The 53842-nt window shown below is 61.0% G+C and carries 57 protein-coding genes, 2 tRNA genes and 3 pseudogenes (2 of these 62 running past the window's edge); 29 read left to right on the forward strand and 33 right to left on the reverse strand.

Annotated features, from left to right (window positions below; all coding sequences use genetic code 11):
* Both LUB09_RS06290 and bglX read right to left on the reverse strand, forming a co-directional pair.
* A protein-coding gene (locus LUB09_RS06290) for an autotransporter outer membrane beta-barrel domain-containing protein (protein ID WP_231422050.1) crosses the window boundary here: on the reverse strand, positions 1–1753 show its 5' portion. It extends 1301 nt beyond the left edge of the window; the window shows 1753 of its 3054 coding nt (coding positions 1–1753); it begins with the start codon at positions 1751–1753; its stop codon lies off the left edge, out of view.
* Positions 1754–1913: 160 nt separating this feature from the next.
* Positions 1914–4205: a beta-glucosidase BglX gene (gene bglX / locus LUB09_RS06295; protein WP_209989778.1), complete on the reverse strand. Its 2292-nt coding sequence runs from the start codon at positions 4203–4205 to the stop codon at positions 1914–1916.
* Between the two features lie 237 nt (positions 4206–4442).
* On the opposite strand from bglX, the gene LUB09_RS06300 reads away from it, so the two are divergent.
* From LUB09_RS06300 to LUB09_RS06315, 4 genes are all read left to right on the forward strand, one after another.
* Positions 4443–5054 carry a LemA family protein gene (locus LUB09_RS06300; protein WP_209989781.1) on the forward strand — a complete coding sequence of 204 codons (612 nt, stop codon included), beginning with the start codon at positions 4443–4445 and terminating at the stop codon, positions 5052–5054.
* Between the two features lie 18 nt (positions 5055–5072).
* A complete protein-coding gene (locus LUB09_RS06305; RefSeq protein WP_231422052.1) occupies positions 5073–5804 on the forward strand; it encodes a TPM domain-containing protein in 732 nt (243 codons plus the stop codon).
* 31 nt (positions 5805–5835) lie between these two features.
* Positions 5836–6453, forward strand: a complete 618-nt coding sequence (locus tag LUB09_RS06310) for a TPM domain-containing protein (protein ID WP_209989787.1) — start codon at positions 5836–5838, stop codon at positions 6451–6453.
* A 132-nt stretch (positions 6454–6585) separates the two neighbouring features.
* Positions 6586–7803, forward strand: coding sequence for a class I SAM-dependent methyltransferase (locus tag LUB09_RS06315; RefSeq protein ID WP_231422053.1), 1218 nt, complete (start codon positions 6586–6588; stop codon positions 7801–7803).
* Positions 7804–7812: 9 nt separating this feature from the next.
* On the opposite strand, the gene LUB09_RS06320 is transcribed toward LUB09_RS06315, so the two are convergent.
* The 3 genes and pseudogenes from LUB09_RS06320 to LUB09_RS06330 all read right to left on the reverse strand — a co-directional run bounded on the left by LUB09_RS06320 (position 7813) and on the right by LUB09_RS06330 (position 10350).
* Positions 7813–8781, reverse strand: a complete 969-nt coding sequence (locus LUB09_RS06320; protein WP_231422054.1) for a FecR family protein — start codon at positions 8779–8781, stop codon at positions 7813–7815.
* Positions 8778–8956, reverse strand: a pseudogene (locus LUB09_RS06325) (sigma factor-like helix-turn-helix DNA-binding protein); the annotation flags it as partial. The pseudogene LUB09_RS06325 and the gene LUB09_RS06320, both read right to left, overlap by 4 nt.
* Before the next feature lie 377 nt (positions 8957–9333).
* Positions 9334–10350: a DUF4917 family protein gene (locus LUB09_RS06330; RefSeq protein ID WP_231422055.1), complete on the reverse strand. Its 1017-nt coding sequence runs from the start codon at positions 10348–10350 to the stop codon at positions 9334–9336.
* Between the two features lie 123 nt (positions 10351–10473).
* Here LUB09_RS06330 and yiaY point away from each other — a divergent pair, with 123 nt between their 5' ends.
* The gene (gene yiaY / locus LUB09_RS06335; protein ID WP_209989799.1) at positions 10474–11622 is read left to right on the forward strand and encodes an L-threonine dehydrogenase; all 1149 of its coding nucleotides are present in this window, start codon (positions 10474–10476) and stop codon (positions 11620–11622) included.
* A 25-nt stretch (positions 11623–11647) separates the two neighbouring features.
* Here the strand turns inward: yiaY and LUB09_RS06340 are convergent, their stop codons facing one another.
* Positions 11648–12136 carry a DMT family transporter gene (locus tag LUB09_RS06340; RefSeq protein ID WP_231422056.1) on the reverse strand — a complete coding sequence of 163 codons (489 nt, stop codon included), beginning with the start codon at positions 12134–12136 and terminating at the stop codon, positions 11648–11650.
* Between the two features lie 77 nt (positions 12137–12213).
* On the opposite strand from LUB09_RS06340, the gene LUB09_RS06345 reads away from it, so the two are divergent.
* The 4 genes from LUB09_RS06345 to LUB09_RS06360 all read left to right on the forward strand — a co-directional run bounded on the left by LUB09_RS06345 (position 12214) and on the right by LUB09_RS06360 (position 14897).
* Positions 12214–13131 carry a LysR family transcriptional regulator gene (locus tag LUB09_RS06345; protein WP_231422057.1) on the forward strand — a complete coding sequence of 306 codons (918 nt, stop codon included), beginning with the start codon at positions 12214–12216 and terminating at the stop codon, positions 13129–13131.
* Between the two features lie 14 nt (positions 13132–13145).
* A complete protein-coding gene (gene fos / locus LUB09_RS06350) occupies positions 13146–13556 on the forward strand; it encodes a fosfomycin resistance glutathione transferase (RefSeq protein WP_231422058.1) in 411 nt (136 codons plus the stop codon).
* A 52-nt stretch (positions 13557–13608) separates the two neighbouring features.
* On the forward strand, positions 13609–14250 hold the full coding sequence (locus tag LUB09_RS06355; protein WP_209989872.1) for a LysE family translocator: 642 nt from the start codon (positions 13609–13611) through the stop codon (positions 14248–14250).
* Between the two features lie 119 nt (positions 14251–14369).
* The gene (locus tag LUB09_RS06360) at positions 14370–14897 is read left to right on the forward strand and encodes a DUF4142 domain-containing protein (protein WP_209989876.1); all 528 of its coding nucleotides are present in this window, start codon (positions 14370–14372) and stop codon (positions 14895–14897) included.
* A 54-nt stretch (positions 14898–14951) separates the two neighbouring features.
* On the opposite strand, the gene LUB09_RS06365 is transcribed toward LUB09_RS06360, so the two are convergent.
* Positions 14952–15377, reverse strand: coding sequence for a low affinity iron permease family protein (locus LUB09_RS06365; protein WP_231422059.1), 426 nt, complete (start codon positions 15375–15377; stop codon positions 14952–14954).
* Positions 15378–15552: 175 nt separating this feature from the next.
* Here LUB09_RS06365 and LUB09_RS06370 point away from each other — a divergent pair, with 175 nt between their 5' ends.
* Entirely contained in the window at positions 15553–16335 is a 783-nt protein-coding gene (locus tag LUB09_RS06370) for a GNAT family N-acetyltransferase (protein ID WP_231422060.1), read from the forward strand.
* On the opposite strand, the gene LUB09_RS06375 is transcribed toward LUB09_RS06370, so the two are convergent.
* The 10 genes from LUB09_RS06375 to LUB09_RS06420 form a co-directional block, all read right to left on the reverse strand.
* Complete coding sequence (locus LUB09_RS06375) at positions 16336–16836, reverse strand: methylated-DNA--[protein]-cysteine S-methyltransferase (protein ID WP_231422061.1); 501 nt, start codon at positions 16834–16836, stop codon at positions 16336–16338.
* Positions 16837–16851: 15 nt separating this feature from the next.
* A complete protein-coding gene (locus tag LUB09_RS06380; protein ID WP_057007889.1) occupies positions 16852–17262 on the reverse strand; it encodes a type II toxin-antitoxin system HicB family antitoxin in 411 nt (136 codons plus the stop codon).
* A 21-nt stretch (positions 17263–17283) separates the two neighbouring features.
* Positions 17284–17466: a type II toxin-antitoxin system HicA family toxin gene (locus LUB09_RS06385; protein ID WP_003233882.1), complete on the reverse strand. Its 183-nt coding sequence runs from the start codon at positions 17464–17466 to the stop codon at positions 17284–17286.
* 177 nt (positions 17467–17643) lie between these two features.
* Positions 17644–17949 (reverse strand): DUF6482 family protein, encoded by a 306-nt coding sequence (locus LUB09_RS06390; protein ID WP_231422063.1) that lies wholly within the window; start codon positions 17947–17949, stop codon positions 17644–17646.
* A gap of 21 nt (positions 17950–17970) precedes the next feature.
* Positions 17971–18495 (reverse strand): DUF3833 domain-containing protein, encoded by a 525-nt coding sequence (locus tag LUB09_RS06395; RefSeq protein WP_231422065.1) that lies wholly within the window; start codon positions 18493–18495, stop codon positions 17971–17973.
* 194 nt (positions 18496–18689) lie between these two features.
* Positions 18690–18763 (reverse strand) — tRNA-Gly (locus LUB09_RS06400).
* Positions 18764–18858: 95 nt separating this feature from the next.
* Entirely contained in the window at positions 18859–19743 is an 885-nt protein-coding gene (locus LUB09_RS06405; protein ID WP_231422067.1) for an alpha/beta fold hydrolase, read from the reverse strand.
* A gap of 83 nt (positions 19744–19826) precedes the next feature.
* Positions 19827–20519, reverse strand: a complete 693-nt coding sequence (locus tag LUB09_RS06410) for a pseudouridine synthase (protein WP_231422069.1) — start codon at positions 20517–20519, stop codon at positions 19827–19829.
* On the reverse strand, positions 20509–20721 hold the full coding sequence (locus tag LUB09_RS06415; protein WP_209989897.1) for a cysteine-rich CWC family protein: 213 nt from the start codon (positions 20719–20721) through the stop codon (positions 20509–20511). The genes LUB09_RS06410 and LUB09_RS06415 overlap by 11 nt, the downstream gene beginning before the upstream one ends.
* Before the next feature lie 62 nt (positions 20722–20783).
* Positions 20784–22406: a methyl-accepting chemotaxis protein gene (locus tag LUB09_RS06420; protein ID WP_231422071.1), complete on the reverse strand. Its 1623-nt coding sequence runs from the start codon at positions 22404–22406 to the stop codon at positions 20784–20786.
* A 310-nt stretch (positions 22407–22716) separates the two neighbouring features.
* Here LUB09_RS06420 and LUB09_RS06425 point away from each other — a divergent pair, with 310 nt between their 5' ends.
* Together LUB09_RS06425 and LUB09_RS06430 are read left to right on the forward strand one after the other, a co-directional pair.
* Positions 22717–23058 carry a hypothetical protein gene (locus LUB09_RS06425; RefSeq protein WP_231422073.1) on the forward strand — a complete coding sequence of 114 codons (342 nt, stop codon included), beginning with the start codon at positions 22717–22719 and terminating at the stop codon, positions 23056–23058.
* Positions 23059–23219: 161 nt separating this feature from the next.
* Positions 23220–23654 carry a DUF3757 domain-containing protein gene (locus LUB09_RS06430; RefSeq protein ID WP_231422074.1) on the forward strand — a complete coding sequence of 145 codons (435 nt, stop codon included), beginning with the start codon at positions 23220–23222 and terminating at the stop codon, positions 23652–23654.
* Between the two features lie 3 nt (positions 23655–23657).
* Here the strand turns inward: LUB09_RS06430 and LUB09_RS06435 are convergent, their stop codons facing one another.
* Positions 23658–24770: an enoyl-CoA hydratase/isomerase family protein gene (locus LUB09_RS06435; RefSeq protein ID WP_231422076.1), complete on the reverse strand. Its 1113-nt coding sequence runs from the start codon at positions 24768–24770 to the stop codon at positions 23658–23660.
* A gap of 137 nt (positions 24771–24907) precedes the next feature.
* Between LUB09_RS06435 and ung the strand changes: the two genes are divergently transcribed.
* Positions 24908–25600 carry a uracil-DNA glycosylase gene (ung, locus tag LUB09_RS06440; protein WP_003233900.1) on the forward strand — a complete coding sequence of 231 codons (693 nt, stop codon included), beginning with the start codon at positions 24908–24910 and terminating at the stop codon, positions 25598–25600.
* Between the two features lie 28 nt (positions 25601–25628).
* Here the strand turns inward: ung and LUB09_RS06445 are convergent, their stop codons facing one another.
* From LUB09_RS06445 to LUB09_RS06465, 5 genes are read right to left on the reverse strand one after another with little or no spacing between them, the layout of a single operon-like run.
* The gene (locus LUB09_RS06445) at positions 25629–26666 is read right to left on the reverse strand and encodes an AbrB family transcriptional regulator (RefSeq protein WP_231422078.1); all 1038 of its coding nucleotides are present in this window, start codon (positions 26664–26666) and stop codon (positions 25629–25631) included.
* The gene (locus tag LUB09_RS06450; RefSeq protein ID WP_057007900.1) at positions 26659–28173 is read right to left on the reverse strand and encodes a tripartite tricarboxylate transporter permease; all 1515 of its coding nucleotides are present in this window, start codon (positions 28171–28173) and stop codon (positions 26659–26661) included. Before LUB09_RS06450 ends, LUB09_RS06445 begins: the two co-directional genes overlap by 8 nt.
* 1 nt (position 28174) lies before the next feature.
* Positions 28175–28633 (reverse strand): tripartite tricarboxylate transporter TctB family protein, encoded by a 459-nt coding sequence (locus tag LUB09_RS06455; protein WP_231422080.1) that lies wholly within the window; start codon positions 28631–28633, stop codon positions 28175–28177.
* A gap of 57 nt (positions 28634–28690) precedes the next feature.
* The gene (locus LUB09_RS06460; protein WP_209989919.1) at positions 28691–29674 is read right to left on the reverse strand and encodes a Bug family tripartite tricarboxylate transporter substrate binding protein; all 984 of its coding nucleotides are present in this window, start codon (positions 29672–29674) and stop codon (positions 28691–28693) included.
* 31 nt (positions 29675–29705) lie between these two features.
* On the reverse strand, positions 29706–30998 hold the full coding sequence (locus LUB09_RS06465; protein ID WP_231422082.1) for an OprD family porin: 1293 nt from the start codon (positions 30996–30998) through the stop codon (positions 29706–29708).
* Between the two features lie 235 nt (positions 30999–31233).
* Between LUB09_RS06465 and LUB09_RS06470 the strand changes: the two genes are divergently transcribed.
* Together LUB09_RS06470 and LUB09_RS06475 are read left to right on the forward strand one after the other, a co-directional pair.
* Positions 31234–31905: a response regulator gene (locus LUB09_RS06470; RefSeq protein WP_057007903.1), complete on the forward strand. Its 672-nt coding sequence runs from the start codon at positions 31234–31236 to the stop codon at positions 31903–31905.
* Entirely contained in the window at positions 31898–33283 is a 1386-nt protein-coding gene (locus tag LUB09_RS06475; RefSeq protein ID WP_209989925.1) for a sensor histidine kinase, read from the forward strand. The genes LUB09_RS06470 and LUB09_RS06475 overlap by 8 nt, the downstream gene beginning before the upstream one ends.
* A 1-nt stretch (position 33284) precedes the next feature.
* Here the strand turns inward: LUB09_RS06475 and LUB09_RS06480 are convergent, their stop codons facing one another.
* On the reverse strand, positions 33285–34106 hold the full coding sequence (locus LUB09_RS06480) for an HDOD domain-containing protein (RefSeq protein ID WP_209989928.1): 822 nt from the start codon (positions 34104–34106) through the stop codon (positions 33285–33287).
* Between the two features lie 36 nt (positions 34107–34142).
* Positions 34143–35084: a CAF17-like 4Fe-4S cluster assembly/insertion protein YgfZ gene (ygfZ, locus tag LUB09_RS06485; RefSeq protein WP_231422083.1), complete on the reverse strand. Its 942-nt coding sequence runs from the start codon at positions 35082–35084 to the stop codon at positions 34143–34145.
* A 140-nt stretch (positions 35085–35224) separates the two neighbouring features.
* Here ygfZ and LUB09_RS06490 point away from each other — a divergent pair, with 140 nt between their 5' ends.
* Together LUB09_RS06490 and LUB09_RS06495 are read left to right on the forward strand one after the other, a co-directional pair.
* Entirely contained in the window at positions 35225–35479 is a 255-nt protein-coding gene (locus LUB09_RS06490) for an FAD assembly factor SdhE (RefSeq protein WP_003233917.1), read from the forward strand.
* On the forward strand, positions 35463–35909 hold the full coding sequence (locus tag LUB09_RS06495) for a protein YgfX (protein ID WP_209989934.1): 447 nt from the start codon (positions 35463–35465) through the stop codon (positions 35907–35909). Before LUB09_RS06490 ends, LUB09_RS06495 begins: the two co-directional genes overlap by 17 nt.
* Here the strand turns inward: LUB09_RS06495 and nadB are convergent.
* Positions 35878–37494, reverse strand: a complete 1617-nt coding sequence (gene nadB, locus LUB09_RS06500; RefSeq protein WP_209989936.1) for an L-aspartate oxidase — start codon at positions 37492–37494, stop codon at positions 35878–35880. The two genes, LUB09_RS06495 and nadB, sit on opposite strands and share 32 nt — an antisense overlap.
* 465 nt (positions 37495–37959) lie before the next feature.
* Between nadB and rpoE the strand changes: the two genes are divergently transcribed.
* The 4 genes from rpoE to LUB09_RS06520 all read left to right on the forward strand — a co-directional run bounded on the left by rpoE (position 37960) and on the right by LUB09_RS06520 (position 41815).
* Complete coding sequence (rpoE, locus tag LUB09_RS06505) at positions 37960–38541, forward strand: RNA polymerase sigma factor RpoE (RefSeq protein ID WP_003172477.1); 582 nt, start codon at positions 37960–37962, stop codon at positions 38539–38541.
* Positions 38542–38573: 32 nt separating this feature from the next.
* Entirely contained in the window at positions 38574–39161 is a 588-nt protein-coding gene (locus tag LUB09_RS06510; RefSeq protein ID WP_034096393.1) for a sigma-E factor negative regulatory protein, read from the forward strand.
* 16 nt (positions 39162–39177) lie between these two features.
* Entirely contained in the window at positions 39178–40140 is a 963-nt protein-coding gene (locus LUB09_RS06515; RefSeq protein WP_231422085.1) for a MucB/RseB C-terminal domain-containing protein, read from the forward strand.
* Positions 40141–40375: 235 nt separating this feature from the next.
* Positions 40376–41815, forward strand: coding sequence for a DegQ family serine endoprotease (locus tag LUB09_RS06520; protein WP_209989942.1), 1440 nt, complete (start codon positions 40376–40378; stop codon positions 41813–41815).
* Positions 41816–41882: 67 nt separating this feature from the next.
* Here LUB09_RS06520 and LUB09_RS06525 read toward each other — a convergent pair whose 3' ends face one another.
* Positions 41883–43316 (reverse strand): M48 family metalloprotease, encoded by a 1434-nt coding sequence (locus LUB09_RS06525; protein ID WP_209989945.1) that lies wholly within the window; start codon positions 43314–43316, stop codon positions 41883–41885.
* Between the two features lie 95 nt (positions 43317–43411).
* Between LUB09_RS06525 and LUB09_RS06530 the strand changes: the two genes are divergently transcribed.
* Positions 43412–43651 carry a sulfurtransferase TusA family protein gene (locus LUB09_RS06530; protein ID WP_231422087.1) on the forward strand — a complete coding sequence of 80 codons (240 nt, stop codon included), beginning with the start codon at positions 43412–43414 and terminating at the stop codon, positions 43649–43651.
* 6 nt (positions 43652–43657) lie between these two features.
* Here LUB09_RS06530 and LUB09_RS06535 read toward each other — a convergent pair whose 3' ends face one another.
* On the reverse strand, positions 43658–44131 hold the full coding sequence (locus LUB09_RS06535) for a peroxiredoxin (RefSeq protein ID WP_209989950.1): 474 nt from the start codon (positions 44129–44131) through the stop codon (positions 43658–43660).
* Positions 44132–44142: 11 nt separating this feature from the next.
* Positions 44143–44703 (reverse strand): glycine cleavage system protein R, encoded by a 561-nt coding sequence (locus LUB09_RS06540; RefSeq protein WP_003172487.1) that lies wholly within the window; start codon positions 44701–44703, stop codon positions 44143–44145.
* Positions 44704–44965: 262 nt separating this feature from the next.
* Between LUB09_RS06540 and dapA the strand changes: the two genes are divergently transcribed.
* The 5 genes from dapA (at position 44966) to LUB09_RS06565 (ending at position 48645) form a co-directional block, all read left to right on the forward strand.
* Complete coding sequence (gene dapA / locus LUB09_RS06545; RefSeq protein ID WP_209989953.1) at positions 44966–45844, forward strand: 4-hydroxy-tetrahydrodipicolinate synthase; 879 nt, start codon at positions 44966–44968, stop codon at positions 45842–45844.
* Between the two features lie 17 nt (positions 45845–45861).
* On the forward strand, positions 45862–46977 hold the full coding sequence (gene bamC / locus LUB09_RS06550) for an outer membrane protein assembly factor BamC (protein WP_209989959.1): 1116 nt from the start codon (positions 45862–45864) through the stop codon (positions 46975–46977).
* Between the two features lie 4 nt (positions 46978–46981).
* Complete coding sequence (locus LUB09_RS06555; RefSeq protein WP_231422089.1) at positions 46982–47731, forward strand: MBL fold metallo-hydrolase; 750 nt, start codon at positions 46982–46984, stop codon at positions 47729–47731.
* Between the two features lie 27 nt (positions 47732–47758).
* Positions 47759–48472 (forward strand): phosphoribosylaminoimidazolesuccinocarboxamide synthase, encoded by a 714-nt coding sequence (purC, locus tag LUB09_RS06560; RefSeq protein WP_003211975.1) that lies wholly within the window; start codon positions 47759–47761, stop codon positions 48470–48472.
* An 83-nt stretch (positions 48473–48555) separates the two neighbouring features.
* Positions 48556–48645 (forward strand) — tRNA-Ser (locus LUB09_RS06565).
* Between the two features lie 89 nt (positions 48646–48734).
* On the opposite strand, the gene LUB09_RS06570 is transcribed toward LUB09_RS06565, so the two are convergent.
* Both LUB09_RS06570 and LUB09_RS06575 read right to left on the reverse strand, forming a co-directional pair.
* Entirely contained in the window at positions 48735–49346 is a 612-nt protein-coding gene (locus tag LUB09_RS06570; protein WP_231422091.1) for a DapH/DapD/GlmU-related protein, read from the reverse strand.
* Positions 49347–49718: 372 nt separating this feature from the next.
* Positions 49719–50945: an MFS transporter gene (locus LUB09_RS06575; protein ID WP_209989973.1), complete on the reverse strand. Its 1227-nt coding sequence runs from the start codon at positions 50943–50945 to the stop codon at positions 49719–49721.
* 262 nt (positions 50946–51207) lie between these two features.
* Between LUB09_RS06575 and LUB09_RS24015 the strand changes: the two are divergent.
* Positions 51208–51978: pseudogene (locus tag LUB09_RS24015) on the forward strand (MCP four helix bundle domain-containing protein); the annotation flags it as partial.
* 45 nt (positions 51979–52023) lie between these two features.
* Complete coding sequence (locus LUB09_RS24020; RefSeq protein WP_442964093.1) at positions 52024–52833, forward strand: methyl-accepting chemotaxis protein; 810 nt, start codon at positions 52024–52026, stop codon at positions 52831–52833.
* Between the two features lie 18 nt (positions 52834–52851).
* Here the strand turns inward: LUB09_RS24020 and LUB09_RS24025 are convergent, their stop codons facing one another.
* Both LUB09_RS24025 and LUB09_RS24030 read right to left on the reverse strand, forming a co-directional pair.
* The gene (locus tag LUB09_RS24025) at positions 52852–53601 is read right to left on the reverse strand and encodes a response regulator (protein WP_442964094.1); all 750 of its coding nucleotides are present in this window, start codon (positions 53599–53601) and stop codon (positions 52852–52854) included.
* Positions 53602–53766: 165 nt separating this feature from the next.
* Positions 53767–53842, reverse strand: a pseudogene (locus LUB09_RS24030) (response regulator); its annotated part runs 935 nt beyond the window's last position; the annotation flags it as partial.

Consider the following 53842-nt stretch of genomic DNA (forward strand, 5'->3'; position numbering starts at 1 on the left):
CCTGCAGTTTTGCCGGTGCAGTCGGGGCGATCAGCCCGGTCATCAAGGTTGAGCCAGCGGCTTGCCGGTAGTTACCCTCAACCGCCAGGGACCCGTTGAGGCGCAACGTGCCGCCGTCGACATTGACGTCGCCCTTGAGATTATTGGTGCCGTCCAGCTCCAGAATGCCCTGCTTGAGGGTGGCCCCGGCAAAGCGGTTATTGCCGCTCAGGCGCAGCCAGCCGATACCGGTTTTTTCCAGGCGTCCGGGGCCGCTGATGTCGTTGCGCCAATCGTCCCAGGCGCCGCCTTGCCAGACGATTGCACCGCCGGCTGGGCGGTCCATGTTGACCACGGTGTCGACGCGCATCTGGCCGGGGCCATCGATGGCTTTTTTCAGGTTCATCAGGCCCCAGCCGTAGACATCGTCGACGCCTGGGGCGCCCAGGTCGGTGGCCGTGGTCAGCAACACGTCACGGATTTGCGGGTTGTCGAGGTAGGGGAAGCGTTCCATCAGCAGGGCCAGGCCGCCGGTGACGTGGGGGGCGGCCATGGAGGTGCCGGAACTCACCGCATAACCTAATTCAGGTTGATCACCCGTTACTGTGAAGCCGTCGATATCACCGTTCTGGTCAAAGTGGTTCTGGGTTTGTATTGCACCGCTGACCCAGGACGAGTTGATGTCCGTTCCGGGCGCGGCCAGGCACCAGTCTTTGCTGAAGCCGCAGCGTTTGGAAAAATCGCCCAAGGTCAGCTCCCTGTTCAAGTTGACGACGGTCAACCAATAGGGCTCCAACTCTGCAATGGCACGTGGCAGGTTGGGCTGCAGTCCGGCATTTGGTGCTGTTTGAGGGGAGGCGTTTGCCGTGGGCAGGTTGCCTGCTGACCAGACGTGCAGCATCCCATACTTGCTGGCGTTGTCGGCTATGGCCTTGAGTTCTGTATAAACGGCGGTTCCGGTATCGCTTAATACACTGTCCAGCTCTGCTTCATTCGCAGGGGAAAATGGGCTCCCCCAACTATGGTTGACGACGCGCACATTCTGTCTGTGCAAATCGGCATAGGCGGCGCCTACCGCTGCTGCTGTCGGAAGCGGGGCTCTCCAAATATCGGTGATGGCAATGGGACCTCCCAGATAGGTATTACCGAACTTGCGCACTGCACTCAGATTAGCCCCGTAAGCCACACCCTGGACCCCGGAGCCATCGCGATTGGCAGTTGCTATACCGGCAACATGGGTGCCGTGCGCATCGTATGTAGTGCTTACCAGGCCGAGATATTCATCAAGTTGCTCCCGGGTAAGGCTGCCGTCGGCAATCAGTTCTTCAAGGGTCGCCAATGCGTCGGGTGGCAATGAGCCGATAACGGTTACAGCAGCACGATCACCTTCGGCGTAGAAGCAGCCATTTTCCAGCGAGGCCCCACTCAGGCAGCCGTTGTCAGCCATGAGCACGCCGATAGTTGGCTTCCAGGCAAATTCGCTATGGCGCAAGTCGGTTCCGGAGTCGTAAATGCCTATTTGAACCCCCGCGCCACTCAACCCCCGGGCATAAGCGTAATCCGCACCGACTGCACCCAACCCCCAGTTACTCTTGAACTCTTCACTGCGCCAACTGGCGGCATCGTGCAGGCGTCCCTGCTCGGTGTAGTTCGCCGCGGTAACGGGCGTACCCCACAGGCAGCCGAGCACACAGAGGGCGATCGCATTTCGTTTGAACGATGATTGAGCAGGCGTTGTTGCAGCGGCCGTTCGAGGGCGAATCGTAGGTGACATAGTTCGCACACTTGCACATAAAAATGGGCTGACAGCGTGTGCGAACGGGCGGGTCCATTGATGTAGGGATAGGCTTGGAGCGCAGAGCGAAAGTGGCTTTGCTGCTGGGGATACGTGTCAGCACGCAAGCCCCCTCTTCAGGGAAGAGGGGCTGCACGTATTACAACAGCTCGAAGGTCTGCTGCTGCACGTCCTGGGAATCCAACCCGATCTGCACATTGAACTCGCCCGGCTCGGCGGCGAATTTCAGTTGGGTGTTGTAGAACTTCAAGTCTTCCTCGGTGATGGTGAAGTGCAAGGTGCGTTCTTCACCGGCCTTGAGCATGACTTTCTGGAAGTTCTTCAGCTCCTTGACCGGACGGATCATCGAGCCGGCCACGTCCTGGATATACAGTTGCACCACCGTTTCGCCATCCACCTTGCCGGTGTTCTTCACCGTGACGCTGGCGTCGAGCTTGCCGGTCTTGTTCAGGGTGGTGGACGACAGCGCCATGTCCGACAGGGTAAACCGCGTGTAGCTCAGGCCATAGCCGAACGGAAACAAGGGGCCGGTGGTGTCATCGAAATACTGCGAGGTGTAGTTGCCCGGCTTGCCCGGGGTGAACGGCCGGCCGACGCTCAGGTGGTTGTAGTAGGTCGGGATCTGCCCCACCGAGCGCGGGAACGTGATCGGCAGCTTGCCCGACGGGTTGTAGTCACCGAACAGCACGTCGGCAATCGCATGACCGCCTTCGGTGCCGGCGAACCAGGTTTCCAGAATCGCGTCGGCTTGCTTGTTCTCGTCGACGATCGACAGTGGACGGCCGTTCATCAGCACCAGCACCAGTGGCTTGCCGGTGGCCTTGAGTGCCTTGATCAGGTCGCGCTGGCTTTGCGGGATGTTCAGGTCGGTGCGGCTGGAGGACTCATGGGACATGCCACGGGACTCGCCCACGGCGGCGACCACCACATCGGCGTCTTTGGCGGCCTTGACCGCTTCGTCGATCATTGCCTGGGCCGGGCGGGCGTCATCCACCACTTCCGGGGCATCGAAGTTGAGGAAGTTGAGGTAGTCGACCACGGCCTTGTCGTTGGTGATGTTGGCGCCACGGGCGTAGATGATCTTGCCTTTTTCGCCGATCACCGCGTTCATGCCGTCGAGCAGGGTCACCGATTGCTCGGGTTTGCCGGCGGCGGCCCAACTGCCCATCATGTCGATCGGTGCCTTGGCCAGCGGGCCCACCAGGGCGATGGTGGCGGATTTTTTCAGTGGCAGGGTGTCGTTCTGGTTTTTCAGCAGCACCAGGCTGCGGCGCGCGATATCGCGCGCATCGCTGCGGTGCAGGCGGCTTTCGGCGTAGGTGTCGGCCGGGTCGTCCTCGGCCTTGCCGATGCGCAGGTACGGGTCCTTGAACAGGCCCATGTCGTACTTGGCGGCGAGCACTTCGCGCACGGCGTTGTCGATGTCACTCTGTTCGATCTCGCCGGACTTGAGCAGCCCCGGTAATTCCTTGGCGTAGAGCGAGTCGTTCATGCTCATGTCGATGCCGGCCTTGATCGCAAGCTTGGCGGCTTCACGCCCGTCCTTGGCCACGCCGTGCTTGATCAGTTCGACGATCGCGCCGTGGTCGCTCACGGCCAGGCCCTTGAAGCCCCAGTCCTTGCGCAGCAGGTCGTTCATCAGCCAGGTGTTGGCGGTGGCGGGCACGCCGTTGATCGAGTTGAGCGCCACCATCACGCTGCCGGCACCGGCCTTGATCGCCGCGTGGTAGGGCGGCAGGTAGTCCTGGTACATCTTGACCGGGCTCATGTCGACCACGTTGTAGTCGCGCCCGCCTTCCACCGCGCCGTACAGGGCGAAGTGCTTGACGCTGGCCATGAGGCTGTCGGCATTGGCCGGGCTTGTGCCCTGGAAGGCCTTGACCATCACGCCGGCGATGCGCGAGGTCAGGTAGGTGTCTTCACCGAAGCCTTCGGAGGTGCGGCCCCAGCGCGGGTCGCGGGAGATGTCGACCATCGGCGCAAAGGTGATGTCGAGGCTGTCGGCGGCGGCTTCCTGGGCGGCGATGCGCCCGGAGCGGCCGATGGCGTCCATGTCCCAGCTGGAGGCCAGGGCCAGGCTGATCGGGAAAATGGTGCGGTGGCCGTGGATCACGTCGTAGGCGAAGAACATCGGGATCTTCAGGCGGCTGTGCATGGCCGCGTCCTGCATCGGACGGTTTTCCGCGCGGGTGATGGAGTTGAACGTGCCGCCGATGCGGCCGGCGGCGATTTCCTTGCGGATCAGCTCGCGGGGCATCTCGGGGCCGATGCTGATCAGGCGCAATTGGCCGATCTTTTCATCCAGGGTCATCTGCCTGAGCAGGTCGCTGACGAAGGCGTCCTTGTCTTTAAGCGCAGCAGGCTTTGTTTCCGCCCATGCGGGATGACTGGCCAGAGTGGCTACAAGGCCGAGCAAACACAGCTTCTTCATGAATATCCTTTTTCGGCTCACTGCACAGCACTGGGCTGATCGGCCGAAATGTGGGGAGCGTCTATTGTTGTTCGGGTGTTGTTCAGATAAATGCAGCACACTCTGAACTCTTTTTCGCGCTGGGCATCTTTGTAGCTGATTGGCTCGATGCATGCCAGTGGTGGCGGATTATGCCCCAAGCGTGTTGCTTGTGGGATGAGTCGTCACATTCCATCAAGGTTCGTCAGGAGAAATACCATGCAAGCAGCACTCCCTTACCGTTGGGGCTTCAAGGCCGCGGCATTGTTATTGATCAGCACGCTGCTGAGCGGTTGCGGCATCAACACCATTCCCACCCTGGACGAGCAGGCCAAGGCCGCCTGGGGCCAGGTGCAGAACCAGTACCAGCGCCGCGCTGACCTGATCCCCAATCTGGTGGAAGTGGTCAAGGGCTATGCCGCCCATGAGCAGGACACCCTCACTGCCGTGATCGAAGCACGGGCCAAGGCCACCTCGATCCAGGTGGATGCCAGCACCCTCGACAACCCGGAAAAACTCAAGCAGTTCCAGCAGGCCCAGGACGGCCTCAGCGGTGCACTCAGCCGTTTGATGGTGGTGTCCGAGCGCTATCCGGACCTCAAGGCCAACCAGAACTTCCTGGCCCTGCAGTCGCAACTGGAAGGCACCGAAAACCGTATCGCCGTGGCGCGTCGCGATTTCATCCAGGCCGTGCAGGCCTACAACACCGAAATCCGCACTTTCCCTGGTCGTCTGTGGCACAGCGTGATGTACAGCGACCTGCCGGTGCGTGCTTCGTTTGAAGCCACCAGTGCCGATGCCGATAAAGCGCCACAAGTGAAGTTCAAATAAGACTTTCCTGAGGTGTCGATGCGTTTATTACGGATAGGGTTGGCGCTGTGGCTGTTGGCCTGCGTGGGCGCAGCCCAGGCGGCGCTGAACTTCCCGGCGCTGACCGGGCGGGTGGTGGATAACGCCCAGATGATCGACCCGGCGGTGCGCGAGCAGTTGACCCGGCAGTTGCAGGCGCTGGAACAAACCTCGGGCGAGCAGATCGTGGTGGTCACTGTGCCGGACCTGCAGGGCGTGCCCATTGAGGACTTCGGTTATCAATTGGGCCGCGCCTGGGGCATCGGGCAGAAGGGCAAGGACAACGGCGCGCTGTTGATCGTCGCCCGCGATGAGCGCAAATTGCGCATCGAAGTCGGCTATGGCCTGGAAGGCGTGCTGACCGATGCGCAGTCCTGGGTGATCATCAACCAGGTGATCGCGCCCAAGTTCAAGGCCGGCAATTTCAGTCAGGGCATCAGCGACGGCGTGGCCGCGATGATCCAGGTGGTGGGCGGTGAGCCGCTGGCCGTGCCGGCCCATGTGGCGGACGCGAATTTTGCGCTGGATAACCCCGGATTTTCCATCGGCCTGTTTGTGCTGCTGATCGGCGTGTTATGGCTGTGCAACCGCATGGGCCTGCCGGTGGGCGCTATCTTGCTGGCGATCCTCAGCAGCAGCGGTCGCGGCGGCGGTGGGGGAGGCGGTGGCGGCGGTGGCTTCCGGGGCGGCGGCGGTGGGTTTGGCGGCGGCGGTGCTTCAGGTGGCTGGTGATGACAACAACTAAAAACGGACATGTACAACCATGGCATTACTGACTGAACACGAACAACGCCAGGTCGCCGAAGCGATTGCGCGGGTCGAGCAACAGACCGACGCGGAGCTGGTGACCGTGCTGGCGGCGCGTGCCGACGACTACGCTTACATCCCGCTGTTGTGGGCCAGCCTGATCGCGTTGGTGGTGCCGGGTATCGTGCATTACCTGTCGGGCTACATGACCATGTACACCTTGCTGCTGGCGCAATGGGCGACATTCATCATGCTGTGCCTGCTGTTTCGTCTGCCCAGCGTCACCACCCGCCTGATTCCGCGTTCGGTGCGCCACTGGCGCGCGTCCAACCTGGCGCGGCGCCAGTTCCTCGAACAGAACCTGCACCACACGCTGGGCAGCACCGGGGTGCTGATTTTTGTCAGCGAGGCGGAGCGCTATGTGGAAATCCTGGTGGACGACGGCATCTCCAAACGCCTGGATGACAGCAGTTGGGACGCCATCGTCAAGGCGTTTACCCGGCAGGTGAGACAGGGGCAGACCCTGGCCGGGTTTATTGCCTGTATCGAGGCCTGTGGTGAGTTGCTCAAGGTGCATGTGCCGGTGACGCAGACGCGTAATGAGTTGCCCAATCGGCTGGTCGTGCTCGAATAATCCAGGCACACCCTGAGCCCTGTGGGAGCTGGCTTGATGTTGACTGACTGACCGTTGATCAAATAACTCCGTGCCCCCAACCGCCATCCCCCCTAAAATGCCCGGCATTTCCTGCCCGAGGCGTTTTTGTTCATGTCCGTCACCGCTAAACCCGCCAGCCCCGCGCCGGATCATCATGCCCGGTTCATCGAACTGCTGAACGCAAGCCTTGCGCAAAACGCCTTTATCAAGCTGGTGCTGGCCAGGTACGTCGGTGAGGAAGCCGAGCTGCAACGGCTGATCGTCAAGCCGGTAACGGTCAAGGAGCAGGCGTGCCTGTCCTTCGTGTACCGCTACAAGACCCGCGATATCACCCGCAACCTGCCGCTGGCGGACGGCGTGGCGGCGATTGCCGAGCTGCTGCCGGCCTCGTTCAAGAACGCGCACTTGTTGTCGCTGACCGACGAAGTGCAACTGGAATACAGCAAGAAAAACAAAAGCTCGCTGTTCAAAAGCAAGCCGCAGCAGCTGCGTGAGGCGCCGTCGGCCGAGCATAACCGTGAGAAGCACCGCTTTCTCGACCTGAGCCGGCCGTTCCTTGCCGATCTGGGGGTGACCGACGCCAGGCAGGCGCTGATCCCGTCGATGTCACGCAAGTGGAAGCAGATCAACAAGTTCATCGAAGTGTTCAGCCATGCGCTGACCTCGTCGCCCCTCAAACTCGACCAACCGGTGCGCGTAGCCGATTTCGGCTCGGGCAAGGGTTACCTCACGTTCGCGATCCACGATTACCTGCGCAACACCCTCAAGGCCGAAGGCGAAGTCACTGGCGTGGAGCTGCGCGAAGACATGGTGACCCTGTGCAACGCCGCCGCCGCCCGCCTCGAACACCCCGGGCTGCTGTTCAAATGCGGGGACGTGCGCAGCGTGGCGCCGAGCGAACTGGACGTGATGATCGCCCTGCATGCCTGCGACATCGCCACCGACTACGCGATCCACACCGGCATCCGCTCCGGCGCGTCGATCATCATGTGCTCGCCGTGCTGCCACAAACAGATTCGCCTGCAGATCCAGAGCCCGGCGTTGCTCAAGCCGATGTTGCAATATGGTCTGCACCTGGGCCAACAGGCGGAAATGGTCACGGACAGCCTGCGTGCGCTGTTCCTCGAGGCCTGTGGTTATGAGACCAAGGTGTTCGAGTTCATTTCGCTGGAACACACCAACAAGAACAAGATGATCCTCGCGGTGAAACGCGCGCAGCCGTTGGACAATGCGCAGTTGCTGGTGAAAATCCAGGAACTGAAGGCGTTCTATCAGATCACTGAGCATTGCCTGGAAACCCTGCTGCGCGCGGATGGTTTGTTGAGCTGAAGCGCGGGTTTATGGGCTCGGTTCGATCCGCAGGATGCCGTCCGCCGAGGCCACGGTTTTCACCGGCAGCAGCGCGGGCAGGGCATTGAGCAGGGCGTCGGGATCATTCACATCCAGGTTGCCCGACACCTTGAGCGCCGCAACTGCCTTGTTGACCTGCAACTGCGCCTGAGGGCGGTACAGGCTCAACTCGTCGATCAGGCTGGCCAATTCCAGGTTGCGAAACGACAAGTGGCCGCTGCGCCAGTCGGCCACCTCTTCGGCGGTGAGGGATTGCTGTTGCAGCGAGCCTTGGGCGTAGCGGTAAATCGCGCGGTGCCGGGCGTCGAGCAGGGCGACGGGTTTGTTTGCGTCCGGCTCGAACGCCACTTGGCCATGGGCGACGCTGACCACCAGTTGCTGCTGGCTGCGGCGCACATCGAAACCGGTGCCTACTGCCCGCACAGTCGCGGTGCCGGCCTGCACGTACAGGGGGCGTTCCTGGTCAGCGGCGACGTCGATGTACAACTGGCCCTGGTCCAGGTGAAGAATGCGTTGATGCGCGGTGAAGTCAACGCGGATGTGGGTGTTGGCGTTCACGTACAGCGTGCTGCCATCGGGCAGGGCGAGGGTGCGCATGCCCTTGGCGTGAACTGCCACCTGGCTGTGATACGGATCGCGGGGCGCGCCCAGGTGCGTGGCCAGCACGGCACAGAGCACGCCGGCTGCCACGGCCAGGGCCGGGCGCCAGAGGGACGGTTTGCGTGCAGGCAGCGCCACGGGCTTGTTCAGTTGTTGAAGTTGGGCGAGGTCGGCCCACAGCTGTTCGAATTCGGCATAGGCATGCGCATGCGCAGGCACCGACTGCCAGGCGGCAAAGGCTTTGCGCTCGGTGCGGCTCAGGTGGTTGCGGTTGCGTGCAAACCAGCTGGCGGCCTGCGCATCGATGGCGTCGCGTGCGTCGATGTCCAGGGCGTCGGTGTCGCTCAGGCGGCTCATTCTGGCTGCTCCGTGCCGGGGTCGGATTGAAGGCGCCTTCGCAATGCAGCAGGGCGATCTGCGCCTGGCTCATGCCCTCGAAGCGGTGCAGCATAAGGGCTTCTCGCCTGCGGGGCGAGCGTTCGGCGAGGACTTCGTGCAATTGTTCCAGACGCTGCAGGCACTGCGCGACTGCGCATGAGCTATTTCAGGCAACCACCCCCCCTATGGCGAGCGGGCCTGTTGTGGCGAGCGGGCTTGCCCCGCGTTGGGGTGCGAAGCGCCCCCAATCTAGCAAAACGCGGTGTACCTGATACGGCTCAGCGCCTGGTTTTGGGGCTGCTGCGCAGCCCAACGCAGGACAAGCCTGCTCGCCACAGGGAATCTGCGCTTAACTGAACGGCATTAGGGCTTGCCCCGCGTTGGGGCGCAAAGCGCCCCCAATTAAGGACAACGCGGTGTACCTGACGCTGCTCAGCGCCTGGTTTTGGGGCTGCTGCGCAGCCCAACGCAGGACAAGCCTGCTCGCCACATGGCTAAGTGGAAGACTTGGCGCAGCCTCCCACCTTTTGATCAGCGCTCAACCGGGACGGAGAGTGCCGGGTTGCCCAGTGGATGGGTACGTGCGGCAAAGAACCGCACTTCCACGCCCGTGCCGTCCAACAACTGCGAGTAGCGCCTTTTCTGCTGACGGATAAACCCGTCACTGCGCCCCGACACCGCGATCGCCAGGGTACTCACATCCGCTTGGCGAATCGCATCCACCAGGTGTTGATCCTGCGGCCCCAGGTCATGGCCGAAGATGCACAGCGCGCCCTTGTGGCTGAGCAATTGTTCATAGCAGAACGACAGGTAATCCGAGCTGCGGATGGTCTTGAGCTTCTCCTGCACCGTGCCTTCGCTGACGAACAGCGGCACGTCGTCGAGGGTCTTGATCGTGTTGTTGATGGCAAAGCTGCTGAGCAGGGTGCTGTCGGTGGACGCCAGTTTGCGCGCGGTGCCGTCGAGGTTGCGCACCAGGTGCAGGCCGCCGTGCAGGTACAGAATGCGCGTGGCGTCGGTGCGGGTGTCGCGCAGGTCGAAGTGGGCGTCGGCACTGCGGAACAGGTCGTCGATGCCCGGCGTGTGCAGGATCGCCCAGTAATTGAGCAAATCGTAGTTGCTGGTGAACACCGTCGGGTAGCGCTGCAGTTCCTGGTTGATCGTCGCCAGTGTCGATGGCTGCACCAGGCGCCACGGGATATGCACGGCGTGGATGGTATTGATCAGCGCTTCCTTGATCGCGTAGTAGCGGTTGCGCGGCGCCGCCGAGCTGACGGCCAGTGCCTTGTTGACCCGGCTGGTGGTTTTCAGTGCGCCCAGGGCCTGCTCGAAACTGCGGGTTTGCAGGGCGTCGAACACGCTGAGCTCGGAGGGGCCCAGGGGTTTTTCTTCGACGGTGCGCGCGTTTTCGAACAGCGAGTCGTAGGCAAAGTCTTCCCAAATCGTGCGGCTGGCGCCGTTGCCGATCAGAATCCCACTGAAGTCGAGGGCAGCACGCAGCGTGCTCCAGTCTTCAAGGTGGGCGTCGATATCCTGGAAATCCTTCATTGCGGCGGGTCTACTCAAAATCGGCTGGACGGTGACTTTATCACGAGCGGGCATTGATCCTGGTCAACATGCGCCGTGCGGCAAGGGTTGATCCTGTCGGCCTAACGCCTCCGAGGATTGACCATGAGCAGCACCTTCTTCATTCCCGCCGTCAACATCATGGGCACCGATTGCCTGGACGACGCCATGCTCGCCATCCGCAACTACGGTTTTCGCAAGGCGCTGATCGTGACCGACGCGGGCCTGGCCAGGGCGGGCGTGGCCGGCATGATTGCCGAGAAGCTGGCGCTGCAGGACATTGACTCGGTGATCTATGACGGTGCCAGGCCCAACCCCAACGTGGACAACGTCGAGAAAGGCCTGGTGCTGCTGCAACAGAGCGCCTGTGATTTCGTGGTGTCACTGGGCGGCGGCTCGCCCCATGACTGCGCCAAGGGCATCGCGTTGTGCGCCACCAATGGCGGGCGTATCGGCGATTACGAAGGCGTCGACCGGTCGAGCAAGCCGCAACTGCCGCTGGTGGCCATCAACACGACTGCCGGCACCGCCAGCGAGATGACCCGCTTCTGCATCATCACCGATGAAACCCGCCACGTGAAAATGGCCATCGTGGACCGCAACGTTACGCCGTTGCTGTCGGTCAACGATCCCGCGCTGATGGTCGGCATGCCCAAGGGCCTCACCGCCGCGACGGGCATGGACGCGCTGACTCATGCCATCGAAGCCTACGTATCCACCGCTGCCACGCCGATTACCGATGCCTGCGCGATCAAGGCCATCGAACTGATCAGCGCCAACCTGCGCCTGGCGGTGCGCGACGGCAGCGACAAAACCGCACGGGAGAATATGGCCTACGCGCAGTTCCTCGCCGGCATGGCCTTCAACAATGCGTCACTGGGTTTTGTGCATGCCATGGCGCACCAATTGGGCGGCTTTTATGACTTGCCCCACGGTGTATGCAACGCGGTATTGCTGCCCCACGTGCAAAGCTTCAACGCCAGTGTCTGCGCCAGGCGCCTGAGTGATGTGGCGCGCGCGCTGGGTGCCGATGTCACCGGCATTACCGCCGAAGAGGGCGCCCAGGCCGCCATCGCCGCGATCCGCAGACTGTCCCACGACGTGGAGATCCCCGCCGGCCTGCGCGAACTCGGCGCGAAGTTGCAGGACATTCCACTGCTGGCCAGCAATGCGCTGAAGGACGCATGCGGGCTGACCAACCCTCGTCGGGCGGATCAGCGGCAGATTGAGGAGGTTTTTCGCAGTGCGTTTTGACAGCTGCAGCCTCGGTCGGCACTGATCAGCCCACCGTCGCCAGCGCCCGTGCCGGTGTGCTGCTGAACTGGATCAGCACCACGCCGCCCATCAACAACAGCGCGCCCACCACCCGCGGTGCATTCAGTTGGCGCTCGACCAGGCCGAACAGGCCGAAATGGTCAAGCAGCAGCGATGCGAGAATCTGCCCGGCCATGGCCAGGGCGATAAACCCCGACGCGCCGAGTTTGGGCAGCAGCATCAACGCCAGCGAAATAAAGCACACGCCGAACGCGCCACCGGCCCACATCCACAGCGGGGCCTGGGTGATAAATGCCAGGCTTGGCAACGGCAGGCGCAGGGCAAGGATCACCGGCAGCAGCACAATGATGCTCACCAGCAATGACGCCAGCGTGGCCCAGAGCGGATGGCCGAGGCCGCGCCCGAGGCTGGCGTTGATCGCACTTTGAAACGGCACCACCGCCCCGGCGATTACGGCCAACAGCAATAACCCGGCCCACTGCAACGTCGTCATGTCGAATCTCCCAGAGGTTTTGCTGGACTCTAGGGTATTCGTCGCGCAAATTTAAATTCCATTTACGTATACCTGGCATGCAGCTGATGAATGATCTGCGACGCATCGACCTCAACCTGTTGGTCATCCTCGACGCCTTGCTCAGTGAGCAACACGTCACCCGTGCCGCCGAGCGTCTACACCTGAGCCAGCCGGCCGTGAGCCATGCGCTGGCGCGCTTGCGTGACCTGCTCGGCGACCCATTGCTGGTGCGGCAGGGCGGTGCATTGGTTGCGACTGCCCGCGCGCTGGAGCTGGCCGCCCCGTTGGCCGAAGCCCTGGCCCAGGTGCAGGCATTGCTGGCGCCGAACCGGTTTGATCCGGCCACCGCCAAGCGTCGGTTTCGTATGGCGATGTCGGACTACGGCGCGGCGATTTTTTTGCCACCGCTGGTGCGCACGTTGCGTCGGCAGGCGCCGGGCATCGACTTGCAGGTCGTCCAGGCCAGCCGTGAAGGCATGGTCGACGGTGTGCTCAATGGCGATCTGGACCTGGCCGCCGGCGTCTTTCCTGATCTGCCGGCCGAACTGCGGACTACACCGCTGTTTGAAGAGCATTACACCTGCCTGGTGGACCGCGACAGCCTGCCGGACAGTGGCGTGCTGGACTTGCCGACCTACCTGTCGCGGCCCCATGTATTGCTGGAGATGCGCGGCAGCGGCACTCCGGAAATCGAACGCGCCCTGAAAGCGATTCGGGAGCGGCGGCATGTGGCGATCAGCCTGCCCCACTGGGGCGTGGCGCCGCGGTTGATTCAGGGCACGGATCTGATCCTCACGGTGTCATCGCGGGGAGTCCTGGCCATTGATCAGGAGCAATTGCTGGCCGTGCCGCCGCCGTTTCATATCCCCACGTTTGCTTTTGAGTTGGCGTGGCATGCGCGGCGGGGTGGGGATGCAGGGTTGCAGTGGTTGAGTGGGCAGGTGCGGGGTGTATTGTGCGATGGCCATTTATAACGGGAAACAACAGCATGCTTTCGGGACTCAATCACCTCACGCTGGCCGTCGTCGACCTGCAACGCAGCCTGCACTTCTACCACGAGCTGTTGCGCTTGCAGCTCGAGGCGACTTGGGCCAACGGCGCTTACCTCTCGCTGCCTGGGTTGTGGCTCTGTTTGTCCCTCGACCCGCTGCGCGACCCTGTGCCGGTGGTTGATTACACCCACTACGCATTCAGCACGCATGCTCGTGATTTTGATGCACTGGTTGAACGCCTCAGGGGCGCGGGTGTGCAGGAGTGGCGTGATAACCGCAGTGAGGGCGCTTCCTACTATTTTCTCGACCCTGATGGGCACAAGCTCGAGGTTCACGTCGGCGATCTGGCTTCGCGCCTGCAAGCCTGTCGTGCAAAACCTTACGCAGGCATGAAGTTTTACCCATAACGCCGGAACGTGCAGAATCCCTCCACCTCAACCCTCCGTCAGAGTCACGCCCATGACCCCATCATTGCTGCTCGCTGTCCTTGCTTCAGGGTTCATCTATGGCATTACGCCCGGTCCGGGCGTGCTGGCGGTGTTTGGCATCGGTGCCTCCCGTGGTCGCCGTGCCGGGGCGGGTTTTTTGTGCGGGCATTTGCTGGGGGATGTGGTGTGGTGCAGCACCGCGCTGATTGCGATTGTCGGCGCGCGCGAGGTCGGCAGCACGGCATTCGACGTGCTCGGCATGCTCAGCGGGTTGTATCTGTTCTGGCTCGGCTGGCGCGCGATTCGCACCCAGCGTCGCAACAGTGATGCGCCCCAGGGCGCGGCGCGGCATCCGTTTTGGCACGGCATCCTGTTTGGCCTGACCAATCCCAAGGCGTACCCGGTGGCAGTCGCGACGTTCACGGCATTACTCTCCAGCCGCGCCGAATTGCTGACTTGGGCGATGCTGCCGTCGCTGATTTTCCTGAGCTTTGTAGGCGGCCTGCTGGCCTACGCGATTCTGATCGGCGTGGTCGGCGCCCAGCGTGTGCGCACGGTGTATCAACGCCACGAAATATTGATCACTCGGCTGTGCGGTGTGATGTTCATCGGCTTTGCTATCAATGCTCTGGCCCATGCGTTGCCGGGCCTGTTTGGCAGCAAACCTGCCTGAAGCGAAGGTGACCGTTCGTCGCACTGACAAGTTTTTTCTAAACCTTTGCTGCCCTGAAAATTCGAATTCAGGGCGAGGTGTTTGTCCTCGCACCTATTTTTGCCCTGGAGGAACCCATCATGAGCCGCATGGCTATCCGGTTACGCACCGCCAGTTTCGCGATGCTGCTGGGCCTCGGCGCCAGCAATGCCTTCGCCCAGTCGCCTGCTGAATTCATCGAGCAGGCTTCGGCCAAAGGCATGGCCGATATCGAAACCAGTCGCATGGCCCATTCCAAAACCTCGTCCCAGGAAATCAAGGACTACACCATCGAGGTGATCAACGAGCGCACGCTGGCCAACCAGCACTTGGCAGCCATCGCCAAGAAGCTCGATCTGCCCGTGGCGCCGCGCGAAAAGATTGTCGACAAGGCCGAGACCCTGATGCCCGAACTCAAGGACGGCGATTCGTTCGACGCCGCCTACACGGCGCAGCAGGTCAAGGAAAACGAAGACGCCATCGCCCTGTTCAAGCGCGAGGGCGCGGCTTCCAGCGTTCCCGAGATAAAGGCACTGGTGGATGAGACATTGCCCAAGCTGGAGGAGCGTCTGCAAAAAGCGCGTGCGTTGGCGTCGACCTATGGCAAGGGTCACCAAGGCGACGGTTGAGACGCCGGCCTGAAATGAAAAACGGCGGTTGGAGCAGATCCAACCGCCGTTTTTTCATGCCTGGTTCAGGTCGGTCCTGGCGTGTTCGGCATGATCGGCAGCGATGCCGCAACTGCTGTTCAAGCTGACGGTGCCGGTTTTGCCGATGCTGCGGTATTCCTGGCGTAGTTTTTCCAGCTCTTTGCGGTCCAGGCCATCCAGGCTCAGCACCGCGTTCTGCGCGTCCTTGGAGACGCGCAGCAGCTCATCGATCTTGATGTGCAGGATGTCATTGTCGCGGTTTTGCGTGTTCTGGATCAGGAACACCATCAGAAACGTGATGATGGTGGTTGAGGTATTGATGATCAGCTGCCAGGTGTCGTTGTAGTGGAAGTACGGCCCGCTCAGGCTCCACAAGCAAATCAATGCGACGGCCGCATAGAACGTCCGGGCACTGCCTGCCCAGCGGGACAGGGATTGTGAGATGGCGGCGAATTTCATGACCTTTTTCCTTTGAAGTGGGTGATGAACATATCGACCGTGACTGGCCCGTGAAATTTCTTTTTACAATTAGCTTCCCACGCCAGTTGAGGCTTTTTTGATGCTCTTTTAGGAAACGGCTTACTGCGCGTTGCTGCGTCACATCCAAGACTGGGCTTTTGCCTGGATATTGCCCATGCCCAATGACAGCGCCTGTGAGCTGAGCGCGCTCTATCAAAAAACCGACGAGCATTTTTATTCCGCAACCTGCTTGCCGTATCGCTGCTATGGCTCGTGTGTCAGCACCTATTTCATCGATGAGAGCGACGGCCCGCAGAACCTGCTCATCGTTCGGTTGGGCTGCGTACCGTCGAGCGCTGAACTGGCCACTGCGCTGGCTTTGATCCGCCGTACCACGCTGCCGATACGCCTGGTGATGCACGAGCAAAAGGTTGAGACGTTACGCGAGCTGCTCACGGGCCTTGGCTTTCGTGCTGCAGAAGTGACCAGCGCAATGGCCCTTCAATTGCTACCGTTTACACCAATGCAATGCAACGGCGCGGTGCAGATCAGCCTGACCCGCAACCTCACGCAATGGGCCGTCCCGCTTGTCAGTGCGTTCTCGTCGACCCCCGTAGAGGTCGCGCATTATCAACAGCGGCACGAACGGGCCCTTGAGGCGGGTGAAGCGCTGTACCACTTCGTGTTGTCTGCCGACGGCCAGGTAGCTTCTTCGTTGACGTTGTCGATGTGTGACGGGGCGGCGCGCATCAACGATTTTGGCACCGTCGCGGGTTTTCGCGGCAAGGGCTATGGCACTCGATTGATCCAGACAGCCCTGCTTCATGCCTGGCGCCTGGGCGGGCGGTTCTGTTTTCTGGAGGCGACTTCAGCGGCCACATCGCTCTATCGAGCCTTGGGTTTCGAGCGGTTGTTCGATTATCAGACCTTTGTGCGGGGCCCGGTTGCACAGGCGTAGTCAGAACCCCATGTTGGTCTGGTTGCGGTTTTCAAGCGTCAACAGATACTGCTTGGCCTCGAGCCCTCCGGCAAACCCGGTCAAGGTGCCCGATGCGCCAATGACGCGATGGCACGGCGCAATGATCGAGATGGGATTGCGACCGTTGGCAGCGCCTACCGCGCGAACGGCAGTAGGGTTGCCGATCTGCCGCGCAATCTGGCTGTAGCTGCGGGTGTCGCCGAAGGGAATGGTCAGCAGCGCTTGCCAGACCTGCTTCTGGAAAACGGTGCCGGCGAAATCCAGCTCCAGTTCGAAGTGGTTGCGCGTTCCGGCGAAGTATTCGTGCAACTGGCGCTCGGTTTCCAGCAGCACCGGGTTATCGCGGGCTTCGATCAGATTATCCAGGCGTACACGGTTGGCGCGCTCGGTTTCCCACAGGATGGCCGCGAGCTTGCCGGCGCGCGCCACCAGGGTGAGTTGGCCGACGGGCGAGGGCATGAGGATGTATTCGTGAGACATCAGCACGCTCCTGGGTCAATGGCCCTTCTGCAGTACCTTGAGTGCTGCCGATGCCAGAAAACCTGAACGGCTTTTTTCTTCCGGATGGTGCAGCACATAGTCATCAATGCGATTGAGCAGATAGCCAGGCAAGGTGATGTTGAGTTTTTGCGCCTTGCCCAAATAGCGGGTGACATCGATGTCCACCACTGCCCAGGTGCAGCCAGCGTATTGGGGATTGGCGGCATGCACGGTGACTTTTTGCGCGCCGGGAATCGGCGAGCCGTCTTCGGCAAGGATTTCGAAGTGCCCTTCAATGGCTTCGCGGGCCATGGCCATGGCGTCGTCCAGGTCGTCGCCGGCCGAATAGCAGCCAGGGATATCCGGGACTTCCACGCCCCAGGCGTGGTCTTTGTCACCGGTTGAAATTGCGATGGGGTACAGCATGTTTTTGTCCTCCACAGACGTTTAACTCAGCAGAGCCTGTTTCAAAATGCTCTTGGCGGTCTTGTCCAACAGATCCTTTTTTGGATGAGGAATCGTCACCAGTCCCGGCTTGGTCGGGTGCTTGTAGTGATGATGACTGCCTCTGATACGCACCAGATACCAGCCATCCGCAACGATATGACCTATCAAATATCGACTGTCCACAACACCTCCTTGTGGCGTGTGTTGGTGGTGACTATAACCACAGAAAATAAAATATCAACACTCTACCTACCGGAAGTTGATGAGCGGTATTTCGGTGAGTGGTCACTGCAGTGTATGAGCGCCTGGGAACGACGCTGGAGAGAGGTATTGCGAGGTTTTGCTACGCAGGCGAAGCGTCTAGTGCGTTGCCGCGAGCGAAAACGGAATGCGCAAGGCACCGATAGGCCCGGTGCGCGTGCCACACATTTCGTCATGCACGCACTGCTGCACCAGCACACAGGGGAATGGCGGAACGCGCTGCAAGAGGTCGCGCAAGTGGGTGGTGGAGCGCAGGCGCAGGGTTTTGCCATGATCGTCCAGCAAGGTCAGTTCACCGTCATCGAGTGTCACACGAGCAATGTAGAAGCCGCCCTCCAGCGACAGCAGCTCCAGCTCCCGTATTGCGCCTTTCTCGGCCAGTTCGGTCAGCATTTGCACATTCATGATTCACCCTCGCGTTCAGGTTTATTGGCGACGAAAGAACAACGTGACCTGGCCCCACTCAACGCCGAACTTGGACATGCTCGAGCGGTTGATCAGCGTGTCTTCATCCATCAGGTACATCCAGTCGTCAAAACTGACTTCATACACCGAGCCATCCACCGGCAGGTTGAGCCGGTAGCGCCAGCGCAGTGCATTGCCGGCCACTTCGCCGATGGCTTCGCCCACCACATCAGCGGCGCGTCCACGCCAGCGCCCAGGGCCATCGGGGGTGAGCGTCCACACCCGCTGCTGGCGCGTGCCATCGCTGTACAGAAAGCGTTCGTCAAGAATCAGCGCATTGCCCTCGCGCCGGCTGGTGATGTCTACCTCAAAACGCTTGGCCACCTCGCCCGAGCGTTTCTCGAATATGCCCCAGGCCTTGACGGGCTTGCTGAAGAAACGCTGCAGATCCAATTGCGGTTGCTGATTGGCATAGTGCTCGACGCCCACATGGGCGCAGCCGCCCAGGCTCAATATCAGCAACAGTGAAACCAGAAGGCGCGGCATGGCCTGGCTCCTCGACCGCGCGCGGCGTATTACCGGCGCTCAAGGGGTGATGGTTGTACAAAATTATTGGTTTGTACAGGTCTTGAAGGGCAGTCTGACGCTTGACTCAAATCGCAGCCATAAAAAAACCGGCCATTCGGACCGGTTTTTCTGCATCTTCCGTCAACATTTTGCGACGTCGGACTCAAAAAGAGTGGAGCGGGTAGAGGGAATCGAACCCTCAACTAAAGCTTGGGAAGCTTTCGTTTTGCCACTAAACTATACCCGCTCAAAGCGGCTGACTTTGTACCAGATGTTCGCCGCGATTTGAAGTTTTTCTTCAAAAATGTATGAGTTCACTGTCGCGTCCACAGGGACGGCATTTCAGATTGCGAATGCCTGCTGCGTCCGTTCCTGCTGACCTCTCAACCGGTTCAATGGCCGCTCCCCTTTCAAGAATCCCACCACCGCCTCCTGGCTGTCCCGGCATGCCGCCTTGTGCTCCATGTCGAGGAAATGCCCGGTTGCCTGAATCGTGCTGAAGCTGCTGTGCGCCACGTGCTGTCCGAACAACCGGGCATCCTGGGGGCAGGTGTATTCGTCCCACTCGCCATTGATGAACAGCACCGGTATGTCGATGGCCTTGGCCGCCTTGAGATAACACTGTCGATCACCGTCCAGCATCCGGCTGATGTGAAAATGCATCTGCCCGTATTCGTGCTCGGCCAGGCTGCTGACGTGCTTGTAATTGAAGCGTTTGAACAGTGACGGCAGGTGCTTGCCGAGGGTGCTGTTGACCAGATGGCCGACGCGGTGGCGGTCGCGGTTGCCGAGGTAATCGGCGCCGCGCTCAAGATAGTCACGCATGGGCGCGTTGATCACCGGGGAGAACGAGCTGATCACCGCCTTTTCCACGCGCCGGGGCCGCTGGGACAAGGCCACCAGCGCCGCCGTGCCGCCCCAGGAGAAAGACAGCACGTGTTCGGCGGCGAAGTGGTCGATGAGTTCCAGCAGGATCCGGCCTTCGACTTCCTTCGTCAGCATGTGCTCATGGCGGTTGTGGATTCGGGAACGACCGGCGTAGGGCTGGTCATACAGAACCACATTGAATTGCGGGTGCAGGCTTTTCACGGTCTGGGCGAAGGAGGCCGTGGTGGCCATCGAGCCGTTGACCAGGACGATGGTCTTTTCAGCCGCTTCCGCGCGGTAGAACTCCGTGTAAACCCGATACTGACCCTGTATATCCAACACAGCGATTTCTGGCGTCATGTCGTAAGACTCCTGGCAAGCGGGTAGAGCGCGTAAACCACTCTGCACGTGCTTTATGACAGGCAGGCAATGCTGACACGGCCTCAGACGTGCTGAATCTCTTGCGGGTGCAACGGGCGATACTCGCCGGGCGCCAGCGCGCTATCCAGCTCAAGCGGCCCCATGCGCTCGCGGTGCAAGGCCAGTACCTTGTTGTCGAAGTGCCCGAACATGCGTTTTACCTGGTGGTAACGGCCTTCGATGATGCTCAGTCGCGCGGTTCTCGGCCCCAGCAACGCCAGCTCGGCCGGCTGGGTGGTGAGGTCTTCGAAGGCAAAGTACAGGCCGGCCTTGAACGTCACCGCGTACGCGTCGCCGATGGCCTGCTCGGTTTCCACCCGGTAAACCTTGGGCAGCTTGGTCGTCGGTTGCGTCAGGCGCCGCGACCACTGGCCGTCGTTGGTGAGCAGCAGCAGGCCGGTGGTGTTGAAGTCCAGGCGACCGGCGATATGCAACTCATGCTTGTCCGGTTCATCCAGCAGGTCGAGGACTGTGGGGTGTTGCGGGTCCGACGTGGCGCTCACGCAGCCCCGGGGTTTGTGCAGCATGAAATAGCGCGCCGGTTTACCGGCTTGCACCACCTCATCGTCCACGCACACCCGGCTGAATTCGCGCACGTCGTGATGCGGATCGCTGACCGCCACCCCATCGACGCTCACCCGCCGTTCCACCAATAACAGGCGTACCTGCTTGCGATTAAAGCGCGGCAGGTTGCTGAGCAAGCGATCAACGCGCATCGGGATTGCGCAATTGTTCGTCCACCTGGGCGCAACGCGGGCACAGGCAGGCCTTGTTGCGTAATTCATCGGGAAGGGCCTGCAGCAGCGCCGGGTCGATGCTGACGCTGAAGCACCAGCAGGCCATGCCTGCGGTGCGTGGGTCGGCCAGGGTGCAATCATTGCGGGCGCCGCAGGCGGGGCAGAGGGAGGGCGTGGTCATGGGGCTGGCGGTATCGAGCAAGGTTGCCTTGCACGATACAGTGCCCACCCGCGCCAGGCTACTTACAGCTTGAACTTGCTCACCAGCAGATTGAACGAGGTCGCCAGGCGTGAAAGGTCCTGGCTGGAAGCGTTGGTCTGGTTGGCACCGGCGGCGGTCTGGGCCGACAGGTCCTGGATGTTCAGCAGGTTGCGGTCGACCTCGCGGGCCACCTGAGCCTGCTCTTCGGACGCGGAGGCGATCACCAGATTGCGTTCGTTGATCTTCGCCACGCTGCTGGTAATCCGCTGCAACGCGTGCCCGGCGTTCTGCGCCAGGGTCTGGGTATTATTGGCCCAGGTGAGGCTCTTGTTCATCGCCGCCACGGCATCGTCGGCGCCGGCCTGTACTTCGCCGATCATTTTTTCAATGTCCACGGTGGAGGTCTGGGTGCGATGGGCCAATGCGCGCACCTCGTCGGCGACCACCGCAAAACCACGGCCCTGCTCGCCCGCGCGCGCTGCTTCGATGGCCGCGTTGAGCGCCAGCAGGTTGGTTTGGTCGGCGATGCCGCGAATCACATCGATCACTTTGCCGATTTCGCGAACCTGATTGGCGAGGTCGGCGACCGATTGCGTCGAGTCGTTGATTTCCACCACCATCGAGCTCATGCCGGAAACAGCCTGTTGCACCTGCTGCTGGCCTTCTTCAGCCTCTGTGGTGGCCTGGCTCGAAGCCTCCGAGGTGGACTCGGCGTTGCTGGCCACTTCGTCGACGGCTGCGGTCATCTGGTTGACGGCGGTGGCGGCTTGCTGGATTTCGTCGTTCTGGCGGGTGAGGCTGCGCGTGCTCTCGTCGGTCACCGCGCTCAGCTCTTCAGCAGAGGATGCCAGTTGATCCGAAGCATTGGCGATTTCCAGTAGTGTGCTTTTCAATCCGCTCTGCATATCCGAAATTGCCATCAGCAGTTGACCGGCTTCATCGGTGCGATCGGTGAGGATCGCGTGGGTCAGGTCGCCCTTGGCGATCCGCTGGGCGCTTTCCACGGCCTGGGCGATAGGCCGCGTGATCAGTCGCGTGATCAGCAGGCCGACCGTGATAGCGATGATAAAGGCCAGCACGATACCGCCGATCATCCAATTCATGGCGCTGCTGCGCAGGTCATCGGCGGCGGCCGAGCCTTCTTTGATCTGGCGGTTGTTGGAATCGATCATGACGCGGATCAGTTCGCGGGCCTGCCTGAACATTTCGTTGTTGGTGCCGTTGAGTAGTGCTCGTGCCTGTTCGGTCTGGCCAGCGTCGAGCAATGCAACGATGCGTTCGGAGTTGCTGATATAGCCGGGCAACATCTGATCAAACTTGTCCCCAGCGGCGCGTTCGTCATCTTCCAGCGGTGTCGCGCGGTAAGTGGCGTAAGCGCTCAGGCCGGCCTTGAGTTGATTGGCAACATCTTGACGCACGCGCTCACGATCTTCACGCGCAACGTCGCCATTATTGGCGTCCATCAACCGGTACAAGCCACGGTTGTGTGACACCAGGCCATTGAGGGTCGCTGCAGTGTTGCTGACCGAGACCAGATTGTTGGAAAACGTTAAATCGAGGGCCGAAGCCAGACGGATCACGCCTTTGATGCCCAGTGCGCCAACGCCCAGGGTAATAAACGCACACATTACAAATGAGAGCAGCAGTTTGGTTGAAATCTTCATGGCGGAAATCCGAGGGTATAAGAGTAGGATGCTCGCTCTAGAGCCTCCGTGCTGTTGTGCGATGGCATAGTGACATTATCGAATTATTTAAAGTTTCATTTCGTCCAGAAATGTTCCGTTATTCAATGATCAAGTCGACCAGCGGTGAGGCAATATTCAAGCCAGTCGGGCGTTCAAAGGAGATGTATCAAGCTATTACCAAAACGCACCAGATTCAGTTTTTGATGTCAGATATTTCGTCATTCAGTGAAGGCTGAATGCCGCTCTCCAGCGTCGCTGGAGGTGCTCTTCCGCGGTCCAGGAGGCCGCCATGTATCGACGACTGCTGCTTGCTGCATTGCTCGGCCTGACGCTTTCCGGCTGTGTGCCCTATTACGAGGGCACCACCACCTACTATCGCTCCGAGGTCTACACCGAGCCGGCGCCTGTGTATTACTACGGCGGCGGCCCGGCGTATCAGTACCGGCGGGATTACTACCCGGCCCCGCGCTACTACACCCCGGCCCCTCGCTACTACCAACCGTCGCCGCGCTACTACGGGCCGCGCGCCGGATACCGGCCTTACCCGAATCAGGGTTGGGGTGACCGTTGGCATAACGGTGGACGAGGACGCGGCGGTGACCATGGCGGAGGGAGTGGCGGCCATCGATGAATGCTCTATTAACGGAAACGGCGCCAAAGGCGCCGTTTTTTTATGCCTACCGTTTGTCGGTACTGTCAGAATTAACAGGTATCTTATAAGACTCAAATGGACTTCACTGGGGACGGCCGTTGTGCCCTCGAAATGCCCAGGGAAATGGATGGAACTCTAAAATGATAAGAAACGTGATTTGTCTGTATTTGCTTATGGTTGGCGGGTTCGCCCAGGCCCACGAAGAGTTTGGCTGTCCTTACCCATCGACAATCAGGTATGTCGAAGGCTTTTTCCTGACGTCCGATATGCGTTTGCCCTGGCAGAGTTCTAAAGTCCAACACCGGGATTTTGTCGACCGTTTCATTGGTGCGATTTTCATCCCGGAGAAGGATCAAGAGCGCGAAAACGGTCGCTTGGATAAGTGCGTTTACCGTACCTGCAGCGGCCAGAGCGTGGCGTTGCGCCCAGGAAAAGCTGACGTAGTCGAAGCCTTTTCATTGACAAGCACCTTGCACTGGCAGATCGCCAAGGACCCGCTTGAACAAGAAGTGTATATCTGCCAGGACAGTCAGCCTGACAACTGTGCATTCACACTCTCGAAGCCGAGGCTATAACTGTCAGAAGTAGGAAAAATCCGCCAGGGGATGTCGTCCCTCCCACGCCTTGTGAAAATGCGCCTGCACCACGGCTTCTGGCACTGTGTTGATATCGGGCCAGTGCCAACGGGGTTTCTGATCCTTGTCGATCAATCGCGCGCGAACACCTTCACTGAATTCCGGATGGCGGCAGCAGTTCAGCGTCATGGTGTACTCCATCTGGAACACCTCGGCCAGCGACAGGTGGCGTGCGCGCTGCAGCTGTTCCCACAGCAGATGTGCGGTCAGCGGGCAGCCTTCGCTGAGGGTCTTGCCGGCGCGGCTCAGCAGCGGGTCAGCGTGATCACTTAGCTGGCTCAAGGCGCGCCACGCACAGCGCACATCGCCCACGTCCAGCCAGTCGTCGATTTGCGCCCGGCGTGGCAGCCATTGCGCTTCGGGCTGCTGGTCGACGGCCTCCCGGGCCAGGGCCTTGAGCAGGCTGTTGAGTTGCATCGCGCTCTGTTCCTGCCAATTGAGTTGCAGCAGGCTTTCGAGCAGTTCTTCTTGCTGATCGTCGCGCAGGAAACGGTCCGCCAGCCCCAGGTCCAGGGCGTCGCGGCCATTGATGTGCGCGCCGGTCAGGCCCAGGAACAGGCCGAGTTTGCCGGGCAGGCGCGACAGGAAGCGGCTGGCGCCTACGTCCGGGTACAGGCCGATGCTGATCTCCGGCATGGCCAGACGGCTGCCGGGCGTAACGATGCGTACAGACGCACTTTGCAGCAGGCCCATGCCGCCGCCCAGTACGTAGCCATGGCCCCAGCAAATCACCGGCTTGGGATAGGTGTGCAGACGGTAGTCAAGGCGGTACTCGGCGGCGAAAAACTGCGCGGCCAGGGCCGGTACTTCGCCGGGTTGCTCAAGGCACGCCTGGGCCAGGCTGCGCACTTCGCCACCGGCGCAAAAGGCCTTGGGTCCGTTGCCGCGCAGCAGCACGCAGACGATGTTGGGGTCTTTGGCCCAGGCCTCCAGGCGTTCGCCAAGGCCCAGAATCATGGGCAGGGAAAGGGCATTGAGGGATTTTTCAGCGTCCAGGCTGGCGATGCCGATACGGGCGCCGCCGCTGCCGGTCAGCTCTTCGAAGTGCAGATTCATCGTGACCTCAAATCGAGAAGGTGAAGGATCAGTATGATCGCTCCACGGGAAAGTGCCGGTGGTGTGTCAGATCAATTGACAAGCGGGGGCACGTTTCCTAGGGTTCGCCCATTCTTTTTCTGCACGATGAACCCAACATGACCGACGGCGACCGTATCAAACTCGAGCCCAGCTGGAAGCACGCCCTGCGTGAGGAGTTCGACAAGCCCTATATGGCCCAATTGCGCGAGTTTCTGCGTCAGGAACATGCGGCCGGCAAGGAAATCTACCCCCCGGGCCCGCTGATTTTCAACGCCCTCAACTCCACGCCGCTGGACAAGGTCAAGGTCGTGATCCTCGGCCAGGATCCTTATCACGGTCCCGGCCAGGCCCATGGCCTGTGTTTTTCGGTGCAGCCGGGCGTGCCGGCACCGCCGTCGCTGGTCAACATCTACAAAGAACTCAAGCGCGACCTGAATATCGACATTCCCAACCACGGCTATCTGCAAAGCTGGGCTGACCAGGGTGTGCTGATGCTCAATACCACCATGACGGTGGAACGCGCCAACGCCAATGCGCATGCTGGCAAGGGCTGGCAGTTCTTTACCGATCGGATTATCGAAGTGGTCAGTGAGCATCAGCCGCATCTGGTGTTCCTGCTGTGGGGCGCTCATGCCCAGGGCAAGCAGAAGCTGATCGATGCCACCAAGCATCTGGTACTGACCTCGGTGCACCCGTCGCCCTTGTCGGCGTATCGCGGGTTTCTGGGCTGCGGTCACTTCAGCCGCACCAACAAGTTTCTTGAGCAGAATGGCGAGGCGCCAATTGACTGGCGGCTGCCGCCGATCTGAAGCCGGCGGCAGAAAAACGTCGAAGTTTTCACATGTTGTCGGGTTGGCGCTCCCAGCGCCGAAACAACGGCTCGGCCAAAAACAGCACGAACAACAAGCGCATCACCTGCATCGCCGTCACCAACGGCACCGACAGTTGCAAGGTCTCTGCGGTGAGGCTCATTTCCGCAATGCCGCCGGGCATCATGCCCAGGGTCAGTGAGCGCAGGTCCAATTGGGTCAGGGCGCTCAGCCCTACCGCCGCCAGTGTCGCCAGCGCCATGGTCAAGGCCGTGCCGATCAGGGTGCGGCCCATGAAGGAGGGCGCACGGCGAAAAAACTGACGGTTGAAGTGGCAGCCCAAACCACTGCCGATCAGCCACTGGCCAACCTGACTGCCGCCGTCAGGCAGGCCAATGTGCAGGTCCCAGGTCACGCTGGCAATGGCACTTACCAGCAACGGCCCGAACAGCCAGGGGTTGGGTTGGCGCAAGCGTTGCCAGCCCCAGGCGACCAGCGCGCCTACCGGGAACAGCAGGGCCAGCCAGGCCCAGTCGACGGGTGCCGGATGAAACTGTGGCGCACCGCCGCCCAGTAAATACTTGAAGATCGCCGGGATACACAGCACCACCACCAGCACGCGCAGGCTTTGCCCGGCGGCCACCCGGCTGAGCACGGCACCATTGCGTGCGCCGAGGTTGACCATCTCACCGGAACCGCCCGGCATGCTGGAGAAAAACGCAGTGGCGCGGTCTTCGCCGCTGCGCCGCATCAACCACACGCCGACCACGCTCGACAGGCTGGTGATCAAGGCACCGAAGAAAATCAGCCCGAAGTGGCTCATCACCTGCTCGATCACCACCGGGGTGAAATGCAGGCCGATGCCGATGCCCACCACCCATTGGCCGCACTTGCGCCCGCCGGGAATCTCGGCCAACTGCCAGGGCGTGAGGCAGCGCACCAGGATGATCGCCAGCAACGAGCCAACCATGTACGGCAAAGGCCAGCCGACGAGGCTGGCCAGGTAACCACCGGCCAGGCCGACCAGTGGTGTTCCCCACCATTGCTTGAAGGTGACGTCAGACATCGGCCAGGGCACGACGCTGCAGGGCGCGTTTACGGTAGATGCGGATCAGCGGGAACATCAGCATCAACGCGGTCAGTACCCACACACCCAGGGTGATCGGGCTCGACCAGAGAATCTCCAGCGCACCGTTGGAGATCGACAGCGCCCGGCGCAGGTTCTGCTCCATCAAACCGCCAAGGATGAAGCCCAGCAGCACCGGCGACAGCGGGAAGTCCAGCTTGCGCAGGATATAACCGAAGATACCGATACCCACCATCAGGAACAGGTCGAAGGTGGTGGCGTGAACCGCGTATACACCGATCGCGGTGATGATGGCGATCACCGGCACCAGCGCCCAGTTAGGCACGGCGAGGATGCGCGTGAAGATACGGATCATCGGAATGTTGAGAATCACCAGCATGATGTTGGCGATGAACAGCGAGGCGATCAGGCCCCAGACGATGTCCGGTTGCTGTTGGAACAGCAGCGGGCCCGGGGTGATGTTGTACAGCGACAGGGCGCCGATCATCACCGCGGTAGTGCCTGAACCGGGCACACCGAGCGTCAGCATCGGCACCAGCGCGCCGCAGGCGGAAGCGCCGATGGCGGTTTCCGGCGCAGCCAGACCGCGCATGTCGCCCTGGCCGAATTTGCCGCTGGCGCCGGCGATACGCTTCTCGGTCATGTAGGCAACCGCCGAGGCCAGAGTGGCACCCGCACCCGGCAGCACGCCCATGATGAAGCCCAGCAGGCCGCAACGGATGTTGACGACGAAGACCGCACCGGCTTCCTTCAGGTTGAACATCATGCGTCCGGTGGCCTTCACCGCTTCCTGGCCGCGGTGGGTTTTTTCCAGCAGCAACAGGATCTCACTGATGGAGAACAGGCCCAGCACCAGCACGACAAACTGGATGCCGTCGGTGAGGTGGATGTTGTCGCCGGTAAACCGGTACACGCCGCTGTTGGCGTCGATACCCACTGCTGACAGGAACAAGCCCATCAGCGCCGCCACAAAGGTCTTCAACGGCTTGTCGCCGGCCATGCCGCCCAGGCACACAATCGCGAATACCATCAGGACAAAGTATTCAGCGGGGCCGAAGGCGATCGCCCATTTGGCCAGCAGCGGCGCAAACAGCACCATGCCGCAGGTGGCGATAAACGCGCCGATGAACGAACTCCATGCCGACAACGACAGTGCCACGCCGGCCAGGCCTTTACGGGCCATCGGATAACCGTCGAGGGTGGTCATCACAGTGGAGGCTTCGCCCGGGATGTTCAGCAGGATCGAGCTGATACGGCCGCCGTATTCGCAACCCAGGTACACCGCAGCCAGCAGGATCAACGCCGACTCCGGCGGCAGGCCCAGGGCGAAGGCGATAGGGATCAGCAGCGCTACGCCGTTGATCGGGCCCAGGCCCGGCAACAGGCCGACGACGGTACCGATCAAGGTGCCGCACAGGGCGGTCACCAGGTTATACGGGCTCAGCGCGACGCCGAAACCCTGGCCCAAATAGCCAAAAGTATCCATATCAGTTCTCCAGAACGTCGAGCAGGCCGAGGGGCAGCGGCACATCCATGGCTTTATCGAACAGCAGATAAAGGCCGACAGCCATCAAGGTCACGATCACCACGCTGGGCAGCCAGCGGCCGCCGTACAGGCGCGCCATCGGGATGCCGATCAGCATGCTGCTGAGAATGAAACCCAGGGGTTCGAAGGTGCCGGCAAACACGATCAGCAGCGCAACGCAGAGGCCGATCTTGACCAGGGTTTCGCGGTCCAGCGCCGGTTCTTCTTCGGTGTGCCGGGTGGGTTGCGGGCGAAACAGCATATAGATCAGGCCCAGGCTCATCAGCCCGAGCATCAGCAGCGGGTAGGCGCGAGGCCCGACCGGCTCGTAGGAAAACGCCGCCTGATACGGCCAGGCCATCAAGGCCAGGCCGGCGCAGGCCAGCAGCATCATCGCGGCGAAAATGCGTTGTAAGAGCATGGGAAACTCCAAGGCCACTTCGGCAGGCTTGCCGAAGCGGCGTTACATGACGGGCGTTTACTGGATCAGGCCGAACTCTTTGGCCAGCACTTTGTAGTCAGCCACCTGTTTTTTCACGTAGGTGTCCAGCTCCGGACCGGTCATGGCAAACGGGAACAGCTCGCGCTGATCACGCAGCTTGGCGAATTCTTCGGACGCCAGCAGCTTGTCGAAGGCTTCTTTCCACCAGGCGTAGTCGGCATCACTGACCTTTGGCCCGAGGTAGAAACCGCGCACCACTGGCCAGACAATGTCGTAGCCTTGCTCTTTAGCGGTGGGGATATTCTTCATTTCCGGCTCATCCAGACGCTGCTCGGAGAACACCGCCAGCAGGCGCATGTCACCGCTGAGGATGTGCGGCATGGAGTCGGAGATGTCGGTGCTGCCCACCTGGATGTGACCACCGAGCAAGGCAGTGGCGATTTCACCGCCGCCCTCGAGGGCCACGTAGCGCAGCTCGCGCGGGTTGATTCCGGCAGCCTTGGCGATCAGCGCGGTTTGCATCCAGTCCTGACTGCCCACGGTGCCGCCGGAACCGATCACCACGCTGCCCGGATCTTTCTTCAAGGCTTTTACGAGATCATCGAGGTTCTTGTAGGGAGAATCGGCTTTTACTGCGATGGCCCCGTAGCTGGTGCCCACCGCCGCCAGCCAGCGCACGGCGTTTTCATCGAATCGTCCGAACTTGCCCTGGGCCAGGTTCAACAGCGAACCGCTGGACCAGGCAACCAGTGTGCCGGCGTCGCCAGGGCGCTGGGCGACCACGGCGTTGTAGGCCACCGCACCGACGCCGCCGGGCATGTAAGTCACGCGCATCGGCTTGCTCAGCAGCTTCTCGTTGACCAGCGCGCTTTGCGCCAGCTTGCAGGTCAGGTCAAAACCACCGCCGGGGGAGGCCGGGGCGATGCACTCCGGGCGCTTGGGCTCGTCGGCGGCCAGCAGTTGGCCGGCGAACAGCATGCAGCCGGCGGCGAGGGCCAGTTTACGCAGTGAAAGGGTCATGGGTTTCTCCGTCATTGTTGTTATGAGTTGCTTACCAGAGTGCGACGCTGTAGCTCACCAGCACGCGCATTTCATCCGCATCACGGGCTGAATAATTGGAGCGGTAAGTGGCGTTACGCAGGCGCACCGCCACATCCTTGAACGTGCCACTTTGCACCACGTACTTGATCTCGCTGTTGCGCTCCCATTCCTTGCCGGTCTCGCCGTTCCTCAGCCGGATGTTGTCACCCGACAGGTAACGGCTCATGAAGCTCAGGCCGGGAATGCCCAGTTTGGCGAAGTCGTAGTCGTAACGGGCCTGCCAGGAGCGCTCTTCGGCGCCGGCAAAGTCGTTGATCTGCACGAAGTTGACCAGGTACGGGTCGCTGCCATCCACATAGGGGAACGCGCTGTCGCCGGACATGCGCTGGTAACCGGCGCTGAGCTTGTGGCCGTTGAGGGCATAGCTGAACAGGCCGCTGAGGGAGGTGTTGTCGATCTTGCCGCCGCGGGCGGCGCCGGTGTCGTCGCTGATGGCCAGCCGCAGGTCGGCGCCGAACGTGCCGGGGCCCATGGGACGGGCGGCGACCAGGCCGAGGAAGTGCTGACGGTAGACATCGTCGAGCTGGGCGAAGTGGTAGCTGCCGGTGATCTTGTCGGCGAATTTATAGTCCACGCCACCGAAGTTGAAGTGCTTGCCGGTGGCGCCGCTGAGGAAGCGGCTGTTTTTGTTGTTGAGGGCGATGTCCTCGTAGTTGCTGTCGTCGCGCTCCTTGGCCTTGTCGAGGCGGCCACCGGTGAACGTCAGGTTCTTGAATTCTTTGGAGGTCAGCAGGCCGCCGTTGAAGGTCTGCGGCAGGATGCGCCCGTCGTTGGGCTTGAGGATCGGCAGTTCGGGCATCAACGCACCGATTTTCAGCTCGGTGGCGGACACTTTCACCTTGCCCGTCAGGCCCAGCTTGGAATATTGGTTGGCGGCGCGGCCATCGTCATGGGTGGGCAAGAGGCCGGTGCCGGTGCGGTCGGGGCTGGAGTCGAGCTTGACGCCGAGCATGCCCAGCGCATCCACGCCAAAGCCGATGGTGCCGTCGGTGTAGCCCGACTGAAGGTTGAGCATGAAACCCTGAGCCCATTCATCGCGCCTGGATTGCTGGGCGCTGGTGCCGTCGCGGAAGTCGCGGTTGAAGTACATGTTGCGGGTTTCGAGGGTCGCGCTGCTGTCTTCGAAGAAGGCAGCCTGGCCGAGCGGTGAAAAACCGGCAAGGGCCGCGGCGCTGGCAAGGGCAGTGTGGGTCATGCGGGGAAAACGAACAGGCGGGCAAGCCTGGGGCTGTGTCGACAGCATCGTTGTGAACTCCGTTATTGTTCTTATTTTTGGCGAAAACGCGTCGAGGCGTTTTTCGGGCGCGACGGTCAGGTCGCTCGGCGGGCTGGAACCACCGTGTTTGGATCCTAAAGCGCGAAGCTTTCGCTAACCTTTCAGTAGCCTTTCAATGTTTTCGGGCTTCACAGGCCAGGCGGCGCCTGTAAACTGCCCGGCGAAGCGTGGCATCGACCACTCCTGAATGAGGTAGAAATCCATGCGTGTCCTCTTGGTTGAAGACCATTTGCAGCTCGCCGAAAGTGTCGCCCAGGCGCTCAAGAGCACGGGCTTGACCGTCGACGTGCTGCACGATGGGGTGGCCGCCGACCTGGCCTTGAACAGCGAGGATTACGCGGTGGCGATCCTCGACGTGGGGCTGCCGCGCATGGATGGTTTTGAGGTATTGGCGCGGCTGCGCGCCCGTGGGAAAAATCTGCCGGTGCTGATGCTGACCGCGCGCAGTGATGTGAAGGACCGTGTGCATGGTTTGAATTTGGGCGCTGACGATTACCTCGCCAAGCCGTTCGAACTGACGGAACTTGAGGCGCGGGTCAAGGCGCTGCTGCGGCGCAGTGTGCTCGGCGGCGAGCGCCAGCAGGCCTGCGGCGTGCTGGTCTACGACCTCGACACGCGACGCTTTACCGTCGGCGGCGAGCTGATGACCCTGACGTCCCGCGAGCAGGCCGTGCTCGAAGCGCTGATCGCACGGCCTGGCCGGGTGATGAGCAAGGAGCAACTCGCCTCCCAGGTCTTCGGCCTGGATGAGGAAGCCAGCCCCGACGCCATCGAAATCTACGTGCACCGCCTGCGCAAGAAGCTCGACGGCCAGCCCATTGCCATCGTGACCTTCCGAGGCCTGGGCTACCTGTTGGAAGCCCGCGATGCATAAGCCCAGCAGCCTGCGCTGGCGCCTGCTGTGGAACCTCGCGTTGTTGCTGGTGGTGTTGATGATTGCCAGTGGCTTGAGTGCTTACTGGAACGGTCGAGAGGCCGCCGACACGGCGTATGACCGCACGCTGCTGGCCTCGGCGCGCACCATCGCCGCCGGCCTGACCCAGGTCGACGGCACCCTCAGCGCCAACGTGCCCTATGTGGCGCTGGACACCTTCGCCTACGACAGCGCCGGGCGCATTTATTACCAGGTCAATGATATTGATCAGAAGCTCATCTCCGGCTACGAGCACCTTCCCGGCCCGCCCCCGGGCACGCCGCGAACTGACGACTATCCGGCCTTGGCGCGTTTCTACAACGCGGTGTATCAAGGGCAGGAAGTGCGGGTGGTCAGCCTGCTCAAGGCCGTCTCCGAGCCGAACATGAACGGCATGGCGGAAATTCGCGTGGCCGAAACCGATGAAGCACGCGTCAGCATGGCCCGCAGCCTGGCGGCCGACACGTTGTTGCGCCTGGGCATGCTGGGCGTCGGTGCACTGCTGCTGGTGTGGTTTGCCGTGAGCGCGGCGCTGCGCCCGCTGGAGCGCCTGCGTACAGCGGTGGAAGAACGCCAGCCCGACGACCTGCGCCCGCTGCCGCTGGTGGAAGTGCAGCATGAATTCGGCCCGCTGGTGCGGTCCCTCAACCACTTCACCGAGCGCCTGCGCGGCCAGTTCGAGCGTCAGGCGCAGTTCATTGCCGACGCCGCCCACGAATTGCGCACCCCGTTGGCGGCGCTCAAGGCCCGGCTTGAGCTGGGCCTGCGCAGCGACGCGCCCGCCACGTGGCGCAGCACTCTGGAGAGCGCCGCCCAAGGCACCGACCGCCTGACTCATCTGGCCAATCAGTTATTGTCCCTGGCCCGCATCGAGAACGGTGCCCGCGCGATTGCCGAAGGCGGCGCGCAGTTGCTTGACCTCAGCCAATTGGCCCGAGAGCTGGGCATGGCCATGGCACCGCTGGCCCATGCGCGCGGCGTGGCCCTGGCGCTGGAGGCCGATGAGCCGGTGTGGCTGCGCGGCGAACCGACGCTGCTTAACGAGCTTTTGAGCAACCTGGTGGATAACGCCCTGGCGCATACGCCGCCGGGTGGCAATGTAATCCTGCGGGTCATGGCGCCGGCGGTGCTTGAAGTCGAGGACGATGGCCCCGGTATCCCGCTGGATGAACGCGACCGGGTGTTCGAGCGCTTCTATCGGCGCAGTCAGCAGGGCATGGGATCAGGCCTGGGGCTGGCGATCGTCGGCGAGATCTGCCGTGCGCATCTGGCGCAGATCAGCCTGCATGATGGCGAGTTGGCGGGGTTGAAGGTGCGGGTAAGTTTTGTCGCCGGTTGAATCAGTAGAACATCGAGCGTGCTTCATCCAGCTGCGCGCGCAGGGTCTCGCTGTCGGGGTCAATGCGCAGCTTGATGATCGACGGCACGTCGGGCAACGGCACGTCAGCCAGCGGATGATCAGTGCCGCGATGGCAATACAGCACAGCTGCCTGAACGATGTCGATGTAGTCGAGCCTGGCGGAATCGCGCTCCAGGTTCAGGTATTGGCCGGGCAGCTTGGCGAGCATTTCCGGAAAGTCCCAGACGCTCAGCAGCTTGTCGCCCAACAGCGGGTGGATGCTGTCGATCACGTGGTTGAGGCTGACCGGGTCGGACAGCAACTGGTAGTGATCTTCGGCGTAGGTGAGAATCGGCAGCACGCCGATCTGGTGTACCAGCCCGCCAAGGGCGGCCTGGTCCGGCTTGAGCTGTGAGTGACTGCGGCACAGGGCGTAGCTGACGCCCGCCACTTCCAGGCTGCGGCGCCACACGTCACGCATTTTCTGTTCGACCACCTCGGAGCGGGCATGGAAGATCTGTTCCATCACCAGGCCGATGGCGAGGTTGCTGCTGTAGTTGGTGCCCAGCCGGGTAATGGCGGTGTGCAGGTTGGTGACTTCCTGAGTGGCACGCAACAACGGACTGTTTACCACTTTGATCAGGCGTGCGGACAGCGCGGTGTCGCGACCGATCACTTTGCTCAAGTGGCTGATGCTGATATCCGGGTTTTCGGCGGCCTGACGAATGTTCAGGGCCACCTCCGGCAATGTCGGCAGAACCAGGTCATCGTTATCGATGGCCTTTACCAAAGCCTGTTGGACTTTATCCGCCAGTTTGTTCATTCATGCTCTCAAGGGTGCTGCAAAAAAGTACGGTGATCAGCGCTGAATCTCTCGATCTCGATCAAGTTGATAGGGCAGGTCGAGCAACTGCAGGGCAGGCCCTTCCAGCGAGCCCAAATGCACGTCGCCATTATCGGCAGCTTCGGCTTGCAACACCGCCAGAAGTTCAATCGACAGGTCGGCTTTTGCCGCAATCACCACTTCGCCAATCGAGCTGCCGTGGCTGGGGGAGAACAGTGCAGTGCCGGGTTCTGGCGTCTGTGTGGCATCAAGGCTCAGGCGATACAGGCGGCGTTTGAGTTTGCCCAGGTACTGCATGCGCGCGACGATTTCCTGGCCGGTGTAACAGCCCTTTTTGAAGCTGACACCGCCCACAGCCTGCAGGTTGAGCATCTGCGGAATGAACAGCTCGCGGGTCTGTGGCATCACTTGGCCAATCCCTGCGCGGATCTGGCCCAGCAGCCATTCGTTCAAACCCGCTTCGTCAAGCTGCGCGGCCAGGTGGCTGCGTACGGCTTCAGCGTGTTCGGCAGGTGCCCAGAGTTCGGCGCGGTCAGGGGAGACGCGAATGGCGATCAGCGCATCGGTACGCGCTACGATGTCGGTGTCGTCCGGCAGCTCGAGGCCCAGGCTGCTCAGCGCTTTATCAGCATTTGCAAGACCGAAACGAACCCAGGCGGCGCTTTCGTCGGTGAGCCTGGATTTGGAAAATACCGCGTATTTTTTCAAGTCCGCCAGTTGCGGCTCCAGCAGCTCAGTGGCCATGGCCATCAGCACGCCGTCACCTTGCAACACAATGCGAAAGCTTGATTGCATGCGGCCTTTTTGCGTGCAGCGCGCGCCAAGGCTGGCCTGGGTGTCACTCAGGTAATTGAGGTTGCAGGTGAGTTGGCCCTGCAGGAATTTGGCGGCATCGGCGCCACGGACGGCGAGAACGCCTTCGTGGGACAGGGGGCAGAAGAAAGCAGAGTCGGCCATGGGTCATCGCAGGTCAAAAAGTCATGCGTGCATCATAGAGGGGCGCCCGGCAAATGGATAGTTTCCTCGGGGCGCGACCAACGCTGGCTGTTCGGGTGCCGCCGGGCCTGTATACTTGCGCGCTATTTGAGGAGCGTTCCATGGTCGAAGACGTAGAAATCAATCGCCTCTACTGGCACAGCCGCCGCGGCATGCTTGAGCTGGATGTGTTGCTGGTGCCGTTCACCAAAGAGGTGTACGCGACGCTCGATAAGGTGGATCGTGACCTGTACGTGCGGTTGCTGGAATGCGAGGACCAGGACATGTTCGGCTGGTTCATGGAGCGCGCCGAGTCTGAAGATCCGGAGCTGCAACGCATGGTTCGGATGATCCTGGATCGTGTCCAGCCCAAGTAATCGCTTTGAATGTCGCTGGCAGGCCTCGCGGCTGTTGCTGGCGGCGTATGTCCTCGCCCAGCTGTTGGCGCTGGGCGCCTTGCTGGTGCTCGACGTGCCTTTTGCCGCTCTTGGCATGCTGGCGTGCGTGGCCCATGCCGTCTGGGTGTTGCCGCGTCAGATTCTGCTGACTCACCGTTCGTCGATTCTGGGCCTGCGCCGTGATGAAGACGGCTGGCAATTATTCAGCGCCGAGCGCGGTTGGCACAGTGTGCAGCTGCGCCCCGACAGCCTGGCATTGCCGCTGATCGTGGTGTTGCGCTTTCGATTGCCGGGGCAATGGCGGGTACGCTCTATCTGTGTGCCCAGAGATTCGCAGGTCGCCGATGTGCACCGGCGCCTGCGCACTCGCCTGAAATTCAGCCGCCGTAGGTGGTTGGCACCAGAATAGTGTTGCGGGCCTCGGGCAGCATCTGCGGGTAGTCGAGGGTGTAGTGCAGGCCGCGGCTTTCCTTGCGTTCCATGGCTGAGCGGATCATCAGCTCGGCCACTTGGGCGAGGTTGCGCAATTCGATCAGGTCGCGGCTGACTTTGTAATTACTGTAAAACTCGTCGATCTCATCCAGCAGCAGGCGCACGCGGTGCTGGGCCCGTTGCAGGCGCTTGTTGGTGCGCACAATCCCCACGTAGTCCCACATGAAGCGGCGCAGCTCGTCCCAGTTGTGGGCGATGATCACGTCTTCGTCCGAGTCCGTCACCTGGCTGGCGTCCCAGCGGGGCAGGGCGGCGGGTACCGGGATGTTTGGCAATTGTTCGAGAATGTCCGCCGCCGCTGAGCGAGCGTAGACGAAGCATTCGAGCAGCGAATTGCTGGCCATGCGGTTGGCGCCGTGCAGGCCGGTAAAGCTGGTTTCGCCAATCGCATAGAGACCAGGCACATCGGTGCGCCCATGCTGGTCGACCATCACGCCGCCGCAGGTGTAGTGCGCGGCCGGCACTACGGGGATTGGGCCCTGGGTGATGTCGATATTGAAGGCCAGGCAGCGCTCGTAGACGGTGGGAAAGTGCGCCTTGATGAACTCTGCCGGTTTGTGGCTGATGTCCAGGTACACGCAGTCGACGCCCAGGCGCTTCATTTCATGGTCGATGGCACGGGCGACGATATCTCGCGGCGCCAGCTCGGCGCGCGGGTCGAAGCGTTGCATGAAACGTTCGCCATTGGGCAGTTTCAGGTGCGCGCCTTCACCGCGCAGGGCTTCGGTGATCAGGAAGCTTTTGGCCTGCGGATGATACAGGCAGGTGGGGTGGAACTGGTTGAATTCCAGGTTGGCCACCCGGCAGCCCGAGCGCCAGGCCATGGCAATGCCATCACCGCAGGCACCGTCCGGATTGCTGGTGTAGAGGTAGACCTTGGCTGCGCCACCCGAAGCGAGAATGGTGAAGCGTGCGCCGTAGGTGTCGACTTCGCCGCTGACGCGGTTGAGCACATAAGCGCCCAGGCAGCGTGCGCCGTCCAGGCCCAGGCGTTTTTCGGTAATCAGGTCAACGGCGACGCGTTGCTCCAGCAACTCGATGTTGGGACGCTGGCGCGCTTGCTCGAGCAGGGTCTTGAAGATGGCAGCCCCGGTGGCATCGGCGGCGTGGATGATGCGGCGTTGGCTGTGGCCGCCTTCGCGGGTGAGATGAAACTCGAACCCGCCATCGTCGCTGCCCGTATGCTCATCGCGGGTGAAGGGCACACCTTGATCGATCAGCCATTGGATGGCTTCGCGGCTATGCTCCACGGTGAAACGTACCGCGTCTTCGTCGCACAGACCGCCGCCGGCATTGAGGGTGTCGTCGACATGGGATTGCACTGTGTCGTGCTCGTCCAGCACTGCTGCGACACCGCCCTGGGCCCAGAATGTCGAGCCGTTGGCCAGGTCACCTTTGCTCAGCACCGCAATGCGCAAATGGTTGGGGAGGGTCAGTGCCAGGCTCAAGCCGGCCGCTCCGCTGCCGATCACCAGAACATCGTGTTGAAACTGTTGGCTCATTGGAAGGATTCCGCAAAAAGCGATCCACAGGGCTGGCGCAAGCAGGAACGCCTGGATCGGCGAATCAAAGGGGCACACGGGCCACTAGTATATAGAGGGGGCGCGCGGCACAATAGCCGGGCGTTTGTGGCAATGTGAGATTACGGAGCGCGGTTCCGGTCTCACTTGGCCGGTTAGTAAGGTGGGAACTTTTTGCATGAGCCCCCACTCAATAGCCGGTTGCCCAAAACCTGGAAAAAGTTGAGTTTATTGGCCCGTCGGGAGCATTGGACGCGTCATCAAACCGGCGACAAGATTATTCGCGCAGTCGGCTTTGACCGTGCTGCGTTTTTCGTGTGTGCCAAATCAGTGCATGCCGGAAACTTGCTTGAAAGGGGGAGAACTTTTGCGAAAAGACCGAGTCTATGTTTGCAAGCCTGATCGTTTAGTTATGCAAGCCTCCTTCAAGCACCACGAGGAGTGTTCATGCTAACCCAGGAAGAGGATCAGCAGCTGGTCGAGCGCGTGCAACGCGGTGACAAGCGAGCATTTGATCTGCTAGTGCTGAAATACCAGCACAAAATTCTCGGGTTGATCGTGCGGTTTGTGCACGACACCCATGAAGCGCAGGACGTTGCACAGGAAGCCTTTATCAAGGCCTATCGTGCACTGGGCAATTTTCGCGGTGATAGTGCGTTTTATACGTGGCTGTACCGTATCGCCATCAACACGGCGAAGAACTATCTGGTGTCTCGCGGACGCCGCCCGCCGGATAGTGATGTCAGTTCAGAAGATGCTGAATTTTACGATGGTGATCACGGCCTCAAGGATCTCGAGTCGCCGGAGCGTGCATTGCTGCGCGACGAGATTGAAGGCACCGTCCATCGCACAATTCAGCAACTGCCAGAAGATTTACGGACGGCGTTAACTTTACGTGAATTCGATGGTCTGAGTTACGAAGACATTGCGAGCGTCATGCAGTGTCCGGTGGGGACTGTGAGGTCACGGATTTTCCGGGCCCGGGAAGCCATCGATAAAGCCTTGCAACCGTTGTTGCAGGAAAACTAAAGACAGCGGCGACAGCCAAGAGAGGAACCGCCATGAGTCGTGATGCCCTGCAGGAATCGCTGTCCGCAGTGATGGATAACGAAGCGGATGAACTGGAACTTCGTCGAGTGCTTAACGCATTTGATGATGCCGAAACCCGTGATACCTGGTCTCGTTACCAAGTCGCTCGGGCGGTGATGCACAAGGATCTTCTAATCCCTCGTCTGGATATTGCTGCGGCCGTTTCTGCTGCGCTGGCTGACGAAGCCGTTCCGGCAAAGGCTGCACGTGGTCCATGGCGTAGCCTGGGTCGCCTGGCAGTGGCTGCCTCGGTAACTGTTGCGGTTCTGGCCGGTGTTCGCCTGTACAACCAGGACGAAATCGCTGGTGCCGAACTGGCCCAACAGACCCAGCAACCGGTCATGGCCGGTCCGCAGGTCAAGGGCCCGGCAGTGCTGGCCGGCTACAAGGAAAGCTCTGATGCCACAGGCCCCATGGCCAACGGTGTGCTTCAAGGCCAATCCGGCTGGCAGGATCAGCGTCTTCCAGGCTACCTGCGCCAACACGCACAGGAATCTGCCTTGAAAGGCACTGAAAGCGCTCTGCCATACGCTCGTGCTGCAAGCCTGGAAAACCGCTGAACCTTTAAGGGGCCCTATGCGCGTCATATCGCTCCTTACGCTTTTACTCAGTGGTTGGTCTGCACTCCCCGCCCATGCCGATGAAGCTCAAAACTGGCTGACTCGACTTGGGCGTGCAGAGCAACAACAAAGTTTTAAAGGCACGTTCGTATACGAGCGTAATGGCAGTTTTTCTACCCACGACATTTGGCATCGCGTCCAAAAAGGTCAAGTCCGCGAGCGGTTATTGCAGCTTGATGGGTCTGCCCAGGAAGTCGTGCGTGTAGATGGTCGTACTCAATGCGTCAGCGGCGTCCTTGTCGCAGGCCTTGGCAATTCGCGTGAATCCCCTTCACGTGCGCTTGACCCAAAGAAACTTACTCAATTCTACGAGCTGGCAGTTATCGGTGAATCCCGTGTTGCCGGTCGTAATGCAGTGATCGTCTCGATCACGCCGCGTGATCAGTACCGCTTCGGGTTTGAACTGCATCTGGATCGCGAAACCGCTTTGCCGCTTAAATCCCTGCTGTTGAATGATCAAGGGCAATTGCTGGAGCGTTTTCAATTCACCCGGCTGGACACGTCTACCACCCCAAGTGATCGCGACTTGCAGCCTACGGGTGAGTGCAAGCCTGTCGCAGTTGTTCAGGAGCAGGCGCCAGAGGTCGAGTCCTCCGAGGCATGGCATCTTGAATGGGTGCCACCGGGTTTTCAGTTAATCAAGAGCAGTGCGCGCAAAGATGCGCAGACCAAAGCAACGGTCGAAAGCCTGATGTATGAAGACGGGCTTGCGCGGTTTTCGGTGTTTCTCGAACCCATCAGCGAAGTCAGCGCGACGGAAACCCGCACGCAAATTGGCCCTACGGTTGCGGTTTCTCGCCGCTTGAATACGGTGGACGGTGAAAGGATAGTGACCGTTGTCGGCGAAATCCCCATCGGTACTGCCGAGCGCATCGCTCTGTCCGTACGCAGTGAGAAAACGGCTACTGCCCAGCCGTGATTCGTTAATCCTATGTTCATCCTGACCTTTCAGTCTAAAGTCCATGCCAGGTTGGCTGGCGAGACCATGAAATGTATGGATCAGCATTTTCACTTGCAAAAAATCTCCATGTTTTTTATAGGTCAGGGCTTGTCAGCGCTGACCTTGTTTTGTTCGCGGAACAAAGGCGCCGGTCTCGCTTTCCGGCGTCTCTTGAACCCTGTCGCTCAACCCTGCTCGTCGTAACGGGAGCTGTATGTCGATACCACGTTTGAAGTCTTACCTATCCATAGTCGCCACGGTATTGGTGCTGGGCCAGGCCCTGCCTGCGCAAGCGGCCGAGCTGCCTGATTTCACCCAATTGGTGGAGCAGGCCTCGCCTGCCGTGGTCAACATCAGCACCACGCAAAAGCTGCCGGATCGCAAAGTTTCGAACCAGCAGATGCCCGATCTGGAAGGCCTGCCGCCCATGCTGCGCGAGTTTTTCGAGCGCGGTATGCCCCAGCCGCGCGCTCCGCGTGGCGGCGGCGGTGGTCAGCGTGAGGCGCAGTCTCTGGGCTCGGGCTTCATCATTTCGCCGGATGGCTACATTCTCACCAATAATCATGTGATTGCCGATGCCGATGAGATCCTCGTGCGCCTTGCCGACCGCAGCGAACTCAAAGCCAAGCTGGTGGGCACTGACCCGCGCTCCGACGTTGCGTTGCTGAAGATCGAAGGCAAGGACCTGCCCGTGCTGAAACTGGGCAAGTCCCAGGACCTCAAAGCCGGCCAGTGGGTGGTTGCGATTGGCTCGCCGTTCGGCTTTGACCACACGGTTACCCAAGGCATTGTGAGCGCCATTGGCCGCAGCCTGCCGAACGAAAACTATGTGCCGTTCATCCAGACCGACGTGCCGATCAACCCAGGCAACTCCGGTGGCCCGCTGTTCAACCTGGCCGGTGAGGTAGTGGGGATCAACTCGCAGATCTACACCCGTTCCGGTGGTTTCATGGGCGTGTCCTTTGCGATCCCGATCGATGTGGCCATGGACGTTTCCAATCAGCTGAAGAGCGGCGGCAAGGTCAGTCGCGGCTGGTTGGGCGTGGTCATCCAGGAAGTGAACAAGGACCTGGCTGAGTCCTTCGGTCTCGACAAGCCGGCCGGCGCCCTGGTTGCGCAGATTCAGGACGACGGCCCGGCTGCCAAGGGCGGCCTGCAGGTTGGCGACGTGATCCTGAGCATGAACGGCCAGCCAATCATCATGTCGGCAGACCTGCCGCATCTGGTGGGCGCACTCAAGGCCGGCAGCAAGGCCAAGCTGGAAGTGATTCGTGAAGGCAAGCGCCAGAACGTGGAACTGACCGTAGGCGCCATCCCGGAAGAGGGCGCAGCCCTTGATGCACTGGGCAACGCCAAGCCGGGCGCCGAGCGCAGCAGCAATCGCCTGGGCATTGCCGTGGCCGAGCTGACCGATGAGCAGAAGAAAAGCTTCGACCTCAAGAGCGGCGTGGTGATCAAGGAAGTCCAGGATGGCCCTGCCTCCCTGATCGGCTTGCAGCCGGGCGATGTGATCACCCACCTGAACAATCAGGCGATCAACAGCACCAAGGAGTTCACCGACATTGCCAAGGCACTGCCGAAGAACCGTACGGTGTCGATGCGCGTCCTGCGTCAGGGTCGAGCCAGCTTCATCACCTTCAAGCTCGCCGAGTAATCTGCTAGCCCAATAAAAAGCCCCGCCGTCGGTTAACGATGGCGGGGCTTTTTTGTGGGCGATGGGTTTAACTCATCATCCCTTTCACCAGACGTTCCTGTTCAATCAGTTCACGCTGGCGAGCGTCGATCCGCGACGACAGCGGGAAATTGCTGCCAGCCCGACGCTTGGCGAAATCCAGTTGCTGGATTGCTTGCTGGAAGTCGCCTACCAAAGCGAAGTACTCGGCGCGCGCCTGATGCAGGCCGATGATATTTCCCGACAGTCCGCGTGTCTCGGCGACCTGATACCAGACATCCGGATCATCCGGACGAGACTTGAGCAAGCCATCCAGGGCTTTCTCCGCATCGGCAGTGCGGTTCTGTTTAAGCAGCAGGTCCACCCGAACCTGGTTAAGCGGGTAATTGCTGGGGTACTGGCTCAGCATGCGGTCGGTGCGTTGCTGCGCGTCCGGCATGCGGTTGTTGATGATGTCCAGCTCGATCTGCGCCAGATTGTAAGTGATGTCATTGGGAGCCTTGGCCAGCAATGGCGCCAGGTTTTCCCGGGCTTCCTTAAGCTGAGTGCCCTTTATCTGAGCGATTGCCAGACCATAACGGGCCACATCGTTTTTCGGATTCTCGTCCAACTGAGCCTGGAATCGTTTGGCCGCCAGACCTGGCGTGTCCTCGTACTTCAACTGTACGCGCGCGCGGATCAACTGATAACGCAGGCTGTCTTCCTTGCCGCCCGGCTTGGACTGTTCGGCGCGGTTGCGGGTGTCGGCAATCCGCGATTCGGTCACCGGGTGCGTCAACAGAAACTCCGGCGGCTTGGCATCGAAACGGTATTGGCGCATCAGTCGCTCGAACATGGTGGGCATCGAGCGTGGGTCGTAGCCGGCCTTCTCCAGGTTGAGGATGCCGATGCGGTCCGCTTCCTGCTCGTTCTGGCGGGAGAAACGTCGCTGTTCCTGGATCGCTGCGGCCTGGGTGCCAGCGATGGCGGCGATACCCGCGTCGCCTGCGCCTGCTGCGGCCGCAATAATGCCGCCGAGCAGGGCCGCCATCATGGGAAGTTGCATACGCTGCTGCGCTTCAACGCCTCGGGCGAAATGGCGTTGAGACAGGTGGGCCAATTCGTGAGCCATCACCGAGGCATACTCGCCTTCGGTCTGAGCGTTGAGAAACAGCCCGCCGTTCACGCCGACAATCCCGCCCGGTGCGGCAAAGGCGTTGAGTTGCGGGCTGTTGATCAGGATGAATTCCAGCCGTCGGTCGTTCACCTGGCTCGTCTCCACCAGCTTGTACACGCTGGTCTCGACGTAATCCTTCAGTTGCGGATCGTTCAGTTGCGACACCTGGCCGCGCAGGTAGGCCAGCCATGCACGGCCCAGTTGGTATTCCTGTTGTGGCGAGACAATGGCAGAACTGGCGTCGCCAAGTGACGGCAGGTCGTCGGCGAAGCCTGGGGAGGCCAGCAGGCAGGCCAGCGTCAACAGGGTAGGGCGCAAAAAAGTCATGCACAAAGCCTTTTGGGCAAAGAGCTTACTGTAGCCGGACACTGAGCTTCGGACCAGATATTCTAAGCAACCCAACGCTTGCCCGGAGTAAGACCATGACCGACGCTGCACCCTTTGATGCCGAACTCGATGCCAGCGGCCTCAATTGTCCGCTGCCCTTGCTCAAGGCCAAGCTGGAACTCAATCGAATGGCCAGCGGCGCGGTGCTCAAGGTGACCGCTACGGATGCGGGCTCCCAGCGCGATTTCCGCACCTTCGCCAAGTTGGCCGGCCACACCCTGGAACGCGAAGAAGATGAGGCGGGTGTTTACCGCTATTGGTTGCGCAAGGCCTGAATCGCATCAAGCCTTGTTCAGCGCCTGCGCTGCCGCCAACACCGCATCCACATGCCCCGGTACTTTCACGCCACGCCATTCCTGACGCAGAACACCGTCCTTGTCGATGAGGAAAGTGCTGCGATCCACGCCCAGGTATTCCTTGCCGTACAGCTTCTTGAGCTTGATTACATCAAACAGCTGGCAAACCGCTTCGTCCTTGTCGCTGATCAGCTCGAACGGGAATGCCTGCTTGGCCTTGAAGTTCTCGTGGGACTTGAGGCTGTCGCGCGATACGCCGAACACCTCGGTGTTGGCTGCCTTGAACGCTTCATGCAGATCACGAAAACCCTGGCCCTGGGTGGTACAGCCCGGCGTGCTGTCCTTGGGGTAGAAGTAGATCACCACTTGCTTGCCCTTGAGGTCAGCAAGGCTGAAGGTCTGCCCGCTGGTGGCCGGGGCTTCGAAATCAGTGACCGGTGTATCGATGACTACCGCCATGAATAACCTCCTTACATTGGGTTCTGTGGGCGCCACGGCTCGATCAGCGCGTCCAGGTTGAGCGCGTCGGCGAAATCCAGGAACTGGTCGCGCAGCCAACTGATCTGCACACCGGCGGGCAGAGTCACGGTGAACGTGGCATTAAGCATGGTGCCGCCGGTTTGCGGCGCCTGGTAGGTATCGCAGGTAAGGTTTTCCAACTCGACGTTATGGTCGATAAAAAACTGGCACAGCTCGTTGACGATGTCCGAACGGTACGCCGAGCTGACATACGCCACATAAGGCAAGGCCTGTGGGCGGTTCTCCAGCGCGGCGCTACGCACCACATTGACAGTGAAGTCATGCTTCTTGGCAAGGCCCGGCAGGCCGGTTTCCAGGCGCGCCAGGGCGTCCCAGGTGCCGGAGATCTGCAGCACCAGCGCGCTGCATTCGCCGTGACGGGTCAGGCGCGAGGTTACGACGGCGCAGCGGTTTTCATGGCTGGCGCGGCACAGGACGTTGGTCAGCTCCATGGGGTTGGCGCCGAGGGCACTGATAACAAGGAATTGTTCGCGAACTGTGGGGGTGGACATGCAGCCTTCCTAAAACGATGAGCGGTCGATACTGTGAGGGCTGTATCGATCAAAGGATCAAGGGTAGCGAAAAGCATCGCGAAGGGATAGGAGATGGCGTTTTCATTGTGTGAATGGCCTGCTTGCGGCAGCGCTTTTGCCCAATGATGGCATTGCCCGTCGTTTAGTTGCGCCAGAACGCATCCTCAGGCGGTACTTCGCTTGTACAAGCATCTTGGCGCCAGTACCATTACGGCTCTCTTTTTCCGGCAGGAGCGGTTGCATGATTGCGGGCAGTATGGTGGCACTGGTCACACCCATGGATGCACAAGGTCATCTCGACTGGGACAGCCTTGGCAAACTGGTGGACTTCCACCTGCAAGAAGGCACCAATGCCATCGTGGCGGTCGGCACTACCGGTGAGTCGGCCACCCTGGATGTGGAAGAGCACATCAAGGTCATCGAATTCGTGGTCAAGCGTGTGGCGGGCCGTATCGCGGTGATCGCCGGTACCGGCGCCAATTCCACGCGTGAAGCGATCGAACTGACCAAAAACGCCAAAAAATCCGGCGCCGACGCCTGCCTGCTGGTTACCCCGTACTACAACAAGCCGACCCAGGAAGGCCTGTACCAGCATTTCAAGGCCATCGCCGAAGCCGTCGATATCCCGCAGATCCTTTACAACGTTCCCGGTCGCACTGCCTGTGACATGAAAGCCGAGACAGTCATCCGTCTGTCCACCGTACCGAACATCATTGGTATCAAGGAAGCCACTGGCGACCTGCAACGCGCCAAGGACATTCTGGCCGGCGTGAGCAGCGACTTCCTGCTGTATTCCGGTGACGACGCCACGGCGGTCGAACTGATGCTGCTGGGCGGCAAGGGCAACATCTCGGTGACCGCCAACGTGGCCCCGCGTGCCATGAGTGACCTGTGCGCCGCTGCCATCGCCGGAGATGCCGTAACCGCGCGAGCGATCCACGAAAAACTGATGCCGCTCAACAAGACACTGTTTGTCGAATCCAACCCTATCCCTGTGAAATGGGCGCTGGTCGAGATGGGCATGATGCCGGACGGTATCCGTCTGCCGCTCACCCAGCTCAGCCAAGCCTTTCACGAACCGCTGCGACAGGCCCTGCGCCAGTCCGGCGTCCTGGTTTAATTGAGGAAGCACTACGCATGAAGCGATTGGCCGGACTTTCCGCACTTGCCTTGATTATCTCCAGCACCAGTGGCTGCGGTTGGATCTGGGGCCCGGAAGGCTACTTCCGTGACCGCGGCAGCGATTACCTGGAAGCACAAGCAACCAAACCGATGCAACTGCCGCCGGACGTCAATGTCGCCAAGCGCCTTGACCCGTTGCTGCCGATTCCGCGCAACGTTGCCGACGACACCACCAAGGGTGAGTACGTTGTGCCGCGCCCGCAGCCGATCGCAGCCGTGGCGGACGCCAGCGACTACAGCCTGCAGAAGAGCGGCGATTCGCGTTGGATCGTGGCCCAGCGCCCACCTGCCGAAGTCTGGCCGGTGGCGGTGCAGTTCTTCCAGGACAACGGGTTCCGCATTGACGAGCAGCGCCCGCAGACCGGTGAATTCACCACCGCATGGCAGCACGGCAGCGAACTGTCCGCCAGCATGGCCAAGCGCCTGCAGTCGAGTGGCGTAGCCGCCGACGGCGAGACCCGCGTACGCGTGCGCATCGAGCCGGGTGTGCAACGCAATACCAGTGAAGTCTATGTGGTCAGCGCCGAGCGTCCTGCCGGCAGCACCGCCAATGTCGAGTTCACCAATCGTTCGGTCAATACCGGCGTCGACGCTGCCCTGGTCGACGAGATGCTGGCCAGCATGAGCCGTATCTCCGAGAAGGGCGGTTCCGTTTCCCTGCTCGCCGCACGCGATTACGACACCCCGAGCCGTGTCAGCCTCACCGAAGACGGCAGCGGCAACGTGGTGCTGAACCTGGGTGAAGACCTGGATCGCGCCTGGGCCAGTGTCGGTCGCGCGTTGGAACAAGGTCCATGGCGCGTTGAAGACATCAACCGCAGCCTTGGCCTGTACTACATCAACGTGGCTGAAAAGGCCGTGAAGAAAGACGACGAGCCAGGGTTCTTCGGCAAACTGTTCGGCAGCACGCCGACCAAGGAAGAAGTCGAAACCCGTGCCGAGCGCTACCAGGTTCGTCTGAGCAAGGTAGGCGAGAGCGTGCAGGTCACCGTCGAGAAGAACATCAATACCGTTGCTCCCGCTGAAACAGCGCGCAAAGTGTTGGGCGTTATTCAGGACAACCTGGGCTGATCCGATGCGTTTTGCCGTTCTCGGCAGCGGTAGCCAGGGAAACGGCACGCTGGTCGCTCATGACGACACGTACGTGCTGGTCGATTGCGGTTTCTCGCTGAGGGAAACCGAGCGGCGCCTGCTGCGCCTGGGGGTTCACCCCGCGCAGCTGAGCGCGATTCTGGTGACCCACGAACATGCCGACCACGTGCATGGCGTGGGTTTGCTGTCTCGGCGCTACAATCTTCCGGTGTACCTGAGTCGCGGCACCCTGCGCGGGATGCGCAAACCCATTGAACCTGCAGGTTTCCTGGCCGGCGGTGAGCAACTGCACATCGGCGCCTTGAGCATCGATGTGATCGCAGTCGCCCATGAGCCCACGCAGTATGTCTTCAGTGACGGCCAGCGGCGCTTCGGCGTGCTGACCGACCTGGGTTCCTACTGCGCCAAGGTGCTGGACGGTTATCGCGACCTCGATGCGTTGATGATCGAGTCCAACCACTGTCGGGACCTGCTGGCGCGCGGTCATTACCCCTACTTTCTCAAGCAGCGGGTAGGTGGCGAACTGGGGCATTTGAACAACCATCAGGCGGCGTACCTGGTGTATGAGTTGGGCTGGCAAGACCTGCAGCACCTGGTCCTGGCCCACCTGAGCAGCAAGAACAACCTGCCGCAGCTTGCCCGGCAATGTTTCGTCGACACCCTCGGGTGCGACCCGGACTGGCTGCAACTGGCCGATCAAGATTCAGGGCTCGACTGGCGCCACATCGCCTAGCCCACCTCACTCAAAGCGGAGCCCATCATGGAAAAACGTGAAGAACTCTACCGCGGCAAAGCCAAGTCGGTGTACAAAACCGACGACGCCAACCGCCTGATCCTGCTGTTTCGCAACGACACCTCGGCGTTCGACGGCAAGCGCATCGAGCAACTTGATCGCAAGGGCATGGTGAACAACAAGTTCAACGCCTTCATCATGCAGAAACTCGAAGCAGCCGGTATTCCGACCCAATTCGACAAACTGCTGGGCGATAACGAATGCCTGGTGAAGAAGCTCGACATGATCCCGGTGGAGTGCGTCGTGCGTAACTACGCCGCCGGCAGCCTGGTCAAGCGCCTGGGCGTGGAGGAGGGCCTCAAGCTCAACCCTTACACTTTCGAGCTGTTCCTCAAGGACGACGCCAAGGGCGACCCGTTCATCAACGAATCCCACGTAGTGGCGTTCGGCTGGGGCACCGCTGAGCAACTGGCGCGCATGAAGGAGCTGTCCCTCAAGGTCAACGACGTGCTGAGCAAACTGTTCGACGACGCAGGCCTGCTGCTGGTGGACTTCAAGCTGGAGTTCGGCGTGTTCCACGACGGCTCCATCGTCCTGGGCGACGAATTCAGCCCGGACGGCTGCCGCCTGTGGGACAAGGACACCCGCAAGAAGATGGACAAGGACCGCTTCCGCCAGGGCCTGGGTGACGTCATCGAAGCCTACGAAGAAGTCGCCAATCGCCTCGGCGTACCGCTGTAATCGACGCAAGCATCTGATAGCACGGAAAAAAATCGCCTCGGCGCTTTGCATCCACGAACCATGCTGTTATGATGCGCGCCGTTGGAGAGATGCCAGAGTGGCCGAATGGGACGGATTCGAAATCCGTTGTACCTTCACCGGTACCTAGGGTTCGAATCCCTATCTCTCCGCCATTATTGAACAAGACAAAGCCCCTGAAATGGTTAACCATTTCAGGGGCTTTTTCGTTCCCGGCGTTTAACTCTGACGAGCGTCGAGCCGTTCAATCGTAAGCGAACTGATCAACCAATCCCAAACGAGGCACATGAGTATCGGGCCGCAACAGCGCGCCAGGAGCAATAACGGCGTTTGCGCCAATCTTGCAGCCGTCTCCCACCAGGGCACCGAACTTGTTTACGCCCGTCTCGATCACCTGATCCAGATAACGGATTTTGATTTGAGTCCCGTTCAGTTCGTTGCGGTAATTGGCAATGATCGCACCGGCCTCGATATTTACGCCCTCGCCAAGCAACGAGTCACCGACAAAGTTGAAGTGTGCCAGCTTGCTCCCATCCAGCATGAAGCTGCTTTTAAGCTCGCAGCTTGGGCCGATGATGCAATTTTTGCCCAGGTACACCCCTGCGCGCAGATAAGCACCCGCCGCCACGAAGGATCCTTCGCCGATGATGATCGCGCCCTTCAGCACAGCGCCTTGCTCGACAACCGCACTTTCGTGGATGGCACAGTTTACATGACGCCGATAACCCTTGCCGAGGCGTTCCAGCAACGCCATCACCTGGTTTTCACAGTCTTGTGCCACCCGCCAGGCCTCAACAGGCGTGAGGCCCAGAGTGGGCCATCGTTCAATGAATGCATTGATTTCAACCGGCGTCATGGAAAGTCATTCCGAAAAGGGTAAAGGTAGATCTGCATGGCCATGCTAAAACAATGACGTTACTTTTTACCCTCCGATTTTTTCGACGGTTTTTTATCCGTTTCCCTCACCGTCTCCCTCGGCCTTTTTTTGGCCTCACCCTCCGTCACGTATTCCCCTGTAACCGCATCACGATATCGCGTTGGCATATGAGCTCCCTGACAGTAGGTCGCCACAGCGGCGACACGTTTGAGGCTAGCTCGCAGGCTTGCGCGCGCAAGTTTCAGTGCGGGCATTCTCTTTACCAGGTTTTTCCAGATCGAATACCTCTGCGCCAAAACAAAAAAGGCCCGCCAAACGCATCGTTCGGCAGGCCTTTTCAACAGTTACCCGTCAGGCCGGTTGCGCCACCAGGCGGTTACTGACATTCCTTCCCAACACCAGCACCGTCACAAACCCGAAGCCTACCAATACCGTGGCGAGGCTCAACAGCACCGAGCTGCCCATCTGGTCGACGATGCGCCCGCCGAAGAACGAGCCCAGGGCAATGATCACCTGGAACAGCGCGACAAACAGCGGCATGCCACGCTCCACATCCTTGGGTGCTACCACGAACATCCAGATACTCGAGCACGCCGGGAACGCGCCGAATGCGAAGCCCCACAGCGCGATCAGCATCGCGGCGCCGGTCATGCCGGTGGCGAAGTGGGGGAACAGCGCGGTGCTGGTGCCGATCATCAGCGCGACCAGCAGCAGGGTGTTGCGCACGCTGCGGTTGGCGGCGAAACCGGCGAAAACATTGCCTGCCACGCCGGCCACACCAAACAGCAGCAGCAACGAGCTGATGGTCGGCCCATCGAAGCCGGCACTGTATTTGAAGAACGGCGCGACATAGGTGTAAGCAGCAAAGTGCGCCAGGCCGATCAGCAATACCGCAATCAGGCCCACCCGCGCCTGCGGGTTGTAAAACAACGCCGGGAGGTCACTGACACGAATCGCTTTTTCGGGGTTGAGCCGCGGCAACAGGAGCACCTGAGCCAGCAGCACCGGCACGCCCATCAGGGCGGTGACCAGAAAGGTCATGCGCCAGCCCATCAGGCCGCTGAGCCAGGTGCCCACCGGTACACCGAGCACGGTGGCCAGGGTCACGCCCATCATGATGATCGACGTAGCCTTCGCCACGTCGACGCCTCTGGGCGCCAGGCGGCCGCTGAGGGCGATGGCTGTGGCCCAGAAGCCGCCGATGCTGATGCCCAGCAGGACACGCCCGATCAACAGCACGTTGAAGTCACTGGCAAACGCCACGATACCGTTGGCGATGATCATGATCAGCGTCAGGCTGATCAGCAGATAGCGACGGTCCATCGCGCCAATGCTCACCGACAGAAACGGCGCGGCAAGGGCCGCCATGATGCCGGGCAGGGTCACCATCAGCCCGGCGTGGCCGGCCGTGATGCCCAGGTCGCTGGCGACGTCGTTGAGTACGCCCACCGGGAGAAACTCGCTGGTCACCAGGGCGAATGCGCCCACGGCAACCGACAGAATCGCCAGCCACTGCTGCTTGACGCTCTGTTGATTATGTTCGGGAAGGCCGCTGGAGGCCTGGCTGGCACTTGGCATGGTGTTGGGTTCCAAGGATGAATGTCGCCTGTCGTCAGGCGGGGGGAGGGATGTGGGAGGGGATTATAAGGATGACCGCCGGCAAATCGGCAGGCGGTCGTTTCGATAGTCATCATCAGTGTGATCGATGTGATGCTTCCGGCTCGAATCCACATCGGATATTCAGGATTGTTTATTTCCGATTTACCCCCTCAAGTCCAGGCCTGTCAGGCCGAAACCCTGTCATACGATGTCGTATCCCCCCCCAATAAGAGCCCTTAAAATGTCCCTTCGCAGCCTGTCCATCGCCCGCCGTGCCGGTCTGGGTTTTGCCTTGATTGCTTTGCTCGTGGCCCTGCTGGGCTTTTTCGCGCTGTCGAACATGGCGAGTATTCGCGCCCGGGCGGTGCAGGTGGAGAGTGGGCTGGTGCCGAAGATGCGGCTGGTGGCCGATATTCGCGAAATCATGCTGCGCATCCGCACGATTTCGTTGCGCATGGCGCTGGACCCCAACCCGGCCAACCTTTCAACCTACCGCGGTCAGATGGACACCCGCAGCCAGGACCTGACGAAGAAGCTGACCGAGCTCGACGCGTGGGTCGACACGCCTGAGGTGCGTGCGCTCTACGACCAGTTCCAGGTCTCGCTGCGCCAGTACCAGCAAGCGCTGGCGCAGTCGTTTGTGCTGGCCGACAAGCAGCAGGGCGCTGAACTCAACAAGCTGCTGCTGGTGGACATGAAAACCGTGGTCGATGGCTCCGGGGCCCAGCTCAATGCGCTCAGCGACTACTACAACGGCCAGATCAACCAACTGGGCCAGGCGGCGGAGGCGCAGTACAGCCGCTCGCTCACCATGGTGTTGGGTTTTGTGATCCTGGCCGGCGTGAGCACCGTGGCCCTGGCCTGGCTGCTCACGCGCAGCATCGTCGGCCCATTGGGACAGGCCATGCGCGCGGCGGAAAACGTCGCACGCGGCGATCTGACCCAGACCGTCGAAGTCAGCGGCGACGACGAGGTCACCCGCTTGCTCGTCGCCCTGCAATCGATGCAAGGCAACCTGCGCGATACCTTGCAGCTGATTCGCCAGTCTGCGGTGCAAATGTCCGCCTCGGCCACCGACCTCAATGGCATCACCGACCAGAGCAGCCGCAGCCTGCAACAGCAAACGGCAGAGATCGAACAGGCGGCTACGGCGGTCAACGAGATGACCTCGGCCGCCGACGAGGTGGCGCGCAATGCGGTGTCGACCTCCGAATCCACCAGGCTTTCCAATGAAACCGCGCGCGAAGGCCAGCACCGCGTTGGCGAAACAGTCAGCGCGATTCAGGCCCTGAGCAGCAACATTGGCGAGACCTCCACCCTGGTGCAGAACCTGGCCGAGCAATCGCGGGACATCGGCAAGGTGCTCGACGTGATTCGTTCCATCGCCGAGCAGACCAACCTGCTGGCGCTTAACGCCGCCATCGAGGCGGCGCGTGCGGGTGAGTCCGGGCGTGGTTTTGCGGTGGTGGCCGATGAGGTGCGGGCGCTGGCCCATCGCACTCAGCAATCGACCCTGGAGATCGACCAGATGGTGACCGCCATGCGCACCGGCTCCAACGATGCGCTGGCGTCGATGCAGTCAAGCACCCAGCGCGCCACCGACACCTTGAGCCTGGCCGAAGGGGCCGGTGGCGCGCTGAGTCGGATCACCGATTCGATCGATGAGATTCACCAGCGCAACCTGGTGATCGCCAGTGCGGCCGAGGAGCAGGCCCAGGTGGCCAAGGAAGTCGACCGCAACATCGTCAATATCCGTGACCTGTCGGCGCAATCGTCGTCCGGCGCCGGGCAGGTCAGCGGTTCGAGCCAGGAGCTGGCGCGTCTGGCGGTAGCGCTCAACGACACCGTGGCGCGGTTCCGCTTGTAGGGCCTGTGGAGCGTCGGCCTAGACCTGGCGCTCCACCCCCTGGCGAATCTTCTCCAGCAGCTCATCGATATGAAACGGCTTGGTGATCAAGTCCATGCGCTCGCCCAGAAAGCTCTGACGATTGGCCGCATTTTCCGCGTAGCCGGTCATGAACAGAATCGGCAGGTCAGCGCGCAGCAGGCGTGCATGGTCGGCGAGTTCACGGCCGGTCATATACGGCAGGCCGTAATCGGTCAGCAACAGGTCGATGCTCGGGTCGGCCTGCAGGATCACCATGGCCTCGTCGCCGTCGGCGGCCAGGCTGCACTGGTAGCCGGCATCCATCAGCACTTCGGCGACAAAGCTGCGCACCGAAGGCATGTCCTCAACAATCAGAATGTGCTCGCCCTGGCTCAATCCAGGCACCGCCAGCAGTTTTGTTGCCAGGGTAGCCGGGCCTTCGGCGGCCGGCAGCATGATGGTGACTTCGGTGCCCTGGCGGGTGACGCTGCGGATCTGCGCATCGCCGCCGGACTGGCGCGCGAAACCGTAGATGGTCGACAGACCGAGTCCCGTGCCCTGGCCCACCGGCTTGGTGGTGAAGAAGGGGTCGAACACTTTGTCGATCACGCTGTGGTCGATGCCCACGCCATTGTCGCGCACCGACAGCGCAATATAGGGGCCGTTTTCCAGTTTGAGGTTGCCATTGGAATACGCCGGGTACGTGGTGACCCAGATGATGCCGCCCTGGGGCAGGGCATCGCGGGCGTTGATCACCAGGTTGAGCACCGCGCTTTCCAGCTGGATCGGGTCCACCAGCGCCACCGCCGGGTTGCTGGTCAGCTCCAGCTTCAGGGCGATGTGTTCGCCAATGGTGCGCATCAGCAGTTCTTCGAGTGAGCGGATATGCGCATTGATGTCGATGGCGCGCGTGTCCAGCGGCTGCTGGCGGGCAAAGGCGAGCAGGCGATTGGTCAGGCCGGCCGCGCTCAGCGCCGAGCTCAGGGCCGCATCGGCGTAGCCCAAAACC

The sequence above is a fragment of the Pseudomonas sp. Leaf59 genome, from assembly GCF_920984685.1.
GTDB lineage: Bacteria > Pseudomonadota > Gammaproteobacteria > Pseudomonadales > Pseudomonadaceae > Aquipseudomonas.

What these genes read in the sequence shown, in the direction of transcription:
- ung (WP_003233900.1), top strand. Translation starts at nt 24,908, where the DNA reads ATGACCGACGGCGACCGTATCAAACTCGAGCCCAGCTGGAAGCACGCC.
- LUB09_RS06430 (WP_231422074.1), top strand. Translation starts at nt 23,220, where the DNA reads ATGATAAGAAACGTGATTTGTCTGTATTTGCTTATGGTTGGCGGGTTC.
- LUB09_RS06535 (WP_209989950.1), bottom strand. Translation starts at nt 44,131, where the DNA reads ATGGCGGTAGTCATCGATACACCGGTCACTGATTTCGAAGCCCCGGCC.
- LUB09_RS06520 (WP_209989942.1), top strand. Translation starts at nt 40,376, where the DNA reads ATGTCGATACCACGTTTGAAGTCTTACCTATCCATAGTCGCCACGGTA.
- fos (WP_231422058.1), top strand. Translation starts at nt 13,146, where the DNA reads ATGCTTTCGGGACTCAATCACCTCACGCTGGCCGTCGTCGACCTGCAA.
- LUB09_RS06355 (WP_209989872.1), top strand. Translation starts at nt 13,609, where the DNA reads ATGACCCCATCATTGCTGCTCGCTGTCCTTGCTTCAGGGTTCATCTAT.
- LUB09_RS06375 (WP_231422061.1), bottom strand. Translation starts at nt 16,836, where the DNA reads ATGTCTCACGAATACATCCTCATGCCCTCGCCCGTCGGCCAACTCACC.
- LUB09_RS06315 (WP_231422053.1), top strand. Translation starts at nt 6,586, where the DNA reads ATGTCCGTCACCGCTAAACCCGCCAGCCCCGCGCCGGATCATCATGCC.
- LUB09_RS06390 (WP_231422063.1), bottom strand. Translation starts at nt 17,949, where the DNA reads ATGAATGTGCAAATGCTGACCGAACTGGCCGAGAAAGGCGCAATACGG.
- rpoE (WP_003172477.1), top strand. Translation starts at nt 37,960, where the DNA reads ATGCTAACCCAGGAAGAGGATCAGCAGCTGGTCGAGCGCGTGCAACGC.
- LUB09_RS06410 (WP_231422069.1), bottom strand. Translation starts at nt 20,519, where the DNA reads ATGCGCGTTGATCGCTTGCTCAGCAACCTGCCGCGCTTTAATCGCAAG.
- LUB09_RS06330 (WP_231422055.1), bottom strand. Translation starts at nt 10,350, where the DNA reads ATGAAGGATTTCCAGGATATCGACGCCCACCTTGAAGACTGGAGCACG.
- LUB09_RS06465 (WP_231422082.1), bottom strand. Translation starts at nt 30,998, where the DNA reads ATGCTGTCGACACAGCCCCAGGCTTGCCCGCCTGTTCGTTTTCCCCGC.
- purC (WP_003211975.1), top strand. Translation starts at nt 47,759, where the DNA reads ATGGAAAAACGTGAAGAACTCTACCGCGGCAAAGCCAAGTCGGTGTAC.
- LUB09_RS06475 (WP_209989925.1), top strand. Translation starts at nt 31,898, where the DNA reads ATGCATAAGCCCAGCAGCCTGCGCTGGCGCCTGCTGTGGAACCTCGCG.
- LUB09_RS06455 (WP_231422080.1), bottom strand. Translation starts at nt 28,633, where the DNA reads ATGCTCTTACAACGCATTTTCGCCGCGATGATGCTGCTGGCCTGCGCC.
- LUB09_RS06490 (WP_003233917.1), top strand. Translation starts at nt 35,225, where the DNA reads ATGGTCGAAGACGTAGAAATCAATCGCCTCTACTGGCACAGCCGCCGC.
- LUB09_RS06345 (WP_231422057.1), top strand. Translation starts at nt 12,214, where the DNA reads ATGCAGCTGATGAATGATCTGCGACGCATCGACCTCAACCTGTTGGTC.
- LUB09_RS06380 (WP_057007889.1), bottom strand. Translation starts at nt 17,262, where the DNA reads ATGCTGTACCCCATCGCAATTTCAACCGGTGACAAAGACCACGCCTGG.
- LUB09_RS06450 (WP_057007900.1), bottom strand. Translation starts at nt 28,173, where the DNA reads ATGGATACTTTTGGCTATTTGGGCCAGGGTTTCGGCGTCGCGCTGAGC.
- LUB09_RS06370 (WP_231422060.1), top strand. Translation starts at nt 15,553, where the DNA reads ATGCCCAATGACAGCGCCTGTGAGCTGAGCGCGCTCTATCAAAAAACC.
- LUB09_RS06445 (WP_231422078.1), bottom strand. Translation starts at nt 26,666, where the DNA reads ATGTCTGACGTCACCTTCAAGCAATGGTGGGGAACACCACTGGTCGGC.
- LUB09_RS06435 (WP_231422076.1), bottom strand. Translation starts at nt 24,770, where the DNA reads ATGAATCTGCACTTCGAAGAGCTGACCGGCAGCGGCGGCGCCCGTATC.
- LUB09_RS06525 (WP_209989945.1), bottom strand. Translation starts at nt 43,316, where the DNA reads ATGACTTTTTTGCGCCCTACCCTGTTGACGCTGGCCTGCCTGCTGGCC.
- LUB09_RS06425 (WP_231422073.1), top strand. Translation starts at nt 22,717, where the DNA reads ATGTATCGACGACTGCTGCTTGCTGCATTGCTCGGCCTGACGCTTTCC.
- dapA (WP_209989953.1), top strand. Translation starts at nt 44,966, where the DNA reads ATGATTGCGGGCAGTATGGTGGCACTGGTCACACCCATGGATGCACAA.
- LUB09_RS06340 (WP_231422056.1), bottom strand. Translation starts at nt 12,136, where the DNA reads ATGACGACGTTGCAGTGGGCCGGGTTATTGCTGTTGGCCGTAATCGCC.
- ygfZ (WP_231422083.1), bottom strand. Translation starts at nt 35,084, where the DNA reads ATGGCCGACTCTGCTTTCTTCTGCCCCCTGTCCCACGAAGGCGTTCTC.
- LUB09_RS06570 (WP_231422091.1), bottom strand. Translation starts at nt 49,346, where the DNA reads ATGACGCCGGTTGAAATCAATGCATTCATTGAACGATGGCCCACTCTG.
- nadB (WP_209989936.1), bottom strand. Translation starts at nt 37,494, where the DNA reads ATGAGCCAACAGTTTCAACACGATGTTCTGGTGATCGGCAGCGGAGCG.
- LUB09_RS06360 (WP_209989876.1), top strand. Translation starts at nt 14,370, where the DNA reads ATGAGCCGCATGGCTATCCGGTTACGCACCGCCAGTTTCGCGATGCTG.
- LUB09_RS06405 (WP_231422067.1), bottom strand. Translation starts at nt 19,743, where the DNA reads ATGACGCCAGAAATCGCTGTGTTGGATATACAGGGTCAGTATCGGGTT.
- LUB09_RS06555 (WP_231422089.1), top strand. Translation starts at nt 46,982, where the DNA reads ATGCGTTTTGCCGTTCTCGGCAGCGGTAGCCAGGGAAACGGCACGCTG.
- bamC (WP_209989959.1), top strand. Translation starts at nt 45,862, where the DNA reads ATGAAGCGATTGGCCGGACTTTCCGCACTTGCCTTGATTATCTCCAGC.
- yiaY (WP_209989799.1), top strand. Translation starts at nt 10,474, where the DNA reads ATGAGCAGCACCTTCTTCATTCCCGCCGTCAACATCATGGGCACCGAT.
- LUB09_RS06470 (WP_057007903.1), top strand. Translation starts at nt 31,234, where the DNA reads ATGCGTGTCCTCTTGGTTGAAGACCATTTGCAGCTCGCCGAAAGTGTC.
- LUB09_RS06415 (WP_209989897.1), bottom strand. Translation starts at nt 20,721, where the DNA reads ATGACCACGCCCTCCCTCTGCCCCGCCTGCGGCGCCCGCAATGATTGC.
- LUB09_RS06395 (WP_231422065.1), bottom strand. Translation starts at nt 18,495, where the DNA reads ATGCCGCGCCTTCTGGTTTCACTGTTGCTGATATTGAGCCTGGGCGGC.
- LUB09_RS06575 (WP_209989973.1), bottom strand. Translation starts at nt 50,945, where the DNA reads ATGCCAAGTGCCAGCCAGGCCTCCAGCGGCCTTCCCGAACATAATCAA.
- LUB09_RS06310 (WP_209989787.1), top strand. Translation starts at nt 5,836, where the DNA reads ATGGCATTACTGACTGAACACGAACAACGCCAGGTCGCCGAAGCGATT.
- LUB09_RS06480 (WP_209989928.1), bottom strand. Translation starts at nt 34,106, where the DNA reads ATGAACAAACTGGCGGATAAAGTCCAACAGGCTTTGGTAAAGGCCATC.
- LUB09_RS06515 (WP_231422085.1), top strand. Translation starts at nt 39,178, where the DNA reads ATGCGCGTCATATCGCTCCTTACGCTTTTACTCAGTGGTTGGTCTGCA.
- LUB09_RS24020 (WP_442964093.1), top strand. Translation starts at nt 52,024, where the DNA reads ATGTCCGCCTCGGCCACCGACCTCAATGGCATCACCGACCAGAGCAGC.
- LUB09_RS06510 (WP_034096393.1), top strand. Translation starts at nt 38,574, where the DNA reads ATGAGTCGTGATGCCCTGCAGGAATCGCTGTCCGCAGTGATGGATAAC.
- LUB09_RS06420 (WP_231422071.1), bottom strand. Translation starts at nt 22,406, where the DNA reads ATGAAGATTTCAACCAAACTGCTGCTCTCATTTGTAATGTGTGCGTTT.
- LUB09_RS06530 (WP_231422087.1), top strand. Translation starts at nt 43,412, where the DNA reads ATGACCGACGCTGCACCCTTTGATGCCGAACTCGATGCCAGCGGCCTC.
- LUB09_RS06540 (WP_003172487.1), bottom strand. Translation starts at nt 44,703, where the DNA reads ATGTCCACCCCCACAGTTCGCGAACAATTCCTTGTTATCAGTGCCCTC.
- LUB09_RS06320 (WP_231422054.1), bottom strand. Translation starts at nt 8,781, where the DNA reads ATGAGCCGCCTGAGCGACACCGACGCCCTGGACATCGACGCACGCGAC.
- bglX (WP_209989778.1), bottom strand. Translation starts at nt 4,205, where the DNA reads ATGAAGAAGCTGTGTTTGCTCGGCCTTGTAGCCACTCTGGCCAGTCAT.
- LUB09_RS06300 (WP_209989781.1), top strand. Translation starts at nt 4,443, where the DNA reads ATGCAAGCAGCACTCCCTTACCGTTGGGGCTTCAAGGCCGCGGCATTG.
- LUB09_RS06365 (WP_231422059.1), bottom strand. Translation starts at nt 15,377, where the DNA reads ATGAAATTCGCCGCCATCTCACAATCCCTGTCCCGCTGGGCAGGCAGT.
- LUB09_RS06305 (WP_231422052.1), top strand. Translation starts at nt 5,073, where the DNA reads ATGCGTTTATTACGGATAGGGTTGGCGCTGTGGCTGTTGGCCTGCGTG.
- LUB09_RS06460 (WP_209989919.1), bottom strand. Translation starts at nt 29,674, where the DNA reads ATGACCCTTTCACTGCGTAAACTGGCCCTCGCCGCCGGCTGCATGCTG.